Source organism: Caulobacter segnis (genome assembly GCF_003243465.1).
Classification (GTDB): Bacteria; Pseudomonadota; Alphaproteobacteria; order Caulobacterales; family Caulobacteraceae; genus Caulobacter; species Caulobacter segnis_A.
On the sequence record NZ_QFQZ01000013.1, the window covers coordinates 1 to 55707 of the forward strand.

The 55707-nt window shown below is 68.8% G+C and carries 55 protein-coding genes (1 of these 55 only partly in view); 27 read left to right on the forward strand and 28 right to left on the reverse strand.

Annotated features, from left to right (window positions below; translation table 11 throughout):
* Positions 1-1000, reverse strand: a 1000-nt coding sequence (locus DI526_RS06120; protein WP_304275424.1) for a glucose PTS transporter subunit IIA, incomplete at its 3' end; no start/stop codon positions are given.
* A 193-nt stretch (positions 1001-1193) separates the two neighbouring features.
* On the opposite strand from DI526_RS06120, the gene DI526_RS06125 reads away from it, so the two are divergent.
* The 4 genes from DI526_RS06125 to DI526_RS06140 are packed head-to-tail and all read left to right on the forward strand — an operon-like array spanning position 1194 to position 6555.
* Positions 1194-1991, forward strand: coding sequence for a GntR family transcriptional regulator (locus DI526_RS06125; RefSeq protein ID WP_304275606.1), 798 nt, complete (start codon positions 1194-1196; stop codon positions 1989-1991).
* A gap of 40 nt (positions 1992-2031) precedes the next feature.
* Entirely contained in the window at positions 2032-3108 is a 1077-nt protein-coding gene (locus DI526_RS06130; protein WP_304275426.1) for an SIS domain-containing protein, read from the forward strand.
* Positions 3108-4271: an N-acetylglucosamine-6-phosphate deacetylase gene (nagA, locus tag DI526_RS06135; protein WP_304275429.1), complete on the forward strand. Its 1164-nt coding sequence runs from the start codon at positions 3108-3110 to the stop codon at positions 4269-4271. Before DI526_RS06130 ends, nagA begins: the two co-directional genes overlap by 1 nt.
* Positions 4243-6555 carry a GH92 family glycosyl hydrolase gene (locus tag DI526_RS06140; RefSeq protein ID WP_304275432.1) on the forward strand — a complete coding sequence of 771 codons (2313 nt, stop codon included), beginning with the start codon at positions 4243-4245 and terminating at the stop codon, positions 6553-6555. The genes nagA and DI526_RS06140 overlap by 29 nt, the downstream gene beginning before the upstream one ends.
* On the opposite strand, the gene DI526_RS06145 is transcribed toward DI526_RS06140, so the two are convergent.
* The 3 genes from DI526_RS06145 to DI526_RS06155 all read right to left on the reverse strand — a co-directional run bounded on the left by DI526_RS06145 (position 6556) and on the right by DI526_RS06155 (position 10614).
* Positions 6556-8925, reverse strand: a complete 2370-nt coding sequence (locus tag DI526_RS06145) for a TonB-dependent receptor (protein WP_304275435.1) — start codon at positions 8923-8925, stop codon at positions 6556-6558.
* A gap of 68 nt (positions 8926-8993) precedes the next feature.
* The gene (locus tag DI526_RS06150; RefSeq protein WP_304275437.1) at positions 8994-9989 is read right to left on the reverse strand and encodes a FecR domain-containing protein; all 996 of its coding nucleotides are present in this window, start codon (positions 9987-9989) and stop codon (positions 8994-8996) included.
* Positions 9990-10086: 97 nt separating this feature from the next.
* Entirely contained in the window at positions 10087-10614 is a 528-nt protein-coding gene (locus DI526_RS06155) for an RNA polymerase sigma factor (protein WP_304275440.1), read from the reverse strand.
* A gap of 168 nt (positions 10615-10782) precedes the next feature.
* On the opposite strand from DI526_RS06155, the gene DI526_RS06160 reads away from it, so the two are divergent.
* The 5 genes from DI526_RS06160 to DI526_RS06180 are packed head-to-tail and all read left to right on the forward strand — an operon-like array spanning position 10783 to position 15048.
* Positions 10783-11502, forward strand: a complete 720-nt coding sequence (locus tag DI526_RS06160; protein ID WP_304275443.1) for a thermostable hemolysin — start codon at positions 10783-10785, stop codon at positions 11500-11502.
* Positions 11499-12965, forward strand: coding sequence for an AMP-binding protein (locus tag DI526_RS06165; protein WP_304275445.1), 1467 nt, complete (start codon positions 11499-11501; stop codon positions 12963-12965). Before DI526_RS06160 ends, DI526_RS06165 begins: the two co-directional genes overlap by 4 nt.
* The gene (locus DI526_RS06170; protein WP_304275448.1) at positions 12962-13630 is read left to right on the forward strand and encodes a TenA family transcriptional regulator; all 669 of its coding nucleotides are present in this window, start codon (positions 12962-12964) and stop codon (positions 13628-13630) included. Before DI526_RS06165 ends, DI526_RS06170 begins: the two co-directional genes overlap by 4 nt.
* Positions 13623-14375, forward strand: a complete 753-nt coding sequence (locus DI526_RS06175; protein WP_304275450.1) for an SDR family NAD(P)-dependent oxidoreductase — start codon at positions 13623-13625, stop codon at positions 14373-14375. The genes DI526_RS06170 and DI526_RS06175 overlap by 8 nt, the downstream gene beginning before the upstream one ends.
* Positions 14376-14391: 16 nt before the next feature.
* Positions 14392-15048: a lipopolysaccharide assembly protein LapB gene (locus DI526_RS06180; protein WP_304275453.1), complete on the forward strand. Its 657-nt coding sequence runs from the start codon at positions 14392-14394 to the stop codon at positions 15046-15048.
* On the opposite strand, the gene DI526_RS06185 is transcribed toward DI526_RS06180, so the two are convergent.
* The 3 genes from DI526_RS06185 to DI526_RS06195 all read right to left on the reverse strand — a co-directional run bounded on the left by DI526_RS06185 (position 15045) and on the right by DI526_RS06195 (position 19058).
* Positions 15045-17024 (reverse strand): TonB-dependent receptor, encoded by a 1980-nt coding sequence (locus tag DI526_RS06185; protein ID WP_304275454.1) that lies wholly within the window; start codon positions 17022-17024, stop codon positions 15045-15047. The two genes, DI526_RS06180 and DI526_RS06185, sit on opposite strands and share 4 nt — an antisense overlap.
* A gap of 64 nt (positions 17025-17088) precedes the next feature.
* Entirely contained in the window at positions 17089-17952 is an 864-nt protein-coding gene (locus DI526_RS06190; protein WP_304275457.1) for a dienelactone hydrolase family protein, read from the reverse strand.
* A gap of 77 nt (positions 17953-18029) precedes the next feature.
* A complete protein-coding gene (locus DI526_RS06195; protein WP_304275460.1) occupies positions 18030-19058 on the reverse strand; it encodes a N(4)-(beta-N-acetylglucosaminyl)-L-asparaginase in 1029 nt (342 codons plus the stop codon).
* A gap of 55 nt (positions 19059-19113) precedes the next feature.
* Here DI526_RS06195 and DI526_RS06200 point away from each other — a divergent pair, with 55 nt between their 5' ends.
* Positions 19114-19869 (forward strand): copper homeostasis protein CutC, encoded by a 756-nt coding sequence (locus DI526_RS06200; RefSeq protein ID WP_304275464.1) that lies wholly within the window; start codon positions 19114-19116, stop codon positions 19867-19869.
* A gap of 3 nt (positions 19870-19872) precedes the next feature.
* Here DI526_RS06200 and pelA read toward each other — a convergent pair whose 3' ends face one another.
* From pelA to DI526_RS06220, 4 genes are all read right to left on the reverse strand, one after another.
* Positions 19873-21180, reverse strand: a complete 1308-nt coding sequence (gene pelA, locus DI526_RS06205; RefSeq protein ID WP_304275467.1) for a pectate lyase — start codon at positions 21178-21180, stop codon at positions 19873-19875.
* A 130-nt stretch (positions 21181-21310) separates the two neighbouring features.
* Positions 21311-22474: a glutathionylspermidine synthase family protein gene (locus DI526_RS06210; RefSeq protein WP_304275470.1), complete on the reverse strand. Its 1164-nt coding sequence runs from the start codon at positions 22472-22474 to the stop codon at positions 21311-21313.
* Positions 22474-23226 (reverse strand): PspA/IM30 family protein, encoded by a 753-nt coding sequence (locus DI526_RS06215; protein WP_304275473.1) that lies wholly within the window; start codon positions 23224-23226, stop codon positions 22474-22476. Before DI526_RS06215 ends, DI526_RS06210 begins: the two co-directional genes overlap by 1 nt.
* A gap of 25 nt (positions 23227-23251) precedes the next feature.
* Positions 23252-23923: a YjfI family protein gene (locus DI526_RS06220; RefSeq protein WP_304275476.1), complete on the reverse strand. Its 672-nt coding sequence runs from the start codon at positions 23921-23923 to the stop codon at positions 23252-23254.
* 156 nt (positions 23924-24079) lie between these two features.
* Between DI526_RS06220 and DI526_RS06225 the strand changes: the two genes are divergently transcribed.
* The 4 genes from DI526_RS06225 (at position 24080) to DI526_RS06240 (ending at position 26439) form a co-directional block, all read left to right on the forward strand.
* Positions 24080-24721: a DUF2491 family protein gene (locus DI526_RS06225; protein WP_304275478.1), complete on the forward strand. Its 642-nt coding sequence runs from the start codon at positions 24080-24082 to the stop codon at positions 24719-24721.
* Positions 24722-24732: 11 nt separating this feature from the next.
* Positions 24733-25146 (forward strand): DUF350 domain-containing protein, encoded by a 414-nt coding sequence (locus tag DI526_RS06230; RefSeq protein WP_304275481.1) that lies wholly within the window; start codon positions 24733-24735, stop codon positions 25144-25146.
* Between the two features lie 10 nt (positions 25147-25156).
* Complete coding sequence (locus DI526_RS06235; protein ID WP_304275483.1) at positions 25157-25804, forward strand: DUF1190 domain-containing protein; 648 nt, start codon at positions 25157-25159, stop codon at positions 25802-25804.
* A 143-nt stretch (positions 25805-25947) separates the two neighbouring features.
* Positions 25948-26439 (forward strand): hypothetical protein, encoded by a 492-nt coding sequence (locus DI526_RS06240; RefSeq protein ID WP_304275486.1) that lies wholly within the window; start codon positions 25948-25950, stop codon positions 26437-26439.
* 2 nt (positions 26440-26441) lie between these two features.
* On the opposite strand, the gene DI526_RS06245 is transcribed toward DI526_RS06240, so the two are convergent.
* From DI526_RS06245 to DI526_RS06265, 5 genes are all read right to left on the reverse strand, one after another.
* A complete protein-coding gene (locus DI526_RS06245) occupies positions 26442-26918 on the reverse strand; it encodes a low molecular weight protein-tyrosine-phosphatase (RefSeq protein ID WP_304275489.1) in 477 nt (158 codons plus the stop codon).
* On the reverse strand, positions 26918-30514 hold the full coding sequence (locus DI526_RS06250) for a hydantoinase B/oxoprolinase family protein (protein WP_304275492.1): 3597 nt from the start codon (positions 30512-30514) through the stop codon (positions 26918-26920). The genes DI526_RS06245 and DI526_RS06250 overlap by 1 nt, the downstream gene beginning before the upstream one ends.
* Positions 30515-30682: 168 nt before the next feature.
* A complete protein-coding gene (locus tag DI526_RS06255) occupies positions 30683-31258 on the reverse strand; it encodes a TMEM165/GDT1 family protein (RefSeq protein WP_304275495.1) in 576 nt (191 codons plus the stop codon).
* A gap of 335 nt (positions 31259-31593) precedes the next feature.
* Entirely contained in the window at positions 31594-32331 is a 738-nt protein-coding gene (locus tag DI526_RS06260) for a DUF2793 domain-containing protein (RefSeq protein ID WP_304275498.1), read from the reverse strand.
* Between the two features lie 92 nt (positions 32332-32423).
* A complete protein-coding gene (locus DI526_RS06265) occupies positions 32424-33431 on the reverse strand; it encodes a nitronate monooxygenase family protein (protein WP_304275501.1) in 1008 nt (335 codons plus the stop codon).
* Positions 33432-33664: 233 nt separating this feature from the next.
* On the opposite strand from DI526_RS06265, the gene DI526_RS06270 reads away from it, so the two are divergent.
* The 3 genes from DI526_RS06270 to DI526_RS06280 are packed head-to-tail and all read left to right on the forward strand — an operon-like array spanning position 33665 to position 37829.
* Positions 33665-35056 (forward strand): methylmalonyl-CoA mutase family protein, encoded by a 1392-nt coding sequence (locus DI526_RS06270; RefSeq protein WP_304275609.1) that lies wholly within the window; start codon positions 33665-33667, stop codon positions 35054-35056.
* Positions 35057-35059: 3 nt separating this feature from the next.
* Positions 35060-37210 carry a methylmalonyl-CoA mutase gene (scpA, locus tag DI526_RS06275; RefSeq protein ID WP_304275504.1) on the forward strand — a complete coding sequence of 717 codons (2151 nt, stop codon included), beginning with the start codon at positions 35060-35062 and terminating at the stop codon, positions 37208-37210.
* Between the two features lie 43 nt (positions 37211-37253).
* Positions 37254-37829 (forward strand): Uma2 family endonuclease, encoded by a 576-nt coding sequence (locus DI526_RS06280; RefSeq protein WP_304275507.1) that lies wholly within the window; start codon positions 37254-37256, stop codon positions 37827-37829.
* Here DI526_RS06280 and DI526_RS06285 read toward each other — a convergent pair.
* Complete coding sequence (locus DI526_RS06285) at positions 37826-38299, reverse strand: DUF4112 domain-containing protein (RefSeq protein WP_304275510.1); 474 nt, start codon at positions 38297-38299, stop codon at positions 37826-37828. The genes DI526_RS06280 and DI526_RS06285 overlap by 4 nt on opposite strands.
* Before the next feature lie 125 nt (positions 38300-38424).
* On the opposite strand from DI526_RS06285, the gene meaB reads away from it, so the two are divergent.
* Positions 38425-39408 (forward strand): methylmalonyl Co-A mutase-associated GTPase MeaB, encoded by a 984-nt coding sequence (meaB, locus tag DI526_RS06290; RefSeq protein ID WP_304275513.1) that lies wholly within the window; start codon positions 38425-38427, stop codon positions 39406-39408.
* Here meaB and DI526_RS06295 read toward each other — a convergent pair.
* Positions 39405-41081: a PAS domain-containing methyl-accepting chemotaxis protein gene (locus tag DI526_RS06295; RefSeq protein ID WP_304275515.1), complete on the reverse strand. Its 1677-nt coding sequence runs from the start codon at positions 41079-41081 to the stop codon at positions 39405-39407. The genes meaB and DI526_RS06295 overlap by 4 nt on opposite strands.
* A 151-nt stretch (positions 41082-41232) precedes the next feature.
* On the opposite strand from DI526_RS06295, the gene DI526_RS06300 reads away from it, so the two are divergent.
* The 3 genes from DI526_RS06300 to DI526_RS06310 all read left to right on the forward strand — a co-directional run bounded on the left by DI526_RS06300 (position 41233) and on the right by DI526_RS06310 (position 42640).
* On the forward strand, positions 41233-41544 hold the full coding sequence (locus DI526_RS06300; RefSeq protein ID WP_066683011.1) for a hypothetical protein: 312 nt from the start codon (positions 41233-41235) through the stop codon (positions 41542-41544).
* A 39-nt stretch (positions 41545-41583) separates the two neighbouring features.
* Positions 41584-41997, forward strand: coding sequence for a response regulator transcription factor (locus DI526_RS06305; protein ID WP_304275520.1), 414 nt, complete (start codon positions 41584-41586; stop codon positions 41995-41997).
* 115 nt (positions 41998-42112) lie between these two features.
* The gene (locus DI526_RS06310) at positions 42113-42640 is read left to right on the forward strand and encodes a DUF4199 domain-containing protein (RefSeq protein ID WP_304275522.1); all 528 of its coding nucleotides are present in this window, start codon (positions 42113-42115) and stop codon (positions 42638-42640) included.
* A gap of 22 nt (positions 42641-42662) precedes the next feature.
* On the opposite strand, the gene cckA is transcribed toward DI526_RS06310, so the two are convergent.
* From cckA to fliQ, 4 genes are all read right to left on the reverse strand, one after another.
* A complete protein-coding gene (gene cckA, locus DI526_RS06315) occupies positions 42663-44744 on the reverse strand; it encodes a cell cycle histidine kinase CckA (protein WP_304275612.1) in 2082 nt (693 codons plus the stop codon).
* Positions 44745-44845: 101 nt separating this feature from the next.
* Positions 44846-45931 (reverse strand): flagellar biosynthesis protein FlhB, encoded by a 1086-nt coding sequence (gene flhB / locus DI526_RS06320; RefSeq protein ID WP_304275525.1) that lies wholly within the window; start codon positions 45929-45931, stop codon positions 44846-44848.
* Between the two features lie 9 nt (positions 45932-45940).
* On the reverse strand, positions 45941-46696 hold the full coding sequence (gene fliR / locus DI526_RS06325; protein ID WP_304275527.1) for a flagellar biosynthetic protein FliR: 756 nt from the start codon (positions 46694-46696) through the stop codon (positions 45941-45943).
* A gap of 16 nt (positions 46697-46712) precedes the next feature.
* On the reverse strand, positions 46713-46976 hold the full coding sequence (gene fliQ, locus DI526_RS06330) for a flagellar biosynthesis protein FliQ (RefSeq protein ID WP_013080265.1): 264 nt from the start codon (positions 46974-46976) through the stop codon (positions 46713-46715).
* Between the two features lie 202 nt (positions 46977-47178).
* On the opposite strand from fliQ, the gene DI526_RS06335 reads away from it, so the two are divergent.
* The 3 genes from DI526_RS06335 to arsC are packed head-to-tail and all read left to right on the forward strand — an operon-like array spanning position 47179 to position 48631.
* Positions 47179-47553 (forward strand): helix-turn-helix transcriptional regulator, encoded by a 375-nt coding sequence (locus DI526_RS06335; protein WP_304275533.1) that lies wholly within the window; start codon positions 47179-47181, stop codon positions 47551-47553.
* Positions 47550-48221 carry an MIP/aquaporin family protein gene (locus DI526_RS06340; RefSeq protein WP_304275537.1) on the forward strand — a complete coding sequence of 224 codons (672 nt, stop codon included), beginning with the start codon at positions 47550-47552 and terminating at the stop codon, positions 48219-48221. Before DI526_RS06335 ends, DI526_RS06340 begins: the two co-directional genes overlap by 4 nt.
* Positions 48218-48631, forward strand: coding sequence for an arsenate reductase (glutaredoxin) (gene arsC / locus DI526_RS06345; protein WP_304275539.1), 414 nt, complete (start codon positions 48218-48220; stop codon positions 48629-48631). Before DI526_RS06340 ends, arsC begins: the two co-directional genes overlap by 4 nt.
* Here arsC and DI526_RS06350 read toward each other — a convergent pair.
* Entirely contained in the window at positions 48628-48930 is a 303-nt protein-coding gene (locus DI526_RS06350) for a hypothetical protein (RefSeq protein ID WP_304275542.1), read from the reverse strand. The two genes, arsC and DI526_RS06350, sit on opposite strands and share 4 nt — an antisense overlap.
* Before the next feature lie 61 nt (positions 48931-48991).
* Positions 48992-50353 (reverse strand): hypothetical protein, encoded by a 1362-nt coding sequence (locus DI526_RS06355; RefSeq protein WP_304275545.1) that lies wholly within the window; start codon positions 50351-50353, stop codon positions 48992-48994.
* Between the two features lie 384 nt (positions 50354-50737).
* Between DI526_RS06355 and DI526_RS06360 the strand changes: the two genes are divergently transcribed.
* On the forward strand, positions 50738-51217 hold the full coding sequence (locus DI526_RS06360; RefSeq protein WP_304275548.1) for a ribonuclease H: 480 nt from the start codon (positions 50738-50740) through the stop codon (positions 51215-51217).
* Between the two features lies 1 nt (position 51218).
* Here DI526_RS06360 and DI526_RS06365 read toward each other — a convergent pair whose 3' ends face one another.
* Positions 51219-51611, reverse strand: a complete 393-nt coding sequence (locus DI526_RS06365) for a methylglyoxal synthase (protein WP_304275551.1) — start codon at positions 51609-51611, stop codon at positions 51219-51221.
* A 172-nt stretch (positions 51612-51783) separates the two neighbouring features.
* Here DI526_RS06365 and DI526_RS06370 point away from each other — a divergent pair, with 172 nt between their 5' ends.
* Positions 51784-53016 (forward strand): pyridoxal phosphate-dependent aminotransferase, encoded by a 1233-nt coding sequence (locus DI526_RS06370; protein ID WP_304275554.1) that lies wholly within the window; start codon positions 51784-51786, stop codon positions 53014-53016.
* Positions 53017-53123: 107 nt separating this feature from the next.
* On the opposite strand, the gene DI526_RS06375 is transcribed toward DI526_RS06370, so the two are convergent.
* On the reverse strand, positions 53124-54722 hold the full coding sequence (locus DI526_RS06375; protein WP_304275557.1) for a peptide chain release factor 3: 1599 nt from the start codon (positions 54720-54722) through the stop codon (positions 53124-53126).
* A gap of 315 nt (positions 54723-55037) precedes the next feature.
* Here DI526_RS06375 and DI526_RS06380 point away from each other — a divergent pair, with 315 nt between their 5' ends.
* On the forward strand, positions 55038-55175 hold the full coding sequence (locus DI526_RS06380; RefSeq protein ID WP_304275559.1) for a hypothetical protein: 138 nt from the start codon (positions 55038-55040) through the stop codon (positions 55173-55175).
* Here DI526_RS06380 and DI526_RS06385 read toward each other — a convergent pair.
* Together DI526_RS06385 and DI526_RS06390 are read right to left on the reverse strand one after the other, a co-directional pair.
* On the reverse strand, positions 55172-55552 hold the full coding sequence (locus DI526_RS06385; RefSeq protein ID WP_304275561.1) for a hypothetical protein: 381 nt from the start codon (positions 55550-55552) through the stop codon (positions 55172-55174). The two genes, DI526_RS06380 and DI526_RS06385, sit on opposite strands and share 4 nt — an antisense overlap.
* Before the next feature lie 138 nt (positions 55553-55690).
* Positions 55691-55707 carry the 3' portion of a DUF1491 family protein gene (locus DI526_RS06390; RefSeq protein WP_304275564.1) on the reverse strand. Its footprint extends 322 nt past the window's final position, so 17 of the gene's 339 nt are visible here — the last part of the coding sequence; its start codon lies off the right edge, out of view; it ends in the stop codon at positions 55691-55693.

Genomic DNA, 55707 nt, shown 5'->3' on the forward strand with positions numbered 1-55707 from the left:
TGCGGACCTTGTCCAGCGCCGCCACGAGCGCGGCGTCTTCCGAGGCTGCGCCCTGCCCGTCCTCGCGCACGGCGATGTCGCTTGAGGCCAGGCGCACGGCCTTGCCGATCGCCAGGCCCGACGCGGCCAGGACGCCCTTCAGCACGCCATCGGCCGGCAGGGCGGCGGGCGCCAGCGGCTCAGGCGCGGCGATCGCGGCCGGAGCGGGCGCGGACGCCGTCTTCGCCGCAACCGGCGCCCCCTCGCCCATGCCGCTCTCGATCAGCGCGGCGATCGCCGCCACGGCGGCCTCGGCGTCCACGCCCGAGGCCAGCACCTGGATCGCGTCGCCATGGCGCACGGCCAGGGCCATCAGCCCCACCGGGCTCCTGGCGCTCGAACGGCGCTCGCCGGTCACCAGCGCCGTCTCGGCGGCGAAGGTCTTGGCCAGCTCGGCGATCCGCGCCGCCGGCCGCGCGTGGATGCCGTGCATCAGCGGCACGGTCACCTGGCGGGTGATCTCGTTCCTGGGTTCGGCGGCGTTCGAGACGCCCGCGCCGGCCACCGGCCGCAGTTCCATCAGGAAGCCGCCGGCCTCCACGGCCGCGTCCTGCTCGCGGCGGACGATCTCGAAGGCTTCGGGATTGGTGATGACCACCGGGGTGATCAGGCTCTTGGCCCGCTGGGCCAGAAGGTCGAGGTCGAAGCGGATCAGCACGTCGCCCGCCTTGACCGCCTGACCCTCGCGCACGCAAGGCTCGAAGCCCTCGCCGCCCAGCGCCACCGTCTCCAGCCCCACATGCATCAGAATCTCGGCGCCCGCCGCCGACCGCAGGGTCACCGCATGACCCGCCCGGTGCGCCGACACCACAACCCCGTCGCACGGCGCGACCAGCACCCCGCCCAACGGGTCGATCGCCACCCCGTCACCCAGCATCCGGCCCGCAAACACCGCGTCCGGAACCTCCTCCAAGGACGCGATCCAGCCCTTCAAAGGTGAAGACAGCACCAAAGCCGACATCGGAATCGCCCCCTTTCCGCCGCCCTCCAGCGACGGGAAGACACTACATTCCATTTTAATACCATTTGGCAAGACCAGTTTTTCGCTCTGGCATGGCCACTGGCGCTAAGCCCCCGGAATCTCCAATATATAGGGACAAATCGGCGCGATCGCGGTATGAAGCGTTGACATTGGCCGACGGATAATCGGACTTATATTGGTATCCGACGGTTCACCCGCCGGAGTCACGCAACCGCAGGAGGCGGAGCAAGTGTCTCTTTCCCAGCGCATAGGCTTCGCCCAAGGGGCGGTTTCTGCGCCTCTTTACCTTCAGCTGCAGCGCGCCCTGCGCGAAGCCATCCAGCTGAAGGTGCTGGGCCCGGATGACGCCCTCCCTCCCGAGCGGGACATGGCCGAGGACTTCAACGTCTCGCGCATCACGGTGCGCAAGGCGCTGGAAGGCCTGGTCAACGAAGGCCTGCTGACCCGCCGCCAGGGCGCGGGGACCTTCGTCGCGGCGCGGGTCGAGAAGAACTTTTCGAAGCTGACCTGCTTCACCGAGGACATGATCTCGCGCGGCCGCGCGCCGCACAGCGAATGGATCAACCGGGCCGAAGGCGCAGTGACGCCGGAAGAGGCGCTGATGCTGGGCGTATCGCCCAACACGCCGGTCTATCGCTTCCACCGCATCCGCTTCGCCGACGGCGCGCCGATGGCCGTGGAGTACACCACGATCGCCGCCTTCGCCCTGCCCTCGCCCGAAGTGGTCAAGGACTCGCTCTACGAGGCCATGGCCGCCCATGGCCATCGACCGGCCCGGGCGCTGCAACGCCTGCGCGGCGTCCTGATCACCCGCGAGCACGCGCCGCTGCTGGGCGTGAAGCCCAAGGACGCCGGCCTGCTGGTCGAGCGTCGCGGCTTCCTGAAGGACGGCCGGGCGGTCGAGATCTCCCATTCCTACTATCGCGGCGACGCCTACGACTTCGTCGCCGAACTGAACGACGCATCCTGACCGGCGCTCGCGCGCTGGCATGTTTCAAAGGACCACGAGCTTGGAGGCGACTATCTTGACCCGTCCTGAAAGCCCCGCAGCGGGGCGGCTGGCGCCCGAAAGCACGAAGATGTTCGCCGAGGCCAGCCAAGGCGCGGCCGTGGCCAAGGCGCTGCTCGCCGCCAACGCCGAGCGCGTCGCGGCCCTGGCCGAGCGCCTGCGCGCCAACCCGCCGCGCGTGGTCGTCACCTGCGCGCGCGGCAGCAGCGACCATGCCGCGACCTTCGCCCGCTACCTGATCGAGACCAAGGCCGGCGTGCTGACCTCGTCGGTCGGTCTGTCGGTCAGCTCGGTCTATGACGCCTCGCCCAACCTGGAAGGCGCGCTGTGCCTGGCCGTCTCGCAGTCGGGCAAGAGCCCCGACCTGCTGGCGGCGGTGACGGCGGCCAAGGCCGCCGGCGCCTTCGCCGTGGCCCTGGTCAATGTCGAGGACTCCCCGCTGGCCCAGCTGGCCGACGCGGTCATCCCGCTGCACGCGGGGCCTGAGCTCTCGGTAGCCGCCACCAAGTCCTATATCGCCGCCCTGGTGGCGGTGACCCAGCTGATCGCCGCCTGGACGCAGGACGTCGAGCTGACGGCCGCCCTGGCGGACCTGCCCGCCGCGCTTGAACAGGCCTGGACCCTGGACTGGTCGGCGGCCGGCAAGCGGCTGGAGACGGCGACCAACCTCTACGTGCTGGGCCGCGGCGTCGGCTTCGGCGTGGCGCTGGAGGCGGCTCTGAAGTTCAAGGAGACCTGCGGCCTGCACGCCGAGGCCTTCAGCGCCGCCGAGGTGCTGCACGGCCCGATGGCCCTGGTGAAGGACGGCTTCCCGGCCCTGGTGTTCGCCCAGAACGACGAGAGCCGCCAGAGCGTCGAGGACATGGCCCAAGGCCTGAAGGCCCGCGGCGCCGACGTCTTCCTGGCCGCACCCGGCAAGGCGGGCGACGACCTGCTGCCCAGCCTGAAGACCCATCCGGTGCTCGAGCCAATCCTGATGGTCCAAAGCTTCTACCGCATGGCCAACGCCCTGTCGGTCGCGCGCGGCTATGATCCCGACAGCCCGCCCCACCTCAACAAGGTCACCGAAACCGTCTGATGCCGGTCGCTCTTCTCAATGGCCGGGTGCTGACGCCGGCCGGTCTTGTCGACGGCCAGGCCGTCATCGTCGAAGGCGGCAAGGTCGCCGCCGTGGTCCCGATGGCCGACGTCCCAGCCGACGCCGATCGCCAGGACCTGGCCGGCGGCCTGCTGGTCCCGGGCTATATCGACACCCAGGTCAATGGCGGCGGCGGCGTGCTGTTCAACGACGCGCCGACGGCCAGGACCATCGCCGCCATCGGCGCGGCCCACCGGGCCTATGGCACGACGGGCTTCTTGCCGACCCTGATCAGCGATGATCTGGACGTCGTCGACGCGGCCCTGCGCGCCACCGAAGACGCCATCGCCCAGGGCGTGCCCGGCGTGCTGGGCGTCCACATCGAGGGGCCGTTCCTCAATCCCAAGCGCAAGGGCATCCACGACGAGGCCAAGTTCCGGGTTCTCGACGACGCGGCCATCGCCCTTCTATCCTCGCTCAAGCGCGGCAAGCTGCTGCTGACCCTGGCGCCGGAGCGGACCACGCCGGAGATCATCGCGCGCCTGGCCAAGGCCGGCGTCATCGTCGCGGCCGGCCACACCAACGCCGCCTACGCGACCATGCGCCAGGCCATCGACCACGGCCTGACCGGGGTCACCCACCTGTTCAACGCCATGTCGCCTCTGACCAGCCGCGAGCCCGGCGTCGTCGGGGCGGTGCTGGAGGACCAGAAGGTCTGGGCGGGGATCATCGTCGACGGCCGCCACGTCGATCCGGTCACCCTGAAGATCGCCCTGCGGTCCCGGCCGCTCGACCGCTTCATGCTGGTCACCGACGCCATGCCGACGGTGGGCATGACCGACAAGCGCTTTTCCTTGCAGGGCCGCGAGATCATTGTCCGCGACGGGGTCTGCGTCGGCGAGGACGGCACCCTGGCCGGGTCGGACCTCGACATGGCGGCCGCCGTCCGCAACGCCGTGGCGACGCTGGACCTGTCCCTGGCCGACGCGGTGATGATGGCCTCGGCCGCGCCCGCCGCCTTCCTCGGCCTCTCCGGCCAACGCGGCGCCATCGCGCCCGGCCTCGCCGCCGACTTCTGCCTGCTAGACGACGATCTCAACGTCGCGAAAACCTGGATCGACGGGAAGGAAAGCCATGTCCAGAAAGACCCTCTTCCCGTCTAGGCGCGTCCTGGCGCTGGCCCTGGCGCTCTCCCTCGGCTCGGCCGGACTGGCGAACGCCCAGTCCGCGCCGGACCTGCTGGCCAAGGTCGATCCGTTCGTCGGCGTCGACGGCGGCGGCGTCACCGGCGGCAACACCGTGCCCGGCGCCGGCGCGCCGTTCGGCTTCGTGTCGCTGAGCCCCGACACCACCAACGCCGACACCAACGGCTACGACTCAAAGAGCCCGATCATGGGCTTCAGTTATACGCACGTCAGCGGCACGGGCGGTTCGGGCAAGTACGGCAACTTCCGGGTCACGCCGACGGTCGGCCCGCTGCGCGTCAACCACCTGCACTACGGCAAGACCGACGAGCGCGCCTCGCCCGGCTACTATACGGTGGGCCTGGGCAACACCGACGCCGAGCGGATCAAGGTCGAGCTGACCGCCTCGCGCCGCGTCGGCTTTCAGCGCCTGACCTACCCGGCCGCGGCCGAGAGCAACCTGATCTTCGACGTCAGTTCGGTGATCGCCATGCGCGGCCGGGGCCAGCGCGTGCGTCTGGCCAAGGTCGAGCTGATCGACGACCACACCCTGGCCGGCGAGGTCACGGTCGAGGGCGGCTGGAACCCGACGCCCTACACCCTCTATTTCCATGCCGTCACGGATCGCCCCGCCAAGGCCTTCGGCGCCTGGAAGGCGGGTCAGGGATGGATGGAGACCAAGCCCGGCGTCGGCCGCTCGGAAGGCGGCGTCCAGGTCAAGAGCGCGGCCAACCGCCAGGGCCTGATGATCGAGTACGACACCGAGCGTGAGTTCTCGAACCGCCTCGGCGCCTACCTGACCTTCGACACGACCACCAACCGCCAGGTCAAGATGAAGTTGGCCGTGTCGTTCGTCAGCGCCGACAAGGCCCGCGCCAATCTGGCCGAGGAAATGCCCGGCTGGGACTTCGGCGCCTATCACGCGGCGACGGCGGCCCAATGGTCGGACGCGCTCTCCAAGATCAAGGTCGAGGGCGGCACGGACGAGCAGCAGCGGATCTTCTATTCGGCGCTCTACCGCTCGCACACCATGCCGCACGACCTCAGCGGCGAGAACGTCTGGTGGAAATCGGACGAGCCGCACTACGAGGACTTCTACACCCTCTGGGACACGTTCCGGACGCTGCATCCGCTGCTGACGGTGATCCAACCGCAGCGGCAGCGCGACATGATCCGGTCGCTGGTCGACACCTACAAGCACACCGGCTGGATGCCCGACTCCCGCATCGCCGGGGCCAACGGCATGACCCAGGGCGGTTCCAACGGCGACATCCTGATCGCCGACGCGGTCACCAAGAAGCTCGGTGGCTTCGACGTGAACCTGGCCTATGAGGCGATCCGCAAGAACGGCGAGGTCGACAGCGACCAGCCGTTCCTGCAAGGCCGCGTGTTGAAGGACTATCTGAAGCTCGGCTACGTCCCCTTCACCGAGACCCGCTCGGCCTCGCGCACCCTCGAATACGCCTACGACGACTACGCGATCGGCGTGGTCGCCAAGGCCCTGGGCAAGACCGAGGACGCCAAGCGCTACATCGCGCGCTCGGGCAACTGGAAGAACATCTGGGACGACCAGTTGGGCTGCGTGCGTCCCCGCTACCCGAACGGCGAGTGGGTCGAGAACTACAGCTGCACCTACGAGTATCCCGACCGCTCGGGACCCTGGTGGGACGCGGTGTTCTACGAGGGCAACTCGCTGCAGTACTCCAGCTACGTTCCCCAGGACGTGGCCGGGCTGATGGCCAAGACCGGCGGCCCGGACGGCTTCGTCAAATGGCTGGATCACCTGTTCGAAGGCCACTATTCGCAGGGCAACGAGCCGGACCTGCTCGCGCCCTATCTCTACATCCACGCCGGTCGCCCCGACCGCACCCAGGAGATCGCGCGCGGCCTGATGGCCAAACATTACAGGCTGAGCCGCACCGGCTTGCCCGGCAATGACGACGCCGGCGCGATGTCCAGCTGGTACGTCTGGAACGCCATCGGCCTCTATCCGAACGCCGGCCAGCCCTACTACTACATCGCCTCGCCCGTGTTCTTGCGCAGCGTGATCGCGCTGGAGGGCGGCAAGAGCTTCGAAGTGCGCGCGCCGGCGACCTCGGAGACCAACCGCTACGTCACGGGCGCCAAGCTGAACGGCAAGCCGCTGGACCGCGCGTGGATCTCTCACGACGAGCTGGCCAGGGGCGGCGTCCTGGAGCTCACCCTGGGTCCCGCGCCGACAGGCTGGGCCAGCCGCTTCACGCCGCCGCCGAACGGTCTCTGACTAGTAGCGGGCCTTCAGCTCCAGCGACACCGTCCGGGGGCGCTGGGGCGTGGCCTGCCGGGCCAGCCGCAGGCTGAACGGGTTGCCGTAGGCGAAGGTGTCGCCATGGCCATCGAACAGGTTGTCGACCGCGAGACCGACGCTCAGGCGCTCGGACTGGACCCGCATAGCCGCGCGGGCGGTGAAGTAGTCGCCCATCGTCGGCGCCGTGGCGGCGTCGAAGCTGAGACGCGAGGGGCCGACATAGCTGAGACGGGCGGCGGCGCCCAACCGCCAATCGCCCGCCAGCCGCCGTTCGTAGCTGACGCCGACCGCCGCGGCGTGCTTGGGCACGCCCGCCAGACCCAGGTCCTTGCGCCCCGGGTAGGCCGGGTTGACCTTCTCGAGCTCGGGGGCGTTCAGCAGAACGTTGGCGTCGAGCCGCAAGGGTCCCGCCACATAGGCCGCCTCCGCCTCGACGCCGGTGTTGCGCCCGTCTCCCAGGTTGGCGGTGTAGGGCAAGCCCGAGGCGAGCAACTGATCGCTCTGGATCGACTTCCACAGCGCCCGGAACACAGCGGCGCGAAGGCGCAGGCGCCCTTCCATCAGAGTGGCCTTGGCGCCGGCCTCGAAGCTCCACAGATCATCGCCGTCATAGGCGCGCTGGGGTTCGCCGCCGGTCACCAGGAAGGGCTGGCTCGGGATCGGGGAGGTGTTGAAACCGCCGGCGCGGTAGCCCTCGGTCGCCTGCACATAGACCAGCGTCTTCGCGCTCGGCTGGAAGGACAAAACCGCCTTGGGCGCGAAGCCGAGATAGTCCTGACTGTCGCGGAAGGCCGTCGTCGCGCCAGACGCTTCAGCCTTGCTGGACGCCTGGGAGCGGATGGAGAACAGGCGGCCGCCCAGGGTTACGCTCCAGCCGCGCCCAAGGTCGCCGATGGCCTCGCCGAACAGCGCGGCCTCTTCCAGGATGTCCCGCCGATGCTCGGTCGCCAGCAAGGCGTTCGATTGGCTTATAGCCAGCAGGTCGCCGTCGCGCCTTTGCCGCGTGCGCGCCAGGAAGCCGCCGACCTGCCACTGGATTCGGGCGTGATCATCGGACGAGAGGGACGCGTCGACAATGACCGCGCCCACATGGTTGTCGTCGTCAAACGCCACCGCGGCTCCCGGCGGCACGGCGAGCGGCGGGGCGGCGCTGGCGTCGTAGCGACTGGAGATATCGTGGCTGACGGTCGCCAGAGTGACCTTGGCCTTGACCCCGCCGATCAGACCGCTGACGCCGACATGTCCCTCGAAGAAGTCGTTGTCGTGCGGCTCGGCGAGCCGGTTGCGCCGGGCGAAGGGACCGACGGACGGCGTCGCATACTGGGTGTCGCTTGACGCGATCGCCTGCGTCGTCACCCCCACGTCGCCGGTCCAACCCTCGCCCAGCTGGACGCGGAAGGCGGCGCGTATGCCCGACCGCCGAGTCCGGTTCACGTCGTCGCGCCCCTGGAGCGGATCATCGATATAGCCGCCCTGCTGGTCGGCGTAGGCGACGAGGCGCACGGCGGCGCGTCCGTCGAGCAGCGGGACGTTGACCATCCCCGACAGTTGTCCGCCGGGCTCTCCGCCGCGCAGACTCGACGCGGATATGGAGGTCCAGGCGGCGAAGGCGCTCGGGTCCGGGCGATGGGTCGTGAACTGCAGGACGCCGCCCAAAGACCCGGCGCCATAGAGCGCGCCCTGCGGCCCGCGCAGAACCTCGACCTGTGCGATGTCGAGCATCAGCAGGTCGGGATCGGGCGCGTTGTAGGTCAGGCGAACGTCGTCGAGATAGATGCCGACCATCGACTGGGTCTGGCCGGTCAACGGGCCGTCGGAGAGTCCGCGAAGGATCACCTTGTCGCGGCCGGGGCCAAGGTTCGTCACGGTCATGGCCGGCAGGACCGCCGCCAGGTCGTTGGTGTCGCGGACCCCCTGGGCGGCGGCGGCCCGTTCGTCCAACACGCTCACGGAATAGGCAAGCCGGTCCGCCAAGGTCGGTCGGCGCGTGGCCACCACGACCAGCGCCGAGAGCGGCGCGAGCGGCGCCTCGACTTCGCGCGGCGGGGACAGCGTCACGGGAGGCTTGGCGAGCGGCGGCGCGCGCCGGACGATCTGGTAGGCCCGCTCATCGATTCGGCGCAGGTCGCACCCCGTGTCCTGCAGCAGCGCCTTCAGCACGACCTCGGGCGATCCTCGCCCCGAGAAGCCGCGCGAGGGGCCGCAGCCCTGCGCGGCGCCGACGTCGATCGACACGCGAGCCTGGACGGCGAAGAGGGTCGCGGCCTGTCTGAGCGGCCCGGCCGGAATGGCGAAGGCCGTCTGCGCCTCGGCGCGCGCGACCGCTGGCGCGACCGCGAGTCCCATCGCCGAGGCGAGCCAAACGCGACGCCACGTCCCGATCCGCAAATCACCCCTCCCCGACGGTCAGGGCGTCACCTTAGAATGATTTCCTCGGCCGTACGATCCACGCGCAGCGACGCATAGGTCGCCAGCAAGCGGACGGCGGCGTCTTCGTTGTCCAGCGCGATCACGCCGGAGAAGCGGCGATTAGCGGCCTCGGGCGCGATGCGGATCGGCGTCGTGAAGCGGCGGTTCAGGTCGGCGACGATGTCGCCGAGCGTCTCGTTGTCGGCGACCAGCTGGCCTTGCGACCAGGCGAAGGCGTTGCTGGCCTCGACCCGGCGCACCTCAGCGCTGTCGGAGCCTTGCACGTGGCGCAGCTCCTGACCGACGGTCAAACGGGTCGGGGCCTGGCCCTTGGCGTCGCGCTGGGCGACCTCGACGATCCCCCGGCGCACGGTCACGCGGACGCTGCGGCCGTCGTTGCGGATGTTGAATTCGGTGCCCACCACCCGCACGGCCTGGTCGCCCACGCCGATCAGGAACGGGCGCGAGGGATCCTTGGCGACGTCGAAGCTGGCCTGGGCCAGGCCCATCTCGACCCGGCGCGTCTTCCAGCCCAGCCGCACGCTGAGCTTGGAGCCGCCGTCCATCGTGATGTGGGTGCCATCGGCAAGGTCGATGCGGCGGGTCTCGCCGGGCTTGGTCTCGTAGGTGACGAGCGCGCCCTGCGAGGCGTTCCACAGCGCGGGGCCGCCGACCATCACCGCCAGCGAGGCGGCGATCGCGCCGCCGATCCAGGCGCGGCGAGGCGGGGCGGCGGGCGGCTTGCGTTTTGCGGCCGGGAAGCTGATGACGTTGTCGACTGGCGGCTTCAGCGCTGCGGCGATTTCTTCCCGGCGCTCGGTCAGGTCGGCGACGATCAGCTCGGCTTCCTCGAAGGCTTCCTGGCGCGCGGGCGAGCCGTCCAGCCAGTCCGTCAGGGCCATCCAGTCGTCGGCCGTCGCCGCGTCGGACTGGACGCGGATAAGCCACGCGACCGCGTCGTCGCGTAGGCCCTCCTTCGTCTCGTGCGTCCGATCGTTCATCCGACTTCGCCGTGTTCCGGGAGGCGTCTTGCCTCCCTGTTCGCCCCAAAGACGCCATAAACGGAAAGGCGCCTCAAAAAATTTACGGCCGCGCCGCTCATGGCCACCGCCCGACCTTTGCGACGATCAGCTTGAGGCTGCTCATCATGTACTTCTCGACGCTGGAGCGGGACACGCCCATGGCCGCCGCTGTCTCGGCGTGGCTTAGACCCTCCAGCTTATGGAGGCGGAAGGCTTCCTGGGCGGCTGGCGGCAGCGACTTCACCGCTTCCAAAATCTTCTCGAGCTGCTGCCTGGCGGCGGCGGCCTGGTCGGCGGGCGCTTCGTTGGCGACATGGGCGCCGCCGACGTCGGAAACATGGGCCCCGTGCCATTGCGCGTCGCGCGCCTCGGCCCGGCGGCGCACCTTGATCCGGTCCAGCATCAGGTTCGTGCCCAGGCGAAAGAGGTAGGCGGATGGATTATCCACCGGCTCGGCCGGCGGCGGGGTGATCTTGAAATAGATATCCTGGACGAGATCCTCCGCCGCCTCATCCGAGCGCAGGCGCACCCGGAAGTAGCGGATCAGATCCTCGCGCCGCTCCATGTAGGCGGAAAGCAGGGGATGGACGGGTTCGTCGTCCAAGGCGCGGCGGCGCTCCTCAAGGCGGGCGTCGAGAATCCGAGCCCTGCGACAATCTTTCCGAACCGAAAGCGTCGCGCAACCGCCGAAAGCTTTGAGGCGCCCCCGAGAGAGCGTCGTCCTTGCCGGTCGAAGGGCGCGAGCGACGCGTCCCCGGGCTGGGAGATCGCCTTGCTGGAAGTCACGATGATGAACGACGGGGCGCGTGTCGGCAGCCTGCGCTTCGACGCCGACCGGGTCCGCCGCTTCACCTCGGTCGAGCCGCGGGTGATCTCGATCCACCACCATTTTCGCCCGGAGCGGAAGCGCGTCGAGGCCTATATCGAGGCGACCTACGCCGAAGTCTATGACGGCAGGATCCGCGCCCACTACCCCACGCTGATGAGCGTGCAGGACGCCCAGGGCGAGATCCACGCCGCCGTCGGCTTCCGACTGGCCGGCGACGAGCCCCTGTTCCTGGAGCGCTATCTGGACGAGCCGATCGAGCGCGCCCTGACCGAAGCGATGGGCGCCGATGTCGAACGGGCGCACGTCGCCGAGATCGGCAACCTGGCCTCGGGCAGCGCCGGCGCCTCGCTGTTCCTGTTCATGGCGCTGGCCCGTCACCTCGATCAAGTCGGTTGCGACTACGCCGTCGCCACCGCCACTCGCCAACTGCGCCGCACCTTCGGCCGCGTCGGCTTCCCCACCCAGCGCCTGACCACCGCCGACCCCACCCGCCTCGGCGACGAGGCTCGCGACTGGGGCGGCTACTACGAGCGCGACCCCGAAGTCCTGGCCGGCGCGATCGCCCCCGCCCTGGCGCCGCTGGCCCAACTGCTGCTGATCGAGCCGCCCGCCATCCCGGGCGCCTGCTCGCGCCTTCATCCCCGGATCGGAGCCGACCAATGAGCCGCGTCCTCGCCGCCATCGCCCAGCGGGCCCGTCTGAATGACGGCGCGATCGCCCTGAGCGACCACCGCCTTTCGTTCACCTATGGCGCGCTGGAAACCGCGATCGAGAACGCCGCGCGCGAGCTCTTCCAATGGGCGCCGCTGGTGCGTCCCGGCTCGCCGATCGCGATCCGCTTGCCCAACGGCCCAGCCTGGGTGGTTCTGGACCTGGCCCTGACGCGCCTCGGCTGGGCCTCGCTGCCCCTGCCGGGCTTCTTTACAGACGAGCAGCGCCAGCACGCCATGACCGACGCCGGCGCGAGCCTGCTGATCGAGGCGGCCGACGCCGCCAACGGCGACATGGACCTGGCGGGCGTCGCGCTGCGCATCACGCCCCTGGCCTTGGCGCCGCGCGTCCTGCCCAAGGGTACGGCCAAGATCACCTACACCTCCGGCTCGACCGGCCAGCCCAAGGGCGTCTGCCTGTCGCGAGACCACATGGAGGCGGTCGCCGCCTCGCTGGTCCTGACCATCGGTGCCGACTACGCGGGTACGCACCTGCCGCTGCTGCCGCTGTCGATCCTGCTGGAGAATGTCGCCGGCCTCTACACGACCCTGCTGGCGGGCGGCCGCTACCACATCCTGCAGGCCGACCAGCTGGGCCTGGCCGATCCGTTCCGACCTGACCTGCCGCGTCTGGCCGGCGCGATCGCCGAGCACGAAGCCAACAGCCTGATCCTGGTGCCCGAACTGCTGCGCGCCCTGATGATGGTCATGACCTTCACCGGCGTGCGCCTGCCCGCCCTGAAGCTGGTCGCCGTCGGCGGCGCGAAGGTCTCGCCGTCGCTTCTCAGCCGCGCCGACGAGCTGGGCCTGCCGGTCTATGAAGGCTACGGCCTTAGCGAATGCGCCTCGGTGGTGGCCCTGAACACGCCCGCGCATCGGAAGGCGGGGACCGTCGGCCGCCCCCTGCCCCACCTCGGGGTGTCGATCGACGATGGCGAGATCGTGGTCGAGGGCTCGGGCTTCCTCGGCTACGCCGGCGGCGCGACGCACGAGGGTCCGGTCCGCACCGGCGATCTCGGCGCCATCGACGCCGACGGCTTCCTGGGCATCTCGGGACGCCGCACCAACACGATCATCACCTCGCACGGCCGCAACGTCGCGCCCGAGTGGGTCGAGAGCGAGCTGACCGCCCAGCCCGAGATCCGCCAGGCCGTCGTGCTCGGCGAGGCCCAGGCCGAGCTCTCGGCGCTGATCGTGCCCCTGATCCCCGGCATGGACGAGGCCGCCATCGCCAGCGCCATCGCCCGCGCCAACGCCAACCTGCCACCCTACGCCCAGGTCGGCCGCTGGCTGGTCCGCGACGCCTTCGACGCGGCGGCCGGCGAACTCACCAACAACGGACGTCCCCGTCGCGCCGCGCTCAGCGCCCGCCACCGGGACTTCATGGAAACCTCGACGACAGGAGACTTCGCGTGACCTTTTACCAACGCCTCGTGGCCGAGACGATCGACGGGCAGATGACCCTGGCCTCGGTCCCGCAAATCCAGGACGGCCTGATGGGCCGCATATCGCGCGAGACCTACATCGCCTACCTGACCGAGGCCTATCACCACGTGAAGCACACCGTGCCGCTGATGCAGACGGCCCGCGCTCGGATGGACGCGAACCACCAGCGCTTCGTCGAGGCCCTGGACGAGTACATCGCCGAGGAGACCGGTCACGAGCACTGGATCCTGGCCGACATCAAGCACTGCGGCGGCGACATGGCCGCGGCCCGCGACGCGGCGCCCGGCGCGGCGACCCAGGCTATGACCGACTACGCCTACGACTACATCCGCAAGGCCAATCCGATGGGGTTCTTCGGCATGGTCTTCGTGCTGGAAGGCACCAGCGTGAAGCTGGCGACCCACGGCGCCAAAGCGGTCGCCAAGAACCTGGGCCTCGGCCCCGAGTGCTTCAGCTATCTGACCTCGCACGGCTCGCTGGACCTGGAGCATCTGAACTTCTTCGAGAAGCTGATGAACGAGGTCGACGATCCCGCCGACCAGGCCGCGATCATCGAGGTCGCCAAGGCGATCTTCGAGCGCTTCGCCGCCATGTTCCGCTCGATCCCGCACGTCCGCGAGGTGGCCCATGCTTGATCGGAAGAGCGTTCTCATCACCGGCGCCTCGGGCGGACTGGGCGGCCTGGTGGCCCGCCAACTGGCGGCCGAAGGCGCCCACGTCACCGCCCTGGGCCGCACGCGCCCGGACGGCGTCGACGGCTTCCTGCAGCATGACCTCGCCACGCCCGAAGGATTGGAGGCCGCCGTGGCGGCGGTGAAAGGCCGTCACTGGGACATCCTGATCAACCTGGCCGGCGTCCAGCACTTCGGACCGGTCGAGGAAGAGAGCGCCGCCGACCTGCAGGCCGGCTACATGGTCAACCTGGTCGCGCCGGTTCGGCTGGCCCAGGCCGTGCTGCCGGGCATGAAGGCGCGCGGCAAGGGCCAGATCGTCAACATCGGCTCGATCTTCGGCTCGATCAATTTCGCCCACTTCGCCACATATTCGAGCGCCAAGGCCGGCCTGCGCGGCTTCAGCCAGGCGTTGCGGCGCGAGACCGCCGGCACCGGCGTTGACGTGACCTATGTCGCCCCCCGCGCCGTTCGCACGGCCATGGTTTCGGACCGGGTGCTCGAATACGCCAAGATCACCCAGATGAACATCGATGCGCCCGAAGCCACGGCGCGCCGGATCGTCCAGGCCATCCGCGCCCGCCGTCGCGACGTCTATCTGGGCTTCCCCGAAGCCTTCTTCGTGCGCCTCAACGCTCTGCTGCCGGGCCTCGTCGACCGCGCCCTCGCGGCCAACGACCGCAAGGCCGCGCAGCTCTTCGCCCGCTGATCAAACGGAACTCGCCATGACCAAGACACCCACCCTGTTCGCCCTCAGCCTCGCTGCCGCCCTGCTGGCCGGCGCGGCCCACGCCGACGCGCTGGACGGCCGCATCGACGCCCTATCGCGGAGCTGGGCCCACGCCAACTACGAGATCGCCGACAAGGGCGCCCAGGCCGCCGCCGCCGCCCAGGTCGCGGCCGAGGCCGACGCCCTCGCCCGCCAGAACCCGAACCGCGCCGAACCGCTGGTCTGGGAAGCCATCGCCAAGGCCACCGAGGCCGGCGCCAAGGGCGGCCTGGGCGGCCTGGCGCTCGCCAAAGAGTCGAAGTCCCTCCTGGAGAAGGCCGAGAAGATCAACCCGGCGGCGCTGGGCGACGGCTCGGTCTATACCAGCCTCGGCTCGCTGTACGCCCAGGTGCCCGGCTTTCCGGTCGGCTTCGGCGACGCCGGCAAGGCGCGCGGCTATCTACAGAAGGCCCTGGCTGTCAATCCGAACGGCGTCGACTCCAACTTCTTCTACGGCGACTTCCTGATGCGTCAGAAGGACTATGCCGGCGCGACCAAGGCCCTGCAGAAGGCGCTGGCCGCGCCCGCCCGTCCGGGCCACGAGGTCGCCGACAAGGGCCGCAAGGCTCAGGCCCAGGCTCTGCTGACCGAAGCCCAGGCCAAGCTCCGCTAGCGGCGCAGGGCGAAGCCCAGATAGACGGTGCGCGGCGCCGAGAAACTGGTCACGCCGTCGGCCGTCTGGGCGACGGCGAGGTCCGCGTTCAGAGCGTTGTCGGCGGCCAGGTAGACCTCGGAGGTCGGCGACAGCGACCAGCCGGCGCGGAGGTCCAGGCTCGTCCCGGCCTTCAGCGTTCGCTGATTGAGGTCGTCCTCGTAGCGCTTGCTCTCGAAGCGCGCGTCGGCGTCCAGGCTCAGCCGCTCGATCGGTCTCCAGCGAACGCCCGCCGTGACCGTCAAGGCCGGCGCCTGGGCCGGGCGCTTGTCGGTCAGTTGCGGCGCCAGTGGCCCGCCATCCACACGCGCGTGGGTCGCCGAGAAGGCCGCTCGCACGCGCCAGGCGGGCGACAGATCGGCGGCGACGTCGCCCTCCAGGCCATAGGCGTTGATCTCGCCCGCGTTCCGCCGCTGGCGCAGCACGCCGCCCGCCGGGATGAAGCCGGCGACGGGGAAGGTCCCGGGTCCCACGCCGACCGTGACATTGGTGATCGGGTCCTGGACCTGATTGTAGAAGAGCCCGAGGTTCCAGCGCACCGCCCCCTCGCCCGAGAGCCCGGTCTCGACGCCGTACAGCGTCTCCGGCTTCAGGGCGGCGTTGGCCTCGGTCACGTCATTGCCGACACGGAACGGGCGATGCAGTTCGTTCAAGGTCGGCGGGCGGAAGCCGGCATAGGCCGCGGCGCGGATCCAAGTGTCGCCGGCCAGGCGCTGGCGGACCCCAGCGCGGGCCGTCGGCGTCGTCCCGGAGGCGTCGGCCACGGGCGCATCGAGCGTCAGAGCGCCCGTGGCCGCGTCCCGCTCGCGCCGGACGCCGTGATATGAGCGCCAGCCGTCCAGCCGCGCGCCGCCCGTCAGCGAGAAGTCCGGCCGGCTGTAGCTCGCCTCGGCATAGACGCCGCCGACCAGCGTCCGGCCGCCCGCGGTCCGCTGCCGTGTGAAGGCGCCGTTCTGGTAGCGGAAGCGCTCGTTCGTGCGCCCCTCGGCCGCCCGGACGTCGGCGCCGAGCTCCCAGGACCAGTCGCCATCCTTGCCTTGCCAGGCGGCGTTCAAGCCATAGCCGCTGGCGGGTGTGGAGTACTGGTCATTCGCCGGCGTCGTTCCAGTCCGTCCGGCGGCGACGGCGGCCGAGGTGTTCTCAAGGTCGCTGGACCGCGCCCAGGCCTGGACCCGCCAGCGGTCGGTCGCCAGAGTCATGGCCAGCGAGCTTCCCGTCGCGTTGGACTTGGCGCCGAACAGGCCCGCGCCGCGCTTTTCCTGGAACGCGCCGAGCCGCGCGGCCCAGCGCACGCCGCCGACCTTGCCCTGGACCCGGGCGGCGATGGAGCCGTCCTCCAAGGTCGTAGGGACATCGGCCGCGCCCGCCGCCGCGCCGCGCACGGGGCGATAGCCGTCGGTGCGCGAGCCGCTGGCGATCAGTAGCAGGTGATCGGTTCCGAAAGTCCCCGCGGCGCGCCAGCTGTCGCGCTCGCCGGCTTGCACGGAAAGGCTGGAAAGGCCGCCGCCCGCCGCGCGCTCGCGCAAAGCGACGACGCCGGTCAGGGCGCCCGCGCCATAAGGTCCCGCCCCCGCGCCGCGTACGATGGTCGCGCCGGACAGACCCTCCCCCGGCAAGGCCGTCCAGATCACCCAGCCGCCGAACGGATCGTTCTGCGGCGCGCCGTCCAGCGTCACCAGCGCGCGGCCCGCGCCCGACGGCGCCACCGATCGGAGGGACAGACCCTGGATCGTGGGATTGGCCGCGTCGCTGCCGGTGCGCCGGAACAGCGAGACGCCCGGCGTGGTCTTCAGGACATCGTCGAGCCGCGCCGAAGCGCTGAGCTGCGCCGCGTCATAGGTCGCGGTGGAAAAGGCCTCCTGCCCCGCCAGCGGCGGCAGTCTCGGCGCCTCGATAACCACGGCGGAGACTGGGGTCGGCGGGGTGTCGAGCGGCACGGAAACCTCGAAGCAGCGGACGGCAGGGTTTAGCCAAAGCCCCCGCCGTCCGCCATCGTTCCGCTTAGCCCAGCGCTTTCTTGTAGAGCGCCAGAAGATTGCTCCACGCCGTCTCGGCGGCCGCCTCGTTGTAGACTTGGCTGCCCTTGACGGTCCAACCATGGTTGGCGCCCGCGAACACCTCCACCTGGGCCGGAAGCTTGGCCTCGGCGAAGGCGGCCTTCAGCTTGTCCTTCACGGTCGGGTCCTGCTTGTCGTCGTTGTCGGCGATCTCGATCAGATAGGCCGCCTTGGTCTTGGGCAGCAACAGGTGCGGGCTGTCCGGCTTGTCGGTCAGCAGGCCGCCGCCGTGGAACGAGGCGACGGCGCCGATGCGGTTCGGGACGGCTCCCGCGGTTTGGAACGACAACGGACCGCCCATGCAATAGCCCTGCACGCCGGCCTTCTTGGCCGTGTTGGTCTGGGGCTGGGCGTCGAGGAAGGCGAGATAGGCGACCGCGTCCTTGGCGGTGCCTTCCGGCGTCACCGTGGCGCGCATCGGCGTCAGCTTGGCCCGGTCCTCCGGATTGGCGAAGTTCAAGCTGCCCTGGATCACCGGCGCCTTCTGGACCCGGCAATAGAGATTGGGGACCAGCACGACATAGCCGGCCGCGGCCAAGCGGCGGCCCATGTCGCGGAACACCGGCCGCAGGCTCATCACATCCGGCCACAGCAGCACGGCCGGATACTTGCCCTTGGCTTTCGGATAGAACAGCGCGGCGTCGGCGGTCCCGTCCGGCGTCTTGATCTCGACATCCTTCTCCACGACCGTCTCGTCGGCGCGGGCCATAGTGGCGACGCCGGTCAGGGCGACGGTCATCAGGCCGAAGGCGCGACGGGAAACGCTGGGGTCGTGCACCAGGCCTTGGTGGATATCGTCATCGCACATGGCGGTCTCCTCCGGATGATCTTGGCGCGCACGCTATAACCGCGTTCTCCGTTCGCCTATCCACTTTACGAGGCGTGTCAGGCGCCGGACGCGTAGGTCGCCTTGCCCGGCAAAAGCAGGTCCTGCTTGCGCCCGTCGCACAGGGCGTAGCTGAAGCCGGACTGGATCGCCCAGGCCCCGACCTCGCCCTTCTTGTTGATCGCCAGGAAGCCGACCTGGATATCCTTGGCCTGGGGCTTCTTCTTCAGGATGCGCTCGACCGCCTCGCGGCACGCGGCCTCGGGCGAGCGGCCCTGGCGCATCAGCTCGACGACCAGGAAGCTGCCGACATTGCGGATCACCTCTTCGCCGACGCCGGTCGAGGTGGCGCCGCCGACCTCGTTGTCGACATAGAGGCCCGCGCCGATGATCGGGCTGTCGCCCACGCGGCCGCGCATCTTCCAGGCCATGCCGCTGGTGGTGCAGGCGCCGGAGATGTTCCCCTTGGCGTCGATGGCCAGCATGCCGATGGTGTCGTGATTGCCCGCCCCGCCAGGCGTGCCGAGCTGGCCAGTGGTCTTGCCGTAATCGCCGACCTCGCTGTTGGCCTTGGGTTGGTACTTGGCGTCCTTCTTCCAGGCCTCCCAGGCGGCCTTCGATTCCGGCGTCAGCAGCTCCTCGCGCGGGAAGCCCTGCTCCAGGGCGAACTGCAGCGCGCCAGCGCCGACCAGCATGACGTGCGGCGTCTTCTCCATGACTCGGCGGGCGACCGAGATCGGATGGGCGATATGCTCAAGCGCCGCGACGGAGCCGCAGTTGCCAAGCTCGTCCATGATGCAGGCGTCCAGCGAGACATGGCCGTCGCGGTCGGGATAGCCGGCGCGGCCGACGCTGTGGTTCTTGAGGTCCTGCTCGGGCACGCGCGCCCCAGCCTCGACGGCGTCCAGCGCGCGGCCGCCCTTGGAGAGCACGGCCCAGGCGGCCTGGTTGGCGGCGACGCCGAAGTCCCAGGTCGAGATCACGCAGGGACCGTCCAGCCGCACGCCCTCGCCCGCCGCCGCTGCGCGCCCGCTGATCATCGCCGATCCGACGAGGCTCGCGCCGATTAGGCCTCTACGATTCATCATGCCGCTGTGCTCCAAGAAGACCGCCGAATCCGTAACACGGCCGGAGAGAGAGACCATGACCGACGCCAATCGTGTTGTGAAAGGGCGCGTCCTGCTGGAAGTCTGTGTGGATACGCCCGCCGGATTGGCGGCGGCGATCGCGGGCGGGGCGGATCGGATCGAACTTTGCGCGGGCCTGACGCTCCAGGGCCTGACGCCCGCCCCCGGCCTGATGGCGCTGGCGGCCAAGTCGCCGATCCCGGTCTATCCGATGATCCGGCCGCGCAACGGTGACTTCTATTACGACGCGCGGGACCTGGACGCGATGAAGCGCGACATTGACGCTGTTCGCACCTACGGCCTGGCTGGGGTCAGCATCGGCGCCAGTCGGCCGGACGGTGAGCTGGACCTCGAGGTGCTGGGCGCCCTCGTCGATCATTCGCAGGGCCTGGGCATGACCCTGCATCGCGCCTTCGACCTGGTGGAGGACCAGTCAGCCGCCCTGGAAATCGCCATTGAGATGGGTTTCGAGCGCGTGCTGACGTCTGGCGGCGCGATCAGCGCCTTGGCGGGCGCCGAGCGCATCGCCGCCCTGGTCGCTCAAGCCAACGGCCGCATCAGCGTCCTGGCTGGCGCGGGGGTGCGGGTTTCCAACGTCGCCGACCTGGTCCGGCGCACCGGCGTGCGCGAGGTGCACGGCTCGTTCGGCGGGCCTCGCCCAGGCGCCGATCCGGCCTCGAAGCTCGGCGCGATGGGCTTCGTGCCGCCCACGCTTCAGGACACCGACCAGGCGGCCGTGGCCGAGGTCGCGCGGATCTTGCGCGACTTCTGAGACCTACTTCGGCGGGTGCTTGGCCGCCCATTTCGTCTCGTAGAGCCGAATGATCTTGGCCGGCTGGGTTCCGTACCAGGAATAGCCGTCGCGACGTTCGCGCGAGAGCTCATTGACGTTGTCGCGCAGGGTCTTGTCGCGCTCGCCGAAGACCGGCTTGCCGCTGGTGTCGTAGTAACGCGCCCAGATCGGCCCCGCGCCGGGCTTCTCGACCAGACGGCGCCCGTCGGGCTCGCCCTTGCCGGTCCATTCGAAACCGACGATCGCGGCCTTGCGCAGCCAGGCGACCCCGGCATGGACGGCGGCGACCTCGGCCGGCGTCGGGTCGGGCAGTTGCATCAGGTAGAATAGCAGGTCCGCGCTCTCACCGGTCGCCAGGGCCGGCGGCTCGAAGTTGCGGCCGGCGACCGGCGCCAAGGTGAAGGGATCAGCCTGCTGGCCCCAGATCGTCGGCTTGCCGTCGACGCGGATCTGGGCGGCGACGATGACCTCGCGGCCCTTCTTGGCCGCCGCGCCGGCCTTGGCGCGCAGATCGGCGGGTACGAAGGCGAAGTCGGCAATCCCCTCGGCCACTTCGGTCAGCAGGTAGGCCGCCTCCGAGACGGCGTTGTCATTGAAGGTGACCGCGTCGTGATAGCCGCCCTCCAGCGGCCAGACCTGCGGCCAGCCGCCGTTCGGGAACTGCGCGGCCAGCAGATAGCGCACGCCCTTCAGGAAGCTCTGGCGATAGGCCTCGCCCTCGGGGCCCGGAGTCTGGCGCGCGACCTTGGCCAGGAAGCGCATCTCGGTGATCGTGGCGTTGTTGTCCAGCGTGCCGACATAGCCCCACTTCGGATCGCGCGCGGCGTCGAAGTCGTTCTCGGTCAAGTACTTGGAGTTATTGTCGGAAGCCCACGGCTGGCCCGGCAAACGAAGCGCGCCGGTCCGGTCCTGGTTCTTGCTCCAGCCGCCGGCCGGGGTCTGGAAGCTGACGATCACGTCGGCGATGTGGCGCGCCTCGGCCGAGCCGTACCAGGCCGGGTCCTTGTCCAGGACCATGCCGCCGTCCCCATGGCCGGTCGGCGGAGGCGGCGGCGGGGTTTGGCCAGGGTTCAGCTCGGCGGCAAGCGCGGCGCGATCGGCCTTCTCCTGGGCGACCGAGCGCTCCAGATAGGCCTTCCAGGCGGGCTGCTGGGGCGGTGGCAGTTGGGCGATCCGCTCGGCGGTGATCGGCTGGGCCGGAACGTTCTTCCCGATGACGCCAGCGAAGGCGGGCGCGGCGAGCAGGCTGGCGGACAGAAGCAGGCCAAGGGCGGCCGCGCGGCAGGTCATCGAACATCTCTCCCCGAGAGGCGTCTTCACGCGCGGACGCCTTGTCTCACAGGAATGATACCGGTTTCCTAGCCGGAGGGAACCTCCACGTCCCGACTTCCCCGGCGAACGCCGGGGAGATCGGAAGGGGTTAGCCTTCGATGATATGCGGCACGAAGCGCGAGCGGTCGCGCGTCACGCGCCCGCGGTCTTCGCGCACGCCAATGCCTGCGGGCTGGTCGCCGATCACCCACGAGCCGACCACGGGATAGTTCGCGCCGAACTTCGGCGGCGGCTTCAGTTCCTGGCGAATCCAGCCCTCAGCGCCGTAGCCCTGGTCCAGGACCCGCCCCTTGCGGCCGTTGGTCCACAGCTCGACGTTCGCGCCTTCGCGGCTGAACAGAGGCTTGCGGGCGTAGCTCGACCCCAGGCGCTCGACCTTGGGATCGTCGTCGAAATAGGTCTCGAGCAGGTTCGGGTGGCCCGGGTGGCGCTCCCAGAGCAGCGGCAGCAGCGCCTTGTTCGACAACAGCGCCTTCCACGGCGGCTCGATGAACTGGGTCTTGGAGCCGGCGATGTTGGCCGCGTACGGCTCGCGCAGCATGTCCTCCCAGGGGTACAGCTTGAACATCGCCCCGATGAGGTAGTTGTCCTGGTCGACGAAGCGGCCGTCGGCGTCGAGGCCGATCTCCGTCGTCGGCACGAACTTGGGCTCCAGCCCCGCCAACCGCGCCATGTCCTCCAGGAACCGCACCGTCTGGCGGTCCTCGACGAAGTCCGGATCGCTGGCGAAGTGGACGAAGCCGCCGTTCGGGAAGATCGTCTTGAACCGCTCGGCCAACTGGTCGTGCAGGCTGTTGAACTGGTCCGTACTCTCCGGCAACGCGCCGCGCTGGATCAGGTCTTCCAGCCACAGCCACTGGAACACCGCCGCCTCATAGATGCTGGTCGGCGTGTCGGCGTTGTACTCGTAGAGCTTGGGCGGCCCCGCCCCATCGTAAAAGAAGTCGAAGCGGCCATAGAGCGACGGATCGCGCGCCGTCCACGAGGCGGCGACGACATCACGAGAGGCCTCCGGGATCTGGAGCCTGGCCATCAAGGCGTCGCTGCCAACGGCTTCCTCGACGAAGTCCAGGCACAGCTTGTGCAGCGCCTCGGTCGCGGGCTCCAGATGGCCCTCGACCTCCTCGAGCGTGAAGGCGTAGGCCGCCCGCTCGTCCCAGTAGCGACGGCCGTCGGCGTGATGCCAGGTGAAGCCGACGGCCTCGGCCCGGGACTTCCAGTCCGGCCGAGGCGTCAGGGTAAGACGGCGCATCAGGCGTCCTTGGAGCCGGCCCTGACCTTGTCCTCGATGGCCAGCATCGGCGCGGGCAGAGCCTCGTCCTTGGGCGCCATCAGGCGGGCCAGCACGTCCTCGGCCCCGCCGCCGCCCGGCAGGATCCCCGCCGCCGCCAGCTTGGCGTCGAGATCGGCGCCGGTCTTGCGCTCCTCGGACTCGTTGTGCAGGCGGAACTGCTCCTCGCGAACGGCCTGGCGCTCCTTGATGCGCTTGAGGCTGTCGGCGGCCGAGCCGACCACGCCGCTGGCCGAACCCGAGCGCGAGATCACCGCGGCCTGGGCCTTCTGGACGCTCTCGTTGACCTTGACGATCTCGATCTCGCGGCGCAGCGCCTCGACCTTGGCGTCGGTTTGCGAGATGACCGTGCGCAGCTTTTCCTCGGCGGCGCGCAGCTCGGTCATCTGGGTCGACTTCTGGGTCGCGTCCTTTTCAAGATCGGCGATGCGCTGGGCCACTTCCAGGGCCAGGGCCTGGTCGCCCTTGCCCATGGCCGCGCGGGCCGAAGCCTCGTACTTGCGGATCTGGTCGGTCAGGCCCCCGACCTCGGTCTCCAAGGACCGGCGTCGGGCGACCAGCTTGGCCAGTTCGTCCCGGGCCTTGCCCTGGGCGTTGTCGGCGTCGCGGATTTCCTGATCCAGGATCCGCAGGGCGTTGGCGTCGACGATGGTCTGCGCGCCGTCGTGGGCCGTGCCGCGGAAGAGCGCCGAGAGCTTGCTCCAGATCGACATTCGAAGGTCTCCAGGTCTCTGTTCTTTAAGCGGCCGCGCCGCGGCTCTTTTCGAAGTTGTCGCGCAGATCGCTGGCGGCGGCGATGGCGTTGTCGGCCAGGGTGCGCAGCTCGATGATCAGGGTCTGCAGGGTGGTCTTGGACGAGATCTCGCCCATCAGCTCGTAATAGTCGCGACCCTCGACGCTGGTGATGCCGAAGTTCGAGAGCGGCACGATCTTCTGGGCCTTGAGCAGGAATTCGTTGAAGGCCGCGCGGTCGTTCTGTTCGTCGCAGGGCCACAGGAGAGTCGAGACCACCAGCTGAAGCCCGCCGCCGCTGACATAGATCGGCAGGTCACCGAATTCGTGCATCACGACCAGCAGCACGGGCTCGACGCCCTCGACCACGGTGACGGTCATTTCGCCTTCGCGCACCAGCGCGCTTTCCACCAGCCCGTCACGCAGGCTGTGAATGGTCCAGGCGATGTCGATAACGGAGTCCATGTGTCTGACGCCCTTGGGAGGGTTGGGGTTGGTCTTCAGCGCCGGCCCGCGGGCCGACTCCACGACGATGGCCTGGACAGCCGAGAGGATGTCGGGCTTGCAAGCCGCCGGAGCCCAGACCTCGATCTTCACGAAGCCGGCTTGCCGACGGGCTTCTCGCCACGCACGGGTCCTTTCGGCGGCCTGGGCGCCTCTCGTCGGTTTGGCAGGCATGCGTTACATGTACGCATAACATGTACGCTTGACAAGACGCCGTTCGACGTCATCCTGCGCCGGACTTGATCGAGGGACAAGCGCGTCCCGAGGTAGAGCTGGCGACGCCGCTCACTTAGGCATGCCGGCCAGGGATTCGAGGGCCCGCGAACCACGATGTTCGGAAAGCTTTTCGGCAGGAAGGACGCCCAGCGTCCCGCCCTGCCCGTCATCCGCAACGTGACCATTGGCCGGACGGTGGTCCTGGACCCGCTGGCTTGGCGGCGCTTCAGCGGCGAAGCGAAGTTCGCCCTGGACCGCGATACGCTGGAAATTACGGCCCAGGGCCTGATCCAGCTGAACGAGGGCGCGTTCGTGCACCGCTTCTATACCGACGACGAAATCCTGTTCCAGGTCGTCTCGGACGATCGCGAGGGCCAGCGGGCCAACGACTTCACGGTGTTTGTCCCGTGGTCCAGCGAGTACCCGGCCGACCGCGCCGATCGCGACCTGTGGGGCGAGCGCCTGCGCGCCCGCACCTTCCAGGCGGAGGGCCTGCCGGAGTATCGCCGTTTCTGGTTCGGAGAGGACGCCGAGCGCCAGGATCCGGTCACCCTGTGGGAAGACGTCTACTACAACCGCGAGGGCGCGGCGCCGGACCGGCGGCTCTTCCAGACCACCATGCTATTCTATCGCGAGCTTTCCGGCGGCGAAGGTCGCGAGCTGCTGCTGGCGTTGACGGCGGAGCCCCAAGACGGCGACGTAACACACGAGACGATGATCGGCCTGCCGCTGACGGTGGCCGAGTTCAAGGCTTGAGGGAGAGGCCGATGTTCGACTTCACGGCGTTCCAGGACGGAGCGATCGCGTTCCTGGTGGCCTTCGTGGCCGCCGGCCTGTTCACCATCGCCTTCAAATACGTCTACCAGTGGGTGACGCCCTATAGCGAGAAGGCGTTGATCCGGCAGGGCAACCTGGCCGCCGCCATCGCCTTGGCGGGCGCGCTGATCGGCTATGTCCTGCCGCTCGCCTCGGCGCTGAGCCACACGGTCAGCCTGCCCGAGTTCGCCGCCTGGGCGACCCTGGCCGGCGTGATCCAGATCGCCGCCTTCACCGGCGTGCGCCTGGTCGCCCTGCCCGACGTCAAGGCGCGGATCGAGAACGGCGAGACCTCGATCGGCGTCTATCTGGCGGGTATCTCCATCGCGGTCGGCGTGCTGAACGCCGCCTGCATGACCGCGTGAGGACCGCGTCATGAGCCCCCGCAAGCGCTCCGCCTCGCTGCAGCTGACCACGATGTTGGCCGGCGCGGCCAGCCTCACCCTGGCGGGCTGCGACGACCCAAGCCCCGGCGCCCAGGCCGGCTGGGACCCTAATCGCGGCGAACAGGTCGAGGCCTTCAGCTACAAGTCGCTCGAAGAGTGCAAGGCCGCCAACGAGGTCTCGGACCAGCAATGCGACACCTCCTGGGCGGCCGCCCAGAAGGACGACGCCAAGAACGCCCCGCGCTACGAAGCCCGCGCCTCCTGCGAGGACGTCTATGGCGCCGGCAATTGCGTGCCGCGCAGCGAGGCCGGCGGCGGAAGCTTCTTCACGCCCCTGCTGGCGGGCTTTGTCATTGGCCGGATGCTGGACGGCGGCGACTATTATCGCGGCACCGGTCTCTATCGACGCAACGACGATTATGGCGGCGGCTACTACTCGACCTGGGGCGGGCGCCTCGGCCGCGACTACGGCACCGGCCGCACGGTCATCACGCGCGAGAGCATCGACCCGCCGGACGCCATCCGTAACGCCCCGCCCAAGGTCCAGACTCGCACCTCGGTCGTCTCGCGCGGCGGCTTCGGCGGCGGACGCAGCTACGCCCACAGCGGCGGCTTCAAGGGCGGGTTCGGCGGTTAGAGCGGCTCGACATCTTTGCGATTGACTCGCAACTAGACATCCCGTTTAGTTGAGAAGTGTTCGCAAGAACGCGTCGGGCCGCTCACCGAAGTCGGTTCGCCAGGGCGGGTGTCGGCCCCCTGCTCGGCGAGGAGATTTCCGGCGTGCGGTCCGACCTTTTCCCCGATCCCCTGTCCCACGCCTCTGTCGATGAGTGTGGTCCGCCGGCCCTGACGCGTGGCGAGCGCGTGCTGCTGTGGTTGTTACGGCAGTGGGTGACCGCGCGGGTTCTGGGCCAGGAGCCAGGCGAGCGGCTGTCGCGCGAGGCCGGCGCCCTCATCTCGCCCCGCGTCGCCGCCGCCTTCATCCTGATGATGACGACGATCGAAGGTCAGGTCCGCCGTCCCCTGTGCGTCGCCGCGCCGGGGCGGCAAGGCTATGCCGAGGACGAGCAGCGTCTCGTGACGGCGTGCGGGATCTGCCCCGCCTCGCCGGAGATCGCTGGGCGCCTTCTTGAGAGCCTGGTGATCGCGCCGGAGTCGGTGATCGTGACGGCGCGCTTCCTCAACATGGCGCTGGCGCAGGAAGCGCTGACCCTGCCCGTTCGGTTCGAGGAGCCGGAATACGCCAGGACCAAGCGGCCGACGCTACACTGATCCTACCGGTAGCCCTGATGCGCCAGCCGCTGCGCCAGGGCCCGCGCCGCCATCTCGACATCGCGCCAGGTGACGTCGAAGTCGCTGGCGTCGCCGTAATAGGGGTCCGCGACCGCCCTGCCCTCATGCCCCGGCACCAGGTCCAGCAGCAAGGCCAGCTCCGCCGTCGCATCCTGCGGCGCCAGGGCCCGAAGACCGCTGAGATTGGTTTCGTCCAGGGCGTAGATGTGGGTGAAGCTGCGGAAGTCGTCCTTGGTCACCTTGCGGGCGCGTTGGCGAGCGATGTCGACGCCATGGCGACGCGCGGCGGCGATCGCACGAGGATCTGGCGGCTCGCCCGCATGCCAGCCCCCAGTGCCGGCCGAGTCGACGACGACGTCCATACGCATCCGCTGCGCCTCGGCCCGGAACGCCCCCTCGGCCAGCGGAGAGCGACAGATGTTGCCCAGGCACACGAACAGAACCGACGCCTTCGCCATCAAGCTCTTCCCCAGCCGCCGCCGCCCGGCGTCTCGATCACGATAGCGTCGCCCGGGCCGACTCGCACCAGGTCCGTGGCCGCCATGGGCTCGACGCCGCCGCCGGCGCGTTCGACCCGCGCCGCGCCAAGCGCGCCGGGCTGGCCGCCTTCCAGTCCGAACGGCGGGACCCGGCGGCGATTGGAGAGCAAGGTGACGGTCATCGGTTCTCGGAAGCCGATCTTGCGCACAACGCCGTCCCCGCCGCGATGCGTCCCTTCGCCGCCGGAGCCGCGCCGGATCGAGAAGGCCTCGACCAATACCGGATAGCGCGCCTCCAGCACCTCGGGATCGGTCAGGCGGCTGTTGGTCATGTGGGTCTGGACGGCGTCGGTCCCGTCGAAGTCCGGCCCCGCGCCTGAGCCCCCGCAGATGGTCTCGTAATACTGCCGCCGCGCGTCGCCGAAGGTGAAGTTGTTCATCGTCCCCTGCGCGGCCGCCATCACGCCCAGCGCGCCGTAGAGGGCGTCGACCACGACCTGGCTGGTCTCGACATTGCCCGCGACCACCGCCGCCGGATAGCGCGGCCGCAGCATCGAGCCTTCCGGAATGACCAGCTCGACCGGCCGCAGGCAGCCGTCGTTCATCGGGATCTCGTCGTCGACGAGCGTGCGGAACACGTAGAGCGCCGCCGCCCGGCAGATCGAGGCCGGGGCGTTGAAGTTGGTCGGGACCTGATCGCTCGTGCCGGTGAAATCGACGCGGGCCGAGCGGGCTTCCGGGTTGACCTGGATCGCGACCCTCACCACCGAGCCATCGTCGAGCTCGTAAAGGAACGACCCGCTCCTCATCGTCGCCAGCACCCGACGGACAGCCTCCTCGGCGTTGTCCTGGACGTGGGCCATGTAGGCCTCGACGACGTCCTGACCGAACTCGGCGACCAGGGCGGTCAGGGCCTCGGCGCCCCGCGCGCAGGCGGCGATCTGCGCCTTGAGGTCGCCGATGTTCTGATCGGGATTGCGCGCCGGCCACTGGCCTGACGCCAGCAAAGCGCGGGTCTCGGCCTCCCGAAACCGACCGCCCTCGACCAGCAGGAAGTTCTCGATCAGGACGCCCTCCTCCTCGACCGTTCGGCTGTTCGGCGGCATGGAGCCCGGCGTGATCCCACCGATATCGCCCTGGTGCCCGCGCGCGGCGACATAGAACAGCAGAGCCCCTGCCGCGTCGAACACCGGCATGACCACCGTGACGTCCGGCAGGTGCGTGCCGCCGTTGTAGGGCGCGTTCAGCATGTAGACGTCGCCGGGCTTCATGCCGCGTCCGTCGGAAAGCCTCGCGTCGCGGATCGCCCGGACGCTGTCGCCCATCGAGCCCAGATGCACCGGCATGTGCGGGGCGTTGGCGATCAGGTTTCCGTCCCGGTCGAACAGGGCGCAGGAGAAGTCGAGCCGCTCCTTGATGTTGACCGAATAGGCGGTGTTCTGCAGGGCGAAGCCCATCTCCTCGGCCACGGCCATGAAGAGATTGTTGAACACCTCCAGCATCACCGGATCGGCGTCCGTGCCGATCGCCTTGCGGGCGGGCAGGGCGACGACGCGGTCGAGGATCAGGTTCAGCCTGGCGTCCACCGTGGCGCGCCAGCCGGGCTCGACGACGGTGGTGCCGGTGGCTTCGCGGATGATCGCGGGGCCAAGGATGTCCGCGCCGACCGGCAGGGCCGCGCGATCGAAGACGGGGGTCGCGTGAAGCACGGCAGCCATGCGGGCCTCGACCGTCGCAATCGGCTCGCCGCCCTTGGACGCGCCAGACTCAAAATCCGGTTCCGAGCCGGCGTCCGAGCGTCCAATCGCCTCGACGGACAGCGTCTCGATCACCAAAGGCGTCGTCGGCGACGTAAAGCCGAAGCGTCGCTGATGCAGGTCATTGAAGGTCGCGCGGACGGCGGCGGCGTCGCCGAAGGGGACCACGAGCGGCGTGTCCGTGCCGGCGTACTTCACGCGCAGGCTGGCGAGCGTCTCCACCGACGCCATCGGCACGTCCTGCGCCCGCAAGGCGGACTCGGCCTCGGCGGCGAGAGTCGCCGCGCGCGCCGGGAGGTCGACCGCGTGGTCGAGCGGCCGCTCGACCGTCTCCTCGCGGATCAGGCGCAGGTCGGCCAGGCCCATGCCGTAGGCGCTCAGCACCCCCGCGAACGGGTGGATCATCACCTTGTTCATGCCCAAGGCGTCGGCGACCAGGCAGGCGTGTTGGCCGCCCGCGCCACCGAAGCACGCGAGCACATAGCGGGTGACGTCGTAGCCGCGCTGGATGGAGATCTGCCGCACGGCCTTGGCCATGTTCTCGACGGCGATCGTGACGAAGCCCTCGGCGACCTCCTGGGGCGTCATGGCCTTACCGGTCGCCGCCGCGATCTCCGCCGCCAGCGCCTCGAACCCGCGCGCCACGGCCTCGACATCCAGCGTCTGGTCGGCGCTGGGGCCAAATACTTTCGGGAAGAACTCCGGCCGCAGCTTGCCCAGCATGACGTTGCAGTCGGTGACCGTGAGCTGCCCGCCTCGGCGATAGGCGGCCGGTCCGGGCACGGCGCCAGCGGAGGCCGGCCCCACGCGAAGGCGCGCGCCGTCGAACGAACAGATGGAGCCGCCGCCCGCCGCCACAGTGTGAATGTTCATCATCGGCGCGCGCATGCGCACACCGGCCACGACCGTCTCGAACGCCCGCTCGTAGTCGCCGGCATAGTGGCAGACGTCGGTCGAGGTGCCGCCCATGTCGAAGCCGATCACGCGCTCGAATCCCGCCTCCGCGGCCGTCCGCGCCATGCCGACAACGCCGCCCGCGGGGCCCGACAGGATCGCGTCCTTGCCCCGGAAGGCCCGTGCGTCGGTCAGGCCGCCGTTCGACTGCATGAACAAAAGGCGCGTGTCGGGACCCAGCGCGCCCGAGACCTGGTCGACGTAGCGGCGCAGGATCGGCGACAGGTAGGCGTCGACCACCGTCGTGTCGCCCCGCCCGACCAGCTTCATCAGCGGGCTGACCTCGTGGCTGGCCGAGACCTGGGTAAAGCCGACCTCGCGCGCGATGGCCGCGACCCGCGCCTCGTGATCCGTAAAGCGGAAGCCATGCAGCAGCACAATCGCGATCGCGCGAAATCCGGCCTCGTAGGTGGCTTGCAGCCCGGCCCGCGCGGCGTCCTCGTCCAGCGGCCGTAGCACCTCGCCCTCGACGCTGATCCGCTCGGCGATCTCGACGACGCGATCGTAAAGGGTCTCGGGCTTGACGATATGGCGCTCGAACAGCTTCGGACGCGCCTGGTAGCCGATCCGGAGGGCGTCGGCGTGGCCCTGGGTGATCGCCAGGACGGTCGGCTCGCCCTTGCGCTCGAGCAGGGCGTTGGTCGCGACGGTGGTGCCCATCTTGACCGCGTCGATCGTCGCACCATCCGGCAGTAACGCTCGGACGCCCGCCACGGCGGCGTCGGCGTAGTGCTCGGGGTTCTCCGACAGCAGCTTGTGGGTGACCAGAGACCCGTCCGGCCGCCGCGCCACGATGTCGGTGAACGTGCCGCCGCGATCGATCCAGAATTCCCAGCCGCGCGGCTGTCGGTCGGTGGCGGTCATGAGGTGAGCGGCTCCCTTCGCGCACCCGTCATAACGCCTCTGTCACCCGTGTCATCCCGGAAGCCTCGCAGAGGCTATCCAGGACCCAGGGGGTGACAAGCCGCGGTGCAAGCGGCCCCTGGATACCGGCTCTCCGCTGCGCTTCAGCCGGGATGACACGGGGTAACGCTATTTCAGAACCCCCAGCAGCTCCGCCGCCTGCCACAGGCCCAGCAACAGGAAGATCACCGCCGCGCCAATGCGCACATACTTCAGCGGCACGACCTTGGTCGCCGCCTCGCCCAGGTACACGGCCGGGACATTGGCCAGCATCATGCCGATCGTGGTGCCGGCGGCGACCCAGGCGATCGAGTGGAACTTGGCGCCCAGGGCGACGGTGGCGATCTGGGTCTTGTCGCCCATCTCGACCAGGAAGAAGGCGATCGTGGTGGTCAGGAACACCCCATAGCGTCCGGCGCTCTGGCCCTCCTCGTCGTCGGCCTTGTCCGGGATCAGCGCCCAGGCGGCCATGGCGATGAACGAAATGGCGATCGCCCACTTGAACCAGGCGCCGCTCAGGAAGTCCGACACCCAGTAGCCCGCCGTAGCGGCGAGCGCATGGTTGGCGAGCGTCGCCACCAGTATGCCCATGATGATCGGGACAGGCTTCTTGAACCGCGTGGCCAGGATGATGGCCAGCAGCTGGGTCTTGTCGCCGATCTCGGCGATGGCCACGACCAGGGTCGAGACGAGCAGGGCTTCCACTGAAATAGTCCTCCGGGCCGGGCGCATGCCAATAGCGTCGATGCCCCACCCGGCCCGGATAGAGATCGGCGCCATTGGTCTCGCCAAGGAAGCTTGAAGTCCGCTTCCCTTCCCCGCGCCATGGTCCAGAGAACCAAGTGTGTTGACGGCGGGGCCCGCTGATAGGCGCGGGCGGCTACTCCCCAAAGGTGAGGGGCGTTTAGCGGCTGAGGGGGCCTAGGTCAATCTCCCTTCCCCCTTGATGGTGGAAGGTCGGGGTTGGGGGTGGAGCGGCGGCTCAGCCACACCGGCCGTAGATCACCCGCACCCTGCCCTCCCCCATCAAGGGGGAGGGATCAAACAGAGGCCGGCGCGTCGAAACGCATGACGTGGATCGCCACCCGCACCTTGCCGCCGACGAAGTTGCCGCCGACCGCCGTCAGCACCACGGGCGTGTCGGCATAGTAAGCCGTCGGTCCCACCACCCCGATGTTGCTGGAATTCTTGGCCACGCCCAGCGAGCCGCCGAACTTGCTGGCCTCGCCCGAAACCCCGCAGTTGTAGGCGGCCGCGCCGGTGATCGCGACCGTGGTTCGGGTCGAGACCGCCAGCACGATCGCGCGGCTCGGGATCACGATGCTGGTCGCGGTCGAGGCGCCCGACAGGGTCACCTCCTGCTCCAGGATTTCCAGCCGGGTGTTGGCGAGGCTCGGGGAGGCGGCGGCGGTCAGGCTGCGGAACGTCGCCGACAGGGGGGTCCAGGCGGCGCCGTCGAAGGCGACCATTTGGTTCTCGTCCTTGACCCATGCCAGCACGCCCTCGGCGGGCGCGAGCGGCTCCCAGGCGCCGGCCTCGAAGCGCATCAGGGTTCCGGCGGGCTGGCCGGCCCAGGCCGCGCCCGTGGCGCTGGACGGCAGGATCCAGACGCCGCCCGCGACCGGATTGGCCGGCTGAGCGGTGACGCCGCGGGTCTCTACCGCCAGTTGGACGAGGCCATCCAGCCGGGCCAAACTCTCGTTGATGGGGATGTGTTTCTGGGCCTGGGCGGCGACCACATAGGGCAGGCCGAGGCGGGGCGTGACGTCGTCGAACATGGGCGGCTCCGGGAGCAATGGAAGACGCTCCCAGCATCACGCCGCCGTCGAAGCCGGGGACGGACGCATCTCCGTCCCCGTCGAACGCCCGTCTATTCGGCGGCGAAAGCCAAGTGATTTCCGGAGGTAAGCGCCGTCTTGGCCGCCAGTTCGGCCTTGGCTTGCTCGTACTCAGCCGAGAAACGTGCGATAAGTTCGGCGGCCGGCAGCACCTCCTTGATGGCGCCGATGCCCTGGCCCGAGCCCCAGATGTCCCGCCAGGCCTTGGCCTCCTGGTTGCCGCCGGAGCCGAAGCTCATCTTCGACGGATCGCTCTGCGGCAGGTTGTCGGGATCCAGGCCCGCGGCGACGATCGACGAGCGCAGGTAGTTGCCGTGCACGCCGGTGAACAGGTTCGAATAGACGATGCCGTCGGCCTGGCCCTCGACGATGGCGCGCTTGTAGCCCTCGACCGCGTTGGCCTCCTCGGTGGCGATGAAGGCCGAGCCGATATAGGCCAGGTCCGCGCCCATGGCCTGGGCGGCCAGGATCGAGCGCCCGCAGGCAATCGAGCCCGACAGCGCGACCGGCCCGTCGAACCATTGGCGGATTTCCTGGATCAGGGCGAAGGGCGACAGCGTGCCGGCGTGGCCGCCGGCGCCGGCCGCGACCGGGATCAGGCCGTCGGCGCCCTTCTCGATCGCCTTGCGGGCGAAGCGGTCGGTGATCACGTCATGCAGCGTGATGCCGCCGTAGGAATGGATCGCCTGGTTCAGGTCCTCGCGCGCGCCCAGCGACGTGATGACCACCGGAACCTTGTATTTGACGCACAGCTCGATGTCCTCCTCGAGCCGGTTGTTCGTCTTGTGGACAATCTGATTGACGGCGAAAGGCGCCGAGGGGGCGTCCGGGTTAGCCTTGTCGTAGGCGGCCAGCTCCTCGGTGATCCGCGCCAGCCATTCGTCCAGCTGCGAGATCGGGCGCGCGTTCAGCGACGGGAACGAGCCGACGATGCCCGCCTTGCACTGGGCGATCACCAGGTCGGGATTGCTGATGATGAACAGCGGCGAGGCGATGACCGGAAGGCGCAGACGGTCGCGCAGGATCGGCGGCAGGGCCATGGGCGAGGTTCTCCCCTTTGGAGATCGGCTTGAGCGCCGAAATATATGATCACCGTTCAGCTTAAACGCTCGTTTGGCGCCCGCGCAAGGCTTGACGGCCGTAGCGGCAGGGGCGCATCACGATCAAAAACAATAATGCTGCAGTGCAGGAGAGAGACGCTTTGACCGAGGCGACCACGCCCCTGGCCGAGGACTTTGGTCCGCAAGGCGACGACGCCACCCGCGCCCGCTGGATGGCTCTGGTCGAGAAGACCCTGAAGGGCCAGAGCTTCGACGACGCCCTGACCACGGCCACGCCGGACGGTGTGACGATCCAGCCTCTCTACACAGCCCAGGACGGCGTCGCCGTCGCTCGCGACCTGCGCATCCGCGACGCCGAACGGCCGTGGGACCTGCGGGTTCGCGCCGCCCATCCCGACCCGGCTCGGACGGCCAAGGACCTTCTGGCGGACCTTGAGAACGGCGCAGCCTCGGTGCTGCTGCAGCTCGATCCGACCGGTCAGAACGGGATCGCTGTCGGCTCGGCCGACGATCTGGCCAAGGCGCTGTCGGGCGTCTTGCTGGACCTGGCGCCGGTCGCCCTCGACGCCGGCTTTCTGGGCCCCAAGGCGGCCGACTGGCTGGGCGCCCTGGCCAAGGCCGCGCCGAACGCGCCGCTAGCCTTCCACCTCGATCCGCTGACCGCCTTCATGCAGGCCGGCGTCAGCCCCGGCCCGATCGAAAGCCATATCTTCAACGCCGCGACCGTGGCCACGCGCCTGGCGGCCACCTACGCCAAGGCGAGCCTTTTCCTGGCGACCGGCCGCGCCACGCACGAGGCCGGCGGCTCCAACGTCGAAGAGCTGGCCGCGATGACCGCCGCCGCCCTCGCCTACGCCAAGGCCCTGACGCGCTCGGGCCTGTCGACGGAGGAGGCTTTCAGCCGCATCGTGCTCGGCGTCAGCCTGGACGGTGAGTACTTTACCGGCGTCGCCAAGCTGCGCGCCGCCAAGGCCATGTGGGCGCGGCTCACGGAGGCCTGCGGCGTCTCCGTCCCCGACCAGATCGAGGCCCGCTCGTCGCGGCGGATGCTGGCCAAGGCCGACGCCTGGACCAACCTCTTGCGCCTGACCTCGGCCGGGTTCGCCGGCGCGGTCGGCGGCGCGAACGCGATCGTGCTGGACGCCTTCACCGACGCGATCGGTCTGCCCACCGCCTTCGCCCGCCGCCAGGCCCGCAACACCCAGCTCGTCCTGATGGAGGAGAGCAACCTGGGCCGCGTGGCCGATCCGGCCGGCGGGGCTTGGTACCTCGACAGCCTGACCGACCAGTTGGCCCGCGCCGCCTGGAACGGCTTCCAGGCCATCGAGGCGGCCGGCGGGATCATCAAGGCGCTGGAAAGCGGCTTCATCGCCAGCGGCGTCGCCAAGACGCGCGCGGCGCAGGAAGCCGCCTTCGCCGACAAGACCCGCAAGATCCTGGGCGTCACCGTCTTCCCCAACGCCGACGACAAGCCGCCGGAGGTCGAGACGCCCGATCCGGCCGCCTTCGCGGTCACCGGACCGGATGTCCGTCTGCCCGGGCCGGACAGCAAGTGTCAGCCGCTGACGCCCATCCGCTTCGCCGCCGCCTTCGAGGGAGCCTGAGCCGTGACCAAGTTCCCCGACTTCACGACGATCGACTTCGCCGAGGTCGCGCCCGGCATCGCGCCGGACGGCCAGGCCTGGAGCACGCCCGAAGGCGTCGATGTCGCCCCGGCCTTCGACGCCAGCGACATCCAAGGTCTCGACTTCCTGGGCGGCTATCCCGGCGTCGCGCCGTTCGTGCGCGGCCCCTACCCGACCATGTACGTGACCAACCCGTGGACGGTGCGCCAGTACGCGGGCTTCTCCACGGCCGAAGACAGCAACGCCTTCTACCGCCGCAACCTGGCGGCCGGTCAGATGGGCCTGTCGGTGGCCTTCGACCTCGCCACCCACCGGGGCTATGACTCCGACCACGAGCGGGTGAAGGGCGATGTCGGCATGGCGGGCGTCGCCATCGACTCGATCCTCGACATGCGCACGCTGTTCTCGGGCATCCCGCTCGACAAGATGAGCGTGTCGATGACCATGAACGGCGCCGTGCTGCCGATCCTGGCGCTCTACATCGTCGCGGCCGAGGAGCAAGGAGTCTCGCCCGACAAGCTCTCGGGGACGATCCAGAACGACATCCTCAAAGAGTTCATGGTGCGGAACACCTACATCTATCCGCCCGCGCCCTCGATGCGGATCATCTCGGACATCTTCGCCTTCACCTCGGCGAACATGCCCAAGTTCAACTCGATCTCGATCAGCGGCTACCACATGCAGGAGGCCGGCGCGACGGCCGACCTGGAGCTGGCCTACACCCTGGCCGACGGCGTCGAATACGCCCGCGCCGGCGTGGCGGCCGGCATGAGCATCGACCAGTTCGCGCCGCGCCTGTCGTTCTTCTGGGCGATCGGCATGAACTACTTCATGGAAGTGGCCAAGATGCGGGCCGCCCGCCTGCTGTGGGCTCGGCTGATGAAGCGCGAGTTCGATCCCAAGGACGACCGCTCGCTCAGCCTGCGCACCCACAGCCAGACTTCGGGCTGGTCGCTGGCGGCGCAGGACGTGTTCAACAACGTCGCCCGCACCTGCGTCGAGGCCATGGCCGCCGTCAACGGCCAGACCCAGAGCCTGCACACCAACAGCCTGGACGAGGCCCTGGCCCTGCCGACCGACTTCTCGGCCCGGATCAGCCGCAACACCCAGCTCTTCCTGCAGATGGAGAGCGGCACGACCCGCGTCGCCGACCCGTGGGGCGGCAGCTACTATGTCGAGCGGCTCACCTACGAGCTGGCCCAGAAGGCCCTGGCCCACATCGAGGAGGTCGAGGCGCTGGGCGGCATGGCCAAGGCCATCGAGCAGGGCCTGCCGAAACTGCGCATCGAGGAAGCCGCCGCCCGCACCCAGGCCCGCATCGACAGCGGCAAGCAGAGCGTCGTCGGCGTCAACCGCTACAAGCCCGAGGTCGCCGACGACATCCCGGTGCTGAAGGTCGACAACAGCGCCGTCCGCGCCGCCCAGCTGGAGAAGCTGGCCCGGCTGAAGGCCGAGCGCGATCCCGCCGCGACCGAAGCCGCCCTGAAGGCGCTGGAGGACGGCGCGCGGGGCAAGGGCAACCTGCTGGCCCTCGCGGTCGACGCCGCCCGCGCCAAGGCCACGGTCGGCGAGATCAGCTACGCGCTCGAGAAGGTGTTCGGCCGCCACCGCGCCGAGATCAAGTCGATCCAGGGGGTCTATATGAAAGAGGCCGGGAACGATCCGAAGACCGCCCGCGCCAAGGCCATGGTCGAGGCGTTCGAGCAGGCCGACGGCCGCCGTCCGCGCATCCTGATCGCCAAGATGGGCCAGGATGGCCATGACCGCGGCCAGAAGGTGATCGCCACGGCCTTCGCCGACCTCGGCTTCGACGTCGACATCGGCCCGCTGTTCCAGACGCCCGCCGAGGCCGCGCGCCAGGCGGTGGAGAACGACGTGCACGTGGTGGGCGCAAGCTCGCTCGCCGCTGGTCACCTGACCCTGGCGCCGGAGCTTAAAGCCGAGCTCGCCAAGCAGGGCCGCGACGACATCCTGATGGTCGTGGGCGGGGTCATCCCGCCGCAGGACTTCCAGGCCCTTCGCGACGCCGGCGCGGCGGCGATCTTCCCGCCCGGCACGGTGATCGCCGAGGCGGCGATCGAACTGCTGGACCAGCTGAACCGACAGCTCGGCTACACGCAGGAAGCGGCCTAGCATCATCTGTGCGGTCCGCGCACGGCATGGTAGGCTCCGCGCCATGAACGGCCTCGCCCGAGCGCTGGAGACCTCGCAACAGCACCGCTTCACGCTGGACGATGTTCTGCGCATGCAGGAAGCTGGCATTCTCGACGAGAGCGCTCGCGTGGAGCTGATCGACGGAGCGCTGGTCGAAATGGCCCCGGAAGGCACGCCCCATACGCGGGTGAAGATGCAACTGGCCAAGCGGTTCTGGTCGACCGTCGGCGACGCCGTAGAGGTGATTGTCGACTCGACGCTGCGCTTGGCTCCCACCTATGCGCCCGACCCGGATCTCTATCTCTACGACGCGTCGCTTCCGCTGAGCACGGTGAATGGGGGCAATGTCGGCCTGGTGATCGAGATCGCCGACTCGACGCTTCGATACGATCTCGCCTTCAAGGCCGAGCTCTACGCTCAGCACGGCGTTCGCGACTATTGGGTCGTGGACGTCAACACCGACACGTTGATCGTCCACCGCGGCCTTGCCGGCGGCGTCTATCGCGACGTGACCCACCATGCGGCGCGCGAGACCGTGACGGCCCTGGTTCTACCAGGCGTGGCGCTTTGCCTGGCCGAACTGCCGGTGATCCGCTAGCCGGCCCTTCGCCGGAACAGCCCGCGCTTTTTCTGGCTACGCTCGAAGGCGACCTCCTCAGGCAGGCCGTGGCGGGCCTCGATGTCCTTCTGCAGCTCCTTGGCCGCCATCAGGTGGCCGGGGAAGATCGTGTCGACGGCCCAGCCGAGGACCGGCACGGTGTCGGACAGGTTGTCAGCGGCGAGATAGGCGGTCATCCGCCCCATGGTGGCGGGCGAGGCCTTGGCGTGAACCGCATGGAACAGCAGCAAGGCGCCCGCGCCAAGGCCATACGCCAGGCCAACGCCCGGAACCCAGGCCAGCACGCCGTCCAGGCCGATGCCAACGGGGCCGACACCGATCAGCCGGTCGGACAGACGCTTGATCGTCTCGGCCGCCCGCCAGGCGCGATGCGCCTTGAAGCGTTGGTCGTCCACGGGACCCGCTTGCGGATGGGCGTAGGCCGAAGCCACGGAGAAATCGTCGGTCATGATGCCAGAACGTGCCGCAACGTCGCGCGTTGCCTCGATCTCAGATCGGGACCGTCGCGGCGCGTCGCAAGGGCGATCGACCGTTTGGGTTTCGCAATCGCCGAGCCTCGGCTAAGCCAGGTTTCGTGAACCCTGGTCCCGACATCGACGTCCTGCAACAGCGCCTGGTCGCCGGCGACCGCGCGGCCCTTGCCCGCGCCATCACCCTGGTCGAGAGCCGCCGCGCCGATCATCAGGTCGCGGCCCGGACGCTGCTTTCGCGCCTGATGCCGCTGACCGGCCGCGCCCAGCGGATCGGAATCACAGGCGTTCCGGGCGCGGGCAAGTCGACGACGATCGAGCGGTTCGGCTGCAACCTGGTCGCCGCCGGCCTCAAGGTCGCGGTGCTGGCGGTCGATCCCTCTTCCGGCCGCCACGGCGGCTCGATCCTCGGCGACAAGACCCGGATGGAGCAGCTCAGCGTCCAGCCCAACGCCTATATCCGTCCCTCCCCGTCCGGCGGCGCTCTGGGCGGGGTGGCGCGCAAGACCCGCGAGGCGATGTTGCTGTGCGAGGCGGCCGGTTTCGACGTGGTCATCGTCGAGACTGTGGGCGTCGGCCAGTCGGAAACCGTCGTGGCCGACATGGTCGACATCTTCCTGGCCCTGCTGATCCCGGGGGGCGGCGACGAGCTGCAGGGTATCAAGAAGGGCCTGATCGAGCTGGCCGACCTGCTGGTCATCAACAAGGCCGACGCCGATCCCGCCAAGGCCGAGCGTTCGGCGCGAGACTATCGCAACGCCCTGTATATCCTGACGCCGGCCCATCCAGATTGGACACCGCCCGTGCTGACCGCCTCGGGCTTGACCGGCCAGGGATTGGACGTGCTGTGGACCCAGATCCAGCGCCATCGCGAGATCATGACCGCCAACGGCGCCCGTGTGGCCCGCCGCGCCGACCAGGATGCGCGATGGATGTGGGCGATGGTCGAGGATCGGCTAAGGGCGGCGTTTCGAACCGCGCCGGCCGTCGCCGAGCTGGCGCCAGGCCTTGAGGCCTCGGTTCGGGCTGGAGAGGTTCCGGCGTCTGTCGCCGCCGATCACCTTCTGGGCGCCTTTGGACTGACCTAGGCGGCGGAGGCCAGAGCGCCAAGCGCTTCCTGCAGCCGGAACCTAGCCACAAGATCCGACAGTTCCGCCGCTTGGCCCCGCAGCATATGCGAAGCTGCGGTCGCTTCTTCGACGAGGGCGGCGTTCGACTGCAGCATGCGGTCCATCTCGCCAACCGCCGACGACACGTGGCCAAGGCTACTGGCCTGCTCCTGAGCCGATGCCGATATGTCAGCCATCAGGCCTTCGATTTCGCCGATCTGCACCAGGATCTCGCGCAGGGCCGCGCCAGCCCCGCCAACAAGCGACACCCCGCGTTCGACGTTCTGAGATGACGCCGCGATCAGCGACTTGATTTCGCGCGCGGCCTCGGCCGAGCGCTGAGCCAGGGCTCGCACCTCCTGGGCCACGACCGCAAAGCCACGACCGGCCTCGCCCGCCCGCGCGGCCTCGACGCCCGCGTTCAAGGCCAGCAGATTGGTCTGGAAGGCGATCTCGTCGATTACGCCGATGATCTTGCTGATCTGATCGGACGATTGCTCGATACCGCCCATGGCCTCGACGGCGCTTTCCACGACGTCGCGCGACTGCTCGGCGTGCCGGCTGGCGCGTTCGACGACGGCGTTGGCGTGTTGCGCGCCCGAAGCCGTGCGCGTGACGGCCGTGGTGATCTCGTCCAAGGCGGCGGCGGTCTCTTCTAGGCTGGCCGCCTGCTGCTCGGTACGACGGGCCAGGTCGTCCGCGTTGCCCGCGATCTCGTCACCGCCCGAGTTGACCATCTTGGTCGCCTCGGCCACGACCAGCAGCGTCCGATTGAGGGCTTCGGCCGAGGCGTTGAAGGCGGTCCGTAGCGGATCCAGCGACGGCATAAGAGTCTCGCCGATCCGAACGCGCAGATCCCCTTCGGACAAGCTTTGAAGGTTCTCGGTGACCAGGGTCACCTGGCGCATGCGCTCGGTCAGGTCAGTCGCGATCTTGACCACCTTCGCAACCCGGCCATCGGCGTCGAACACGGGATTGTACTGGGCTTGCAACCATACCTCCCGCCCGCCCTTCCCAAGACGCCGGAACTCGCCGGAGAAGAACTCACCGGCCGAAAGGCATCCCCAGAACCGGCGATACTCTTCGCTCTTGGCGTAGAGGGGCTCGGTGAACATGCGGTGATGATGGCCGACGATCTCGTCGCGCCGATAGCCGACCGCGTTCAGGAAGTTGTCGTTCGCCTCCAGGATAATCCCGTCCAGCGAGAACTGAATGATCGCCTGGGACCGGTCGATCGCGGTGAGCAGGCTCTGGTTCTCAGCGGCGGCGATCTTTTCGGCGGTGACATCGAGCGCCAACTTGACGACCTTTACGACCTTTCCCGCCCGATCCAGCACCGGCGAGTAGGATGCGCGAATCCAGAGCGGAGAGCCGTCCTTGCGGCGACGCTTGAACTCACCGCTCTTGAATCCGCTGGTGCGAAGGTCCGCCCAGAATCGTCGATAAGCTTCGCTCTGGGTTTCCCCCTCTTCGAGGAACATCGCATGCTCGCGGCCGACGATCTCCGACAGGTCGTAGCCAACGGCGGCGCAGAACGCCGGGTTGGCGGTCATGACACGCCCTTCGGAGGTAAACTCGATGATGGCGAAGGAAAGGCCGAGCGCTTCGAGGGTGGCGTCGGACGAAGAACGGACTTTGAAACCGAAGGCCATGGGAGACTTCCGCGAGATTTCCACGCAGGACGATCAGCAAACAGCCTTTCCCCCAGCTTAAGTAGGGTCTTTTTAGGCTCGAAAACGCCCCCGAAACGGGCTGGCTGCGACACTTTTGGCAATTGTGTCGGTTTCGGTCTAAGGATCGTCGATGCTCAAGAAGACGATCGTCAGCAAGGTCACCGATCCCGCCGCCGAGGCCGACCGCGCCTGGTTCGAGGCCAACGCCGAGCGCCGGTTCCGCCTGCGCGATCCCGCGCCGCTGGAGTTCAAGGACCCGCTGGGCGATCCGGGCGACGGCTTCTCCTGGCGGGTGCTGGTCGCCCTGTTGCCCGACGGCGGCCGCCTGCGGCTGCCCGTGTCGCTGTCGTGGGAGCTGCACAACGATCACGCCAAGGACCAGCATCTGCGGATCCTGTTCGACCAGATCGCGCCGGCCGAAGCGAAGGCCCGCCTGGGCTAGGCCCATTGACGCGGCGCGGCGATCGCGCACCCTCGCCGCATGACCCGTACGATCCTGATGTGGGCCCTGGTGCTGGCGGTCTGCGCCTTCGCCCTGCAGTGGCTGGAGCAGCAGTTCCTGCTGCGCGTCCTGTCCTGGAAGATCTATGCCGGCCTGATCGGAACCGCTTTCGCGGCCGCGGGCGTCTGGCTCGGCTGGAAGCTGGCGGCGCGCTCCCGGCCCGAGACCTTCAAGCGCAACGACGCCGCCCTCTCCAGCCTAGGCCTGACCGGGCAGGAAGTTCGGGTGCTGGAACGCCTGGCGGCGGGGCGCTCCAACAAGGAGATCGCCCGCGACCTTGGCCTCTCGCCCAATACGGTCAAGACGCACGTCGCCAACCTCTACAGCAAGCTCGAGGTCCGCCGGCGCACCCAGGCGGTGGGCAAGGCGCGAGAGTTGGCGCTGATCCCTTGACGGCCCTGCAAAGGCGCCAAACCGTCGAATTCACCCTTTCGGGCGATACCGCCGCGTCTCCATAGGCGGCAAGCCTCGGGACGCGCCGCAGGGGGCGGCGCGCAGGAGGAATGACATGTCTCGCACTATCCTGGGCTACGGCCTGCTCTCGGGCGCCGTGATCATCGTCGGCATCATCATCACCATAGTGATCGGCGGCGGCGCGCCGCATTCCAGCGTCTGGCTGGGCTATCTGATCATGCTGGTCGGCCTGTCCTCGATCCTGCTGGCCATCAAGCAGCATCGCGACAAGGTCCTGGGCGGCGTCATCAAGTTCTGGCCCGCCTTCCTGATCGGCCTGGGCGTCGCCGTGGTGGCGTCGCTGGCTTATGTGCTGATCTGGGAGGTCTATCTGGCGCTCACGCACTACAGCTTCATGGACCAGTATGTGGCCGCCACCCTGGCCCAGAAGAAGGCGGCCGGCCTCAGCGGCGAAGCCTATGCCAAGCTGGCTGCGGATCTCGACGCGATGAAGCGCAGCTACGCCAATCCGCTCTATCGCCTGCCGATGACCTTCGCTGAGATCTTCCCGGTCGGCCTGTTGGTCACCCTGGTCAGCGCGGCGCTGCTGCGCAACCCGAGGTTCCTGCCCGCGAGGACTTAGCTGGGGCGGAGGCAGGCGGCCCTCAGGCCGCCTGCAGCTGCTGCTTGACCCGTTCGGCCAGGGTCTTGATGTCGATCGGCTTGGGCAGGAAGGTCACGCCGGTCTCGCCTTCCAGCAGGTCGCTGAACTCGGCCTCGGCATAACCGGAGATGAACATCACCGGTGCGGTCCCGAGATAGCCGCGCGCCTTCTTCAGCAGCGTCGGGCCATCGATGCCGGGCATGATCACGTCGCTGATCAGCAGGTCGATGGTGCCGGCGTGCTCCTCGGCGATCAGCAGGGCCTCCTCGCCGTCGGCCGCCTCCAGCACCTCGTAGCCCCGAGCGCGCAGAAGGCGAGCGGCGACGCTGCGGACGGCGTCCTCGTCCTCGACGAACAGGATCCGGCCGGCGCCCGACAGATCGCGGGCGGCGCGCGGCTTGACCGGTTCGGCGGCGGCGGCCTGAGCGGCCAAGGCGACACCAGCGGGGGGCTCGTAGATCGGCAGGAAGATGCGGAAGGCCGCGCCCTCGTTCGGACGGCTATGGACGTGGATCCAGCCGTCGCTCTGCTTGACGATGCCATAGACCGTGGCCAGGCCCAGGCCCGTGCCCTCGCCCACCGGCTTGGTGGTGAAGAACGGGTCGAAGATCTTGCCCATCACGTCGGGCGGGATGCCGGGGCCGTCGTCGCTGACCTCGATGAAGGCGCAGTCGCCGTCGGCGGCCGGGAAGCCCAGCTGGATCGCCTCGTCGCGGGTCAGGCGCGCCGTGCGGATGCGCACGACGCCGCCCCCCTTGGCCGCCCGCACGGCGTCGCGGGCGTTGACCGCCAGGTTCATGACCGCCGTCTCGAGCTGGCTCTTGTCGGCCCGCACCTGGGGCAGGTCGCGGCCATAGTCGGTGATCAGCTTGACGTCCTCGCGCAGCAGGCGGCGCAGCAGGACCTCGAATTCCGAGATCAGCTCACCCAGGTCCAGCACCTCGCGCTGGACGGTCTGCTTGCGCGAGAAGGCCAGCAGCTTGCGGACGAGATCGGCGGCCCGCACGCCCGTCTGGCGGATCTCGTTGAGGCCTTCATAGGACGGGTCGCCAACCGGATGCCGGTGCAACAGCTCGTCCAGGCGCAGCTGGATGGCCGTTAGCAGGTTGTTGAAGTCGTGCGCCACGCCGCCGGCCAGCTGGCCGATCGCCTGCATCTTCTGGGCCTGGGCCAGTTGCAGCTCGATCTGCTTCTGCTCGGACACGTCGATCATGTAGGCCACGAGGCGGCCTTCGGCGCGATAGAGGTAGAGGTGGGCGATGCGGGTGGCGTCGCGGGCGAGGCGCACCTCGTAGGGACCCGCGCGCCCTTCGGCCAGGCGCGTCTCGGCGTCGGCGCGGGAGGCCGCGTCGATCAGGTCGCCGAACACCACGCCAGCCTTGGCGCCGGTCATGGTCGTCAGGGCCGGGTTGGCCTCCAGAACGCGCGAGGTGAACGGCTCCAGGCCCTCCAGCAGGGCCGCGCCGAACGGCGAGGCGCCGGCGAAGGCGTCCAGCGAATTGGGCGGCGGGGCGGCGCGCTCGGCCACCGCCGCTGGCGCGATGGGCTCGGCCGCGGGCTCTGGCGCCGCGACGGGCGACAGGCGGATCAGCAGGCGGCCGCCGGGCAGGCTGGACACCTTGGCGATCTGGTCCACATCCCCGGCGCGCAGAGCGCCCTCGGCCATCCCGCCGTTGCGGGCCTGGATCATGGCGGCGAACAGGCCAGCGCCCGCCACGCCCTTGGGCAGGCGGCGCTGCGAGCCCATCAGGGCGCGCCAGGCGCCGTTAGCCGCCAGCACGCGGCCGTCCGGCGCGGCCAGGCTCGCCGGCTCGCTCAAGGCGGTAATGAAGGTTTCGGCCTGGTCGGAATCGTCGCCGCTCTGGGCTGTGCCGCGAATGGCCAGCAGGCCCAGCACAGCCACGCCCGCCACGCCCAGCAGCAGCAGCAGCCCGGCCAGCGTGCTCGGCCCCGCCTTCAAGGCCGGCGCGGCGGAAAAGCCGGCCGCCGCCAGGAAGAAGATGGCCGCGGCCGCCAGCCACGGATCGAACCGTCGACGCGCCGCGCCGGCCATGGCTTTGTCCTGGAGGTGAAGATCGGCCATCGGCGGCATGCGTACCTTGGTTACGGTGAGGCTGCGACTCACCGGAGATCGTTGAAACAATAACCTTTCCCGAGGGCTAGGTCATTTTTACGGAGTGAAATCTAAAGCGGACGCGCCCGGGACTGGGGCTTCTTGCCGTTGAGGATGAAGCTGATGACCTTGGCCACCGCCTCGAAGTGCTCGACAGGGATTTCCTCATCGACCTCGACGCTGGCGTAGAGGGCCCGCGCCAGGGGCGGATCCTCCAGCACCGCCACGCCGTGCTCCTCGGCGATGGCGCGGATCTTCAGGGCCAGTTCGTCGACGCCTTTGGCCACGCAGAGCGGCGCGGGCGTCTCGCCCTGCTCGTACTTCAGCGCCACGGCGTAGTGGGTCGGGTTCATCACGACCACGGTGGCTTTCGGCACCGCCTGCATCATGCGCTGGCGCGAGCGCTGCATCTGGATCTGGCGGCGCTTGCCCTTGATGTGCGGATCCCCGTCCGACTGCTTGAACTCTTCCTTGACCTCCTGGAGGGTCATCCGCATCCGGTTCATGAAACGCTGGCGCTGCCAGAACCAGTCGAAGGCCGCCGTGCCGGTGAGGAAAATGATCACCGCGATCAGCAGCGACTTCGACAGCTTCATCGCCTCGGGCAGCATCAACGCCGGGTCCAGGCCCACGAGGTTGCGCACCTCCCCGACGTGCGGCTTCAGCACCATCCAGGCGATCAGGCCGGTGACCAGGAACTTCACCGCCGACTTGGCGAACTGGACGAAGCCGTCGATGCCGAAGATCCGGCCCAGGCCCTTGATCAGGTCCAGCTTGCTGAAGTCGGGCTTCAGCTTGGAGGGTGTCAGCAGGAAGCCAGACTGGGCGATGTGGGCCGCGGCGCCGGCGGCGGCCGAAACCAGCATCACCAGGATCAGCGGCGGCAGGGCGGCCATGGTCGCCTGCTTCATCACCACCATCGCCCCGCCGCTGGAGAGGTCGATGGTGCCGGCGTGGGCGATGAACGGATAGAGGGCGGCCGAGAGGTCGCGCGTCAGCCAGCCGCCGGCCAGGATCACCACGGAGACGGCGCCGACCAGCGAGGCCAGTTGCGGGATATCGGCCGACTTGACGACGTCGCCCTTGGCGCGGGCGTCCGATAACCGTTTCGCCGACGGTTCTTCTGTTTTCGACTCGGGATCCGTATCGTCCGCCATGCGCGCGCCTTAAGCGAAGACCTGCAGGAGCTCGCGATAGCGGTCGGTCCAGACCATAGCGATGCCGCCCAGGGAAAGGGCCAGCAGCGACAGGCCCAGGATGACGCTGAGCGGCGAGGCGACGAAGAAGATCTGGAAGGCGGGCATGACCCGGCCGACCAGGCCCGTGGCGAGGTTGAAGACCAGCGAGAAGACGATCACCGGCGCGGCCAGCTGGACGCCCAGCGAGAACGACTCCGCCACCGTGCGCACCGCCAGGGTGACGGCGTCATTGACCGGCACGGCGCGGGTGAAAGGGAACAGAGTGTAGGACTTGACGATGGCGCCGATGAACAGGTGATGCAGCCCGGTGGCCATCACCAGCGTCAGCCCCAGCATCGACAGGAAGGTGGCCACCGCCGTGCTCGAGCCCTGCATCGAGGGGTTGGTCGTCTGGGCGAAGGACAGGGTCGTCTGCAGCGAAATGATCTCGCCGGCCGTGGTCAGCGAGATCATGAACAGCCGCAGCACCGAGCCGATCATCAGGCCGATCAGGATCTCGTGGATGATCGCGCCGACCAGCCCGCCAAGCGTCGTCGGGATCGGCGGCACGGTGTCCTGGACCAGCGGGCCTAGCAGCAGCGCCATCAGCAGGGCGAAGGAAAGGCGGATGCGCGGCGGCACGGTCTGGTCGCCGATGCCCGGCATGGTCATGACCATGGCGCCGACCCGCGAGAACACGAGGGCCGCGACATAGACCTGAAACGCCGTGGCGAACGCGTTCACGCCCCTGCCCTTTCCGCTATAGGCCAGCGATACGGGCGGCGATCTGGCGCATGAAGGCGCTCATCAGCGCGCCCATCATCGGCAGGAAGATCAGCAGCGAGACGAAGATCGCGACGATCTTGGGCGCATAGACCAGGGTCTGCTCCTGGATCTGGGTCAGGGCCTGGAACAGGCCGATAGCGACGCCGACCACCAGACCGACGATCAGCACGGGCGCGCACAGCTTGAGCGTCAGCCAGATCGCGTCCCGGCCGACATCTAGAACCTCGGCGCCCGTCATCGAAAAGCCTCGTGGGAATCGGCCGCCAAAGGCCGTGGAATCGACGGTTTCAGCTTGGGCGGAATATGGTTAACGAGGCGTTAGGGGTTGCCCTTGCGACGCCTTGGCGGGCGGCGCCGCGACGGTGGGTCGCGGCGTAGGGCGAGCGTCGCGACAACGCGGCTGTCATTGAAGTGCAAAATAATTCGATTATCCTGGAAATATGGAATCGTCGACAGCCGTCCAGATGCTCTCCGCCCTTGGCCAGGAAGCGCGCCTGGCGATCTTTCGCCTGCTGGTAAAGGCCGGCGACCAGGGGGTCGCGGCCGGCGATATCGCCCGCGCCTTGAGCGTCCTGCCCAATAGCCTTTCGGCGAACCTGAACGTCCTGTCCCGCGCAGGCCTGATCAGGTCCCGCCGCGAGGGCCGCTCGATCATCTATTTCGCCGACTACGGCGCGATGAGCGGCATGCTCGGCTTCCTGCTGGAGGACTGTTGCGGCGGCGCGCCGGCGGTCTGCGCACCGCTGAACGCGATCCTGAGCCGACAGGGCGGCTGCATTCCGGCCTGTGCGCCGTCCGCGAACGCCGCCCAATGAGCACCGGCCTGTCACGAAAACTCGCGGCCGAGAGCTTGGGAACCGCCGTGCTCCTGGCCGTGGTGATCGGCTCGGGCGTCATGGGCGAGCGGTTGGCGGCCGGGAACACAGCGATAGCCCTGCTGGGCAACACCCTGGCCACTGGCGCGGCGCTCGTCGTGCTGATCTGGATCTTCGGGCCGATCTCGGGCGCCCACTTCAACCCGGCGGTGACCCTGATCGCGGCCCTGCGGCGGGACCTGTCGCCGGTCACGGCGCTCGCTTATATCGCCGTCCAGATCGGCGGCGCGGTGCTGGGCGTGTGGGTCGCTCACGCCATGTTTGGGGAGCCAATCCTGCAGATGTCGACCAAGCTGCGAAGCGGCGGCGCCCAGGCCTTTTCCGAGGTCGTGGCGACGTCTGGGCTGATCGGTACGATCCTCGGCGTATCGCGCTTCCGCCCGGACAGCACGCCGATGGCGGTCGGCCTTTACATCACGTCGGCCTACTGGTTCACCGCCTCGACATCCTTCGCCAACCCGGCGGTGACGCTCGCGCGGAGCCTGTCGGACACTTTCGCCGGCATCGCGCCCGCCAGCGCGCCGGCCTTCATCCTGGCCCAGGTCGTCGGCGCGCTACTCGCCGCCGGCGTCTTCGGCTGGCTTCTCAAGACGGAACGCACGGCATGACGACGACCGACTTCCCGATCACCATCTTTCACAATCCCGCCTGCGGCACCTCGCGCAACGTCGTGGCCATGGTCCGCGCGGCCGGCTACGAGCCCGAGGTCGTGGAGTATCTGAAGGCCGGCTGGACGCGGGATCAGCTGCGCGATCTCGCCGCCAGGAGCGGCCTGTCGCTGCGCCAGCTGATACGCGAGAAGGGAACGCCCGCCGAGAGCCTGGGCCTGCTGGCGGACGACGTCGCCGAGGATCGCATCCTCGACGCCATGGTCGAGCACCCCATCCTGGTGAACCGGCCGATTGTCGTCACCCCGAAGGGGACGAACCTGTGCCGCCCTTCGGAACGCGTACTCGACCTTCTGGAACAGCGCCCCGCCGTCTTCACCAAAGAAGACGGCGAGGTCGTCAAGACCTAGCGGATGCGGATGCGCACCGGGACCTGGATGTAGGAGCCCGCGCGGCTCTTGCCGTCGGGGCCCAGCAGGTCGACCTGGACCTGGGAAACCATCGACAGGGCCGCCTGGCCGACGCCCAGCTCGCTGGGGGTCTCCTCCTGCACGGTGCAGGCCGTCAGGCGGCCATCGCCCTTGACCAGGCAGTTCAGCAGGGCGACGGCTTCACGCGGCTGCGCGGCGGGCACGAGCATGTCCGAAGCGGCCTTGGCCGGAACGGGAGTGGAGACGACGGCGGCGGCCAAGGCGAGCGAAGCAATCACGAGTTCATCCCTTTACTGGTCGTTCTCTGACGGGCCCTCTCCCGCCGCGTCCCGTTTCGGGTCAGGCGGCTGGGGCCCGTTGGAGACGTTGCAGGCTTTGTGCCGCCAGGTCGGTCAGCGATCGCAGGCCCAGCTCGGAGAAGATGTCGAAGGCCGCGGCCAGGGCGACGCCGGCCCGCGCCAGACGGCCGTCGTCGCGGCCGGTGATTTCGACCCGCGCCTCATAGAGGCGGGCCAGGTTCATCTGGGCGACCGCCCAGCTTGCCGGATCGCGCGCGCCACGCACCTCGGCCAGCTCGGCCTTGAACGCCAGTTCGGCCGCGTCCAGCACCGCCAGGTCGGCGGTCAGTTCGGCGCAGCGGGCCAGGCACAGGGCGCGGTTGTTGGCCACGTGGGCGCGCAGAGCCAGGGCCGGCTGAACCTTCAGGATCTGGGTCGCGCGGTCATAGGCCGACACGGCCTGTTCGAAGACACGCTCGCTGGTCGAGGCCTCGCCCATGGTTTGCAGGGCCGCGCCAAGCAAGGCCTGGGCGCGGGCCCAGTCCATCGGGCTGTGGTCGAGCGAGATCACCTGGGCGGCGTCGGTGATCGCCTGAACGCCGTCGGCGATGCAGCCCATCTCGCCGTCCAGGTCGCCGAGCTGCACCAGGGCCGCGCCCCGCAGGCACTCCAGTCGCCCCCAGACCAGCGGCTCGAAATCGGCGTCCAGACCCTCGAGCGCCGTCTTGGCCTCGGCCGCGGCGCGCTCCGCCAGCGTCCGGTCCTTCAGGCGGGCGGCGCAGGTGAGCACAAGGTCGACGCGGGTGGCGCGCTGTTCGGCCAGCAGCAGCCGGGCGGCGCCGCCCTTGGCCCGCTTGGCGGCGGCCAAGGCGCGCAGCGGACCTTCGAACGCCTGGACGGCGGCGAGCGCTCGGTCCAGATCGCCGTCCTGCAAGGCTGCGCGGCCGTCCAAGGCCGCCGATAGCGCGCCGCACAGCGCCGTGCGGTGATGCGCCGGCGTGCGGGCCAGGGTCGCGGTCGCCGCGGCGAGCAGGCCCTCGTCGCCAAAGAGGTCCGCGCCCTGGATAGCCAGCATCACCTGCTCGCAGCGGGCGGCGGCCAGGCCGTCCTGGCGTCGCTCGCCCTCGAAGACCTTCACGGCCGCCTCGGCCTGGGCCGCGCCCTTGCGCAGGGCGGCGGCGTCGCCGGTGCGCCGCGCCAGCTCCCGCCAGATCACGGCGGCCTGCAGAAGACGCTCTCCTCGATCCTTAGCCTGCACCCGGCCAGCGGCCGCGTCGGCCGATCGAGCCTCATTGGTCAGCAGGCGCAGGTCCAGCAGCTCCAGCAGCGAGGTGTCGCCGCCCGTCAGGCCTTCGCGCCAGGCGCTCTTGGCCTCGGTCTCGACACCGAACAGCCGCTTCAGATCTCGTCCGAATTCGAACATGGCCAGCGCACTCCACTTGGGGACGTCCCAACCCGGGACAGCCGTCGAAGGTTCAACGCCCAAGGAGCAAAACCGGAGCCAGCCGCTTTAACAAGTGGTTAATATGTCCTTATGCGCCGTTAACCATAAATATTTCCGAAGCCTTCAGACATGACCCTCATGTTCGACCAAAAAGGCTGAAATCGCATCGAACTGGCACACTTCTTGCTTAACAGAATTAACCCTGAGCGGCCCAGGCCGCCAAATTTTAGAACAGCGTTCATCGATCTTAAAATGACGTTAACCCTAAGTTTGGAGTCGATGTTTACCCTCTGTTCACCACCCCTCCCCGAGCAGAAGCAAAGCAGGTAGAAGCTCCGCCGGATCGTTGATTGGGAGCCCGCCATGGTCGCCGTCACCCTGTGGATCGCCAGCCTATGCCGCCAGGACCCGAGCTATGGCGGCTGGTCCTACGTGCGCCGGACCGAGGGCGAGACCGGCGCGGCCGCGATCAAGGGCGCGGCCGGCGGCGAGCGTCGGACCACCGCGGCCAAGATGAGCCTGACGGCCTTGATCGAGGCGCTCGACGGGCTGTCGGACCTGCCGGCCGACACGGCGGTGACCTTGCGCTTTTCGGACCTTGAGCTCGCCGGCCAGCTGGTCACCGCTGACGGCGACTACGCCACCTCCGAGCCGGACGCCTGGGCCGCCGCCCGCGCCGCCGTCGCCGCGCGCCCCGTGCTGGAGATGGTCCCCGCCTCGGCCGACGACGACACCCACGGCTTCCTGGCGGCCTGGGCGGAGTTCGGCCTCGACACCAGCAAGTCGCGCGGGACCTTCAAGGCCGCGATTCCCAAGCCGAACCTGATGAAGTTCCCAGGCTGACCTAGCCCCGGCAGGCGACGATCAGATCCGCCGTCGCCGGATTGCAGGCGAAGGGGATATCGTAGAGCGTCGCCAGGCGAATGAGCGCCTTGACGTCGACATCGTGCGGCTGCGGCGACAGCGGGTCGACAAAGAAGATCAGCACATCCAGCCGCCCCTCGGCGATCATCGCGCCCAGTTGCTGGTCGCCGCCGAGTGGACCGCTCTTCAGCCGCGTCAGCTCAAGGTCCGGCAGCGCCTGCAGGATCCGCCCGCCCGTCGTGCCGGTCGCGAACAGCGTCTTGTCCTTCAGGAAATCCGCATGAGCCTTGGCCCAATCGACCAGGGCGGCCTTCTTGTCGTCGTGCGCGACCAATCCGATCGAAAGCGGGCCGGCGGCGAGAGAGGCGGACATGGCGGCGATTCCTGGCGGCTAAGGGTCGCACTCATTTCGCGCCGCGCGCGTGAAGGCAAGCCTGGCTCTGCTCGCGACTTGGGCATCAGCCGTGGCGAGGCGCCCTCGCCTCTTGCGCGACGGCTCTGCGAGGTTCGTCCTTATGCGTCAGACATCGGGGGGAACATCCATCATGACCACGCGCAAAGCCGACGCGCCGGCGCTGGGGCGCCGCCACTTTCTTCGTGGCGCGGCGCTGATCGCCGCCGCCGCGCCGATCGTCACCGAGGCCAGCCTCGCCCACGCGGCGGCCCAGGCGACGACCTCCCCGCCCTCGGGCATGGCGCTGCACGGCCAAGGCCCGGACGCGCCGCCGTCGGACATGGTGCTGATCAACGCCAACGAAAATCCGCTGGGCCCCAGCAAGGCGGCCTGCGACGCCATCGCCCGCGTGGCGCCGCTCGGCGGACGCTATGACCTGACCGGCGAGACCGATCTCCTGGTCCGCACCTTCGCGGCCCAGAGCGGTCTCAAGCCCGAGAACATCGCGGTCTACGCCGGCTCGTCCGAGCCGCTGCACTACAGCGTGCTGGCCTTCACCTCGCCAACCAAGAGCTTCGTCACGGCCGATCCTTCCTACGAGGCGGGCATGTACGCGGCCAAGACCAGCCGAGCCAAGATCGTCAAGGTTCCGCTGACCAAGGACTGCGCCCACGACGTCAAGGCGATGGTGGCCGCCGACGCCCAAGCTGGCGTGATCTACATCTGCAACCCGAACAATCCGACCGGCACCCTGACCACCAAGCAGGACATAATCTGGGCGTTGGAGAACAAGCCGGCGGGCTCGATCCTGCTGGTGGACGAGGCCTATATTCACCTGACCGACGCGCCCGACACGTTGGACCTCGTGGCCCAGGGCAAGGACCTGATCGTCCTGCGCACCTTCTCGAAGATCTACGGCATGGCCGGCATTCGCTGCGGCTTCGCGGTCGGCCGGCCAGACCTGCTGGCCAAGCTGACGCCGTTCGGCCAGAACGCCATGCCGATCACCGGCTCGGCCGCCGCCCGCGCCTCGCTGGAGGACGCCAGCCTCGTGCCGGCCCGCCGCAAGATCATCGGCGAAACCCGCCGCGACACGATCGCCTGGCTGAAGGCCAATGGCTACAAGGTGATCGGCGACCCGCAGACCAACTGCTTCATGATCGACACCGGCCGCAACGGCAAAGCCGTGTTCGCGGCGATGAAGGCCAAGAACGTCCTGATCGGCCGCACATGGCCCGTCTGGCCCAACGCGGTCCGCGTCTCGGTGGGCACGCCCGAGGAGATGGCCAAGTTCAAAGTGGCGTTCAAGGAGGTCATGGCCAGCCCGATGGCGTCGGGCGACCACGTGCAGCACGCGGAACTGGATTATTACACCACCCTATAAACTGTCATCCCGGCCGCAGCGGAGCGAAGAGCCGGGACCGCAGCAAGCTCTGCGCCTTGGGGGGCCCCGGCTCGGCGCGCTTCGCGCTTGGCCGGGATGACCGTGTACTACGCCCGCTCCTTGGTCCGCTCGAAGCGCACCTTGGGATAGCGCTCGGCGACGTAGCCGATTTCCCAGGACGACTTGCCCAGGAAGACCGGAGCCTCGTCAATGTCCTGCCCCATGGCCGACTTGTGCTTGTTCACGAAGTCCTCGACGTCGGCGCGGTCGCCGCCCAGCCAGCGGGCCTCAGCGTAGGGGCTGGCTTCGAAGATCACTTCCAGCTGGTACTCGTTGGCCAGGCGGTCGGCCATGACCTCGAACTGCAGCTGACCGACGGCGCCGACGATGAAGTCGCTGCCGATCATCGGACGGAACAGCTGGGTAACCCCCTCCTCGGCCAGGCCTTCCAGCGCCTTCTTCAAGTGCTTGGCCTTCAGCGGATCCTTCACCCGCACGCGGCGCAGGATTTCCGGAGCGAAGTTGGGCAGGCCCGCGAAGCGCAGCGTCCCGCTTTCGGACAGGCTGTCGCCCACCCGCAAGACACCATGATTGGGAATGCCAATGACGTCGCCGGCGAAGGCGTCCTCGGCCAGCTCGCGGTCGGAGGCGAAGAACATGATCGGCGCGTTGACGCTCATGGCCTTGCCGGTGTTCTGGGCCTTCAGCTTCATGCCCCGGGTGAAGCGGCCGCTGGTCAGGCGCAGGAAGGCGATGCGGTCGCGGTGGTTGGGGTCCATGTTCGCCTGGACCTTGAACACGAAACCCGAGACTTCGCCGTCGCCCGGCGCGACATGGGTCTCGGCCCCGCCCTTCGTGGCCGGCATCGGCTTGGGCGGCGGGGCGTAGGCGCCGATGCCGCCGAGCAGTTCGGCGACGCCGAAGTGGCGCAGTGCCGAGCCGAAGAACACCGGGGTCATATGACCCTCGAGGAACGACTGGACGTCGAACGGCTTGCCGGCCTCGGTGACCAGCATGGCGTTGTCTTCCAGCTCGGCCTTCTCTTCGGGGTCCAGGTACTGGACCACCGCATTGCCCTTGAAGGCGACGGGGTCGGGATGGCCCTCCTCGTCGGTGGAGCTCTTCTTGGCGTAGGGGATGAACTGGTCCTTGCGCAGGTCCAGCATGCCCTTGAACCGCCCGCCCGAACCGGCGGGCCAGTAGAGTGGCGCCGGATCCAGGGCCAGCTTCGAGGAAACCTCGTCCAAGAGCTCGAACGGATCCTGAGCCTCGCGGTCCATCTTGTTGATGAAGGTGATGATCGGGATGTCGCGCAGGCGGCAGACCTCGAACAGCTTCAGGGTCTGGGGTTCGATACCCTTGGCGGCGTCTAGCACCATGATCGCCGCATCGGCGGCGGTCAGGGTGCGGTAGGTGTCTTCCGAGAAGTCCTCGTGGCCCGGGGTGTCCAGCAGGTTGAACATCAGGCCGTCGTGGTCGAACGTCATCACCGAGGCGCTGACCGAGATGCCGCGCTCGCGCTCGATCTTCATCCAGTCCGACTGGGTGCGCCGCGTCTGGCCCCGCGCCCGCACGGCGCCGGCGGCCCGGATCGCCCCGCCGGCCAGCAGCAGGTTTTCGGTCAAGGTCGTCTTGCCGGCGTCGGGGTGACTGATGATGGCGAAGGTGCGCCGACGGGCGGCTTCAGCGGCGGGGGAAGTGCTCATGGGCGGGGACTAGCCCCATCGGCCGTTTTTGTCACCTTCCGACGACGCCCTGACGGACGCGCCCTAGCCTCGAACGCCGTCCGCAGAGGCGTGCTGAGTGGATCAAGGCCCAGAACAGCGCTCGCGGCTCACGACACTTGGAGTTGAAGCGCTCGCCCCGTGCGAGACCTGGTCAGGCACAGCTGCGGCGCCATGCCCTACGATGTGCTCACCAGGCGGCCAAAATACCCCTATTCGAATAAAGGGTTTGGAGTCATGCTTGCGACTTCACCAACGACGACTTCAGATCGTCGGGTGTCTGGAGGAAATCGAACGATGGCTATGCTCGACCATTCTCGTTCCCAGGGCCGGCAGCATCCCGCCGGCAGCGCCCTGTGCTTCGGCGTCACGATCGCCGGCCTGGTCGGCTTGGCCGTGACGATCAGCTGGCTGATGACCCTGGTGAAGTTCTAGGCGGCCAGGCGCTGCCAGACCTGACGGTCGGCCTCGGCGTTGGTCAGCGAGCCGGCGTTCTGGCGATGCAACAGCGTGCCCATGACCTCGACGCCGAGCTGAGCGTATCGGGCCTGGACCTCCTCGACCGGGCATCCGCGCGTGGGGGCGACGAAGAGCGCGGCGTTGATCTCGGGCGCCTTGGCGATGATCAGGGCGGCGAGGCGCTGGGCGCGCTCGACATCCTTGTGCTGCAGCACCGGCTCCTGCGCGAAAAGCTCCTTGCCCAGCTCCAGCACGCTATTCAGCGACAGACGAGCGAACCGGTCGCGCGTGACAGGCGGCGCCAGTTCGCTGGGGTCAAAGCTGAGGATGACGTCGTTCATCAAAAAAAGCATGGGGGTTACTGGCTGAGCGACTCTGGGCCGAACCCATACCCGATCTGGGCTTTCGAGCCCGTTTAGCTTCAGGGTTAACCCGACGCCGCCCCCCGTTTCGCCGTCCCTTATCCCCAGACTTTAGGCCAAGTGGGCCCTTCAGAGAGGGTCGGGCT

Bases quoted from the DNA above. Each gene is read 5' to 3' on its own strand.
- fliQ (WP_013080265.1), bottom strand. From the start codon at position 46,976: ATGACGGGCGCCGAGGTTCTAGATGTCGGCCGGGACGCGATCTGGCTG.
- DI526_RS06340 (WP_304275537.1), top strand. From the start codon at position 47,550: ATGAGCACCGGCCTGTCACGAAAACTCGCGGCCGAGAGCTTGGGAACC.
- DI526_RS06265 (WP_304275501.1), bottom strand. From the start codon at position 33,431: ATGGCCCTGCCGCCGATCCTGCGCGACCGTCTGCGCCTTCCGGTCATC.
- DI526_RS06200 (WP_304275464.1), top strand. From the start codon at position 19,114: ATGACCGACGCCAATCGTGTTGTGAAAGGGCGCGTCCTGCTGGAAGTC.
- flhB (WP_304275525.1), bottom strand. From the start codon at position 45,931: ATGGCGGACGATACGGATCCCGAGTCGAAAACAGAAGAACCGTCGGCG.
- pelA (WP_304275467.1), bottom strand. From the start codon at position 21,180: ATGACCTGCCGCGCGGCCGCCCTTGGCCTGCTTCTGTCCGCCAGCCTG.
- DI526_RS06270 (WP_304275609.1), top strand. From the start codon at position 33,665: ATGGCTCTGGTCGAGAAGACCCTGAAGGGCCAGAGCTTCGACGACGCC.
- arsC (WP_304275539.1), top strand. From the start codon at position 48,218: ATGACGACGACCGACTTCCCGATCACCATCTTTCACAATCCCGCCTGC.
- DI526_RS06235 (WP_304275483.1), top strand. From the start codon at position 25,157: ATGAGCCCCCGCAAGCGCTCCGCCTCGCTGCAGCTGACCACGATGTTG.
- DI526_RS06250 (WP_304275492.1), bottom strand. From the start codon at position 30,514: ATGACCGCCACCGACCGACAGCCGCGCGGCTGGGAATTCTGGATCGAT.
- DI526_RS06175 (WP_304275450.1), top strand. From the start codon at position 13,623: ATGCTTGATCGGAAGAGCGTTCTCATCACCGGCGCCTCGGGCGGACTG.
- DI526_RS06380 (WP_304275559.1), top strand. From the start codon at position 55,038: ATGGCTATGCTCGACCATTCTCGTTCCCAGGGCCGGCAGCATCCCGCC.
- DI526_RS06225 (WP_304275478.1), top strand. From the start codon at position 24,080: ATGTTCGGAAAGCTTTTCGGCAGGAAGGACGCCCAGCGTCCCGCCCTG.
- cckA (WP_304275612.1), bottom strand. From the start codon at position 44,744: ATGGCCGATCTTCACCTCCAGGACAAAGCCATGGCCGGCGCGGCGCGT.
- DI526_RS06365 (WP_304275551.1), bottom strand. From the start codon at position 51,611: ATGTCCGCCTCTCTCGCCGCCGGCCCGCTTTCGATCGGATTGGTCGCG.
- DI526_RS06245 (WP_304275489.1), bottom strand. From the start codon at position 26,918: ATGGCGAAGGCGTCGGTTCTGTTCGTGTGCCTGGGCAACATCTGTCGC.
- DI526_RS06220 (WP_304275476.1), bottom strand. From the start codon at position 23,923: ATGCCTGCCAAACCGACGAGAGGCGCCCAGGCCGCCGAAAGGACCCGT.
- DI526_RS06190 (WP_304275457.1), bottom strand. From the start codon at position 17,952: ATGTGCGATGACGATATCCACCAAGGCCTGGTGCACGACCCCAGCGTT.
- DI526_RS06285 (WP_304275510.1), bottom strand. From the start codon at position 38,299: ATGACCGACGATTTCTCCGTGGCTTCGGCCTACGCCCATCCGCAAGCG.
- DI526_RS06375 (WP_304275557.1), bottom strand. From the start codon at position 54,722: ATGAGCACTTCCCCCGCCGCTGAAGCCGCCCGTCGGCGCACCTTCGCC.
- DI526_RS06210 (WP_304275470.1), bottom strand. From the start codon at position 22,474: ATGCGCCGTCTTACCCTGACGCCTCGGCCGGACTGGAAGTCCCGGGCC.
- nagA (WP_304275429.1), top strand. From the start codon at position 3,108: ATGCCGGTCGCTCTTCTCAATGGCCGGGTGCTGACGCCGGCCGGTCTT.
- DI526_RS06165 (WP_304275445.1), top strand. From the start codon at position 11,499: ATGAGCCGCGTCCTCGCCGCCATCGCCCAGCGGGCCCGTCTGAATGAC.
- DI526_RS06385 (WP_304275561.1), bottom strand. From the start codon at position 55,552: ATGCTTTTTTTGATGAACGACGTCATCCTCAGCTTTGACCCCAGCGAA.
- DI526_RS06300 (WP_066683011.1), top strand. From the start codon at position 41,233: ATGCTCAAGAAGACGATCGTCAGCAAGGTCACCGATCCCGCCGCCGAG.
- DI526_RS06260 (WP_304275498.1), bottom strand. From the start codon at position 32,331: ATGTTCGACGACGTCACGCCCCGCCTCGGCCTGCCCTATGTGGTCGCC.
- DI526_RS06215 (WP_304275473.1), bottom strand. From the start codon at position 23,226: ATGTCGATCTGGAGCAAGCTCTCGGCGCTCTTCCGCGGCACGGCCCAC.
- DI526_RS06295 (WP_304275515.1), bottom strand. From the start codon at position 41,081: ATGGCCTTCGGTTTCAAAGTCCGTTCTTCGTCCGACGCCACCCTCGAA.
- DI526_RS06335 (WP_304275533.1), top strand. From the start codon at position 47,179: ATGGAATCGTCGACAGCCGTCCAGATGCTCTCCGCCCTTGGCCAGGAA.
- DI526_RS06360 (WP_304275548.1), top strand. From the start codon at position 50,738: ATGGTCGCCGTCACCCTGTGGATCGCCAGCCTATGCCGCCAGGACCCG.
- DI526_RS06310 (WP_304275522.1), top strand. From the start codon at position 42,113: ATGTCTCGCACTATCCTGGGCTACGGCCTGCTCTCGGGCGCCGTGATC.
- DI526_RS06230 (WP_304275481.1), top strand. From the start codon at position 24,733: ATGTTCGACTTCACGGCGTTCCAGGACGGAGCGATCGCGTTCCTGGTG.
- DI526_RS06140 (WP_304275432.1), top strand. From the start codon at position 4,243: ATGTCCAGAAAGACCCTCTTCCCGTCTAGGCGCGTCCTGGCGCTGGCC.
- DI526_RS06195 (WP_304275460.1), bottom strand. From the start codon at position 19,058: ATGATGAATCGTAGAGGCCTAATCGGCGCGAGCCTCGTCGGATCGGCG.
- DI526_RS06180 (WP_304275453.1), top strand. From the start codon at position 14,392: ATGACCAAGACACCCACCCTGTTCGCCCTCAGCCTCGCTGCCGCCCTG.
- DI526_RS06280 (WP_304275507.1), top strand. From the start codon at position 37,254: ATGAACGGCCTCGCCCGAGCGCTGGAGACCTCGCAACAGCACCGCTTC.
- DI526_RS06305 (WP_304275520.1), top strand. From the start codon at position 41,584: ATGACCCGTACGATCCTGATGTGGGCCCTGGTGCTGGCGGTCTGCGCC.
- DI526_RS06355 (WP_304275545.1), bottom strand. From the start codon at position 50,353: ATGTTCGAATTCGGACGAGATCTGAAGCGGCTGTTCGGTGTCGAGACC.
- DI526_RS06370 (WP_304275554.1), top strand. From the start codon at position 51,784: ATGACCACGCGCAAAGCCGACGCGCCGGCGCTGGGGCGCCGCCACTTT.
- DI526_RS06145 (WP_304275435.1), bottom strand. From the start codon at position 8,925: ATGGGACTCGCGGTCGCGCCAGCGGTCGCGCGCGCCGAGGCGCAGACG.
- DI526_RS06150 (WP_304275437.1), bottom strand. From the start codon at position 9,989: ATGAACGATCGGACGCACGAGACGAAGGAGGGCCTACGCGACGACGCG.